The sequence below is a fragment of the Acidisoma sp. S159 genome (assembly GCF_009766125.1).
Classification (GTDB): Bacteria; Pseudomonadota; Alphaproteobacteria; order Acetobacterales; family Acetobacteraceae; genus Acidisoma.
In genome coordinates this window covers 160602-206002 of sequence record NZ_LMUG01000059.1, presented here as the reverse complement: position 1 = coordinate 206002, position 45401 = coordinate 160602, and the positions used below count along the sequence as shown (strand labels likewise).

Below are 45401 nucleotides of genomic sequence, written 5' to 3'. Positions count from 1 at the left end.
ATGAGCCTAGCCTTCCTGGCGTCAAGCGGACCGTCTCCGAAGTCAGCGTCCGGTATGCCCCACCCAACGCCTCGGGTGGTGATCTCATAGAGGTGGCTATTCGTCCACCCGATCGCTGCCTGAAGCACGAGATGCAGGCGATCAAGCCGGATGGTCAGCGGCACGACAAACCGCCGCATCACCGTCGGCTTGACGCCGTCGAGAGTGACTTTGAGGACGGCAATCTGGGTGCTCATGCCGCCAGTGCCTTGCGGTCGTGGCTCCATCGCCACGGCAACAACTCGTGCAGCCGCGATGCCGGGTGATCCGCGATGCGGCGAAGAACATCGGCGAGCCAGGCTTGCGGATCGACGTCATTCATCTTGGCGGAGACTATCAAGCTGTACATCATGGCCGCCCTTTGGCCACCGCGATCTGAGCCCGCGAACAGCCATGACCTGCGGCCTAAGGCAATGCCCCTCAGCCCGCGCTCTGCCGCGTTGTTCGTGATGCAGACTCTCCCGTCCTCAAGGAAGCGCGCGAAGGATGCCCAACGCTTGAGCATGTAGTCGATGGCTTTGGCGACGTCATCGTGGCGCGAGAGCTTGGCGCGCTCACGGCGCATCCAAGCCTCCAGCTCGATGACGAGCGGCTGGCTGATCTCTTGGCGGACCGCCCGCCGTTCCGCCGGTAGGCGGCCGTTGATCTCGCGTTCGACATCGAACACCGCGTCAATTCGGCGCACGGCCTCCAGCGCCAGGGGCGACATAAAGACGGGTGTCTTGCCTTGCGCCTTGCGCTTAGCATTCAGAGCCAGATCGGCCAGGATGAAGAACTTCCGGCGTGCATGTGCCCAGCATGCTGCCTCCGTGATCGGCCCTGGTTGTCGGGCAGGATCGTAGAGCCTCTTGTAGCCGCCGAATGCATCAGCCTGAAGGATGCCGGCATAGGTCGCGAGATGGCCTTGCGGGTGGGCGCCGCCACGATCGCGCGAATAGTAGAACACCGCCGCCGGGGGCGCGTGCCCGGCAAACGGCCGATCGTCACGTACGTAGACCCATGATCGAGCTATGTCGGTCTTGCCCTTGGCCAGCACCGGCACCGTGGTGTCGTCGCCGTGCAGTCGCTCGGCGGCAAAGACATGCGCCTCGAGGCACTTGAAGATCGGTTCCAGCACGGCGCAACAGGCGCCCACCTGGTCCGCCATCGTCGACAGGCTGATGACCACACCCTCACGGGCATAGCGTTCGGCCTGCCGGTTAAGCGGCTGGTGCTGCCCAAACTTCTCGAAGGCGATCATGGCCAGCAGGTTGGGACCAGCCCAGCCACGACGGACAACGTGGAAGGGCGCCGGCGCCTGGCTGATCGTCTCACAGTCGCGGCAGCTGAACTTCTCGCGGACGTGCTGGATGACCTTCCAGCGCCGTGGGATGACCTCGAGCGTCTCGGTGACGTCCTCGCCCAGCTTGGACAGTCGCGCGCCGCCACAGCATGTGCAGGCTGCGGACCCGGGTACGATCACCCGCTCACGTGGCAGATCATCGGGGAATGGCTTCCGGGCCGGCCGCTTGCGGCTGAATGCGGCGACAGTGGTTGCCTTGGCTACTTCCCGCTCAGCCTGGAGTTCGTCCTCTGTGGCCGTGGCCTCCAGCTCCTCGAGCTCCAATTCCAACTGATCGATCAGACGGCGCGCACGTTCCGAGCGCGGGCCGTAGATCTCGCGCTTGAGCTTCTCGATCTCCAGCTTCTGCCGTGCGATCAGCGCTTCGGCATCGGATTGCTGGGCGCGTGCGATGGCGGCCTCGGCCTGGGCTGCATCGGCGCGCGCACGCTCCGCGATGAGCGCCGCTTTAAGCACCGTGACATCGTCGGGCAAGGCTGCAGGATCGGCCTCCATAAGACCGATCGAATCACAAATCGCGCCGGTTTTGTACTGCTTTCTCGGGCAAAGCCGCAGTTTGACCTAACCCGCGGACGTCGGCCGCCAAGTCAGCTGTGGATTGCGCCAGTCGATCGCTTCCAGGAGATAACCCATCTGCGCGGCTGTCAGCGGGAGGACGCCGTCCACCGTTTGTGGCCATGTGAAGCGGCCACGATCGAGGCGCTTCGCATAAAGAGATAAGCCCAGCCCGTCGTGCCAGATCGCCTTTATCAGGGATCCGCTCCGCCCTCGAAAGACGAAAACGTCTCCGGCAAACGGATCTCGCCCAAGACCTTCCTGCACCTGCAGCGCCAATCCGCGCATCCCGCGACGCATGTCGGTATGTCCGGTGGCAATCCAGATCCGCACACCCGCCGGAACCGGGATCACTCGCGCAGTGCCGCCAACACGCGACGCAGCGCGCTGAGATTGACGTCGCTGCCGACACGGACATGCTGTCCGTTCGCGAGCTCGATCTCAATCACCCCCGTTGCCGCGGCGGCGCGAGACACAGATGCCGGACGCACCGGATGACCGGCTGACGGGGAAGGCGACGTGGTGGCGCCGCTAATCATCTGCACCGGCACGAACATTGGAATATCCAGCGCTCCCACAAGCGCCCCCTCACGCACTTGCCGCCGCCACGTGAACAGAAGGCTCTCGCAGATCCCATGTCGAGCTGCGACCGCTCGAACCGAAGTGCCAGCCTCCTCGGTCTCGGCTACAAGTCGCAGCTTGTCCGTCGTGCCCCAGCGCCGCCGGCGTTCCCGGCCCGTGATGATCTCCACCACGCCATCCATCCTGCCACCTCAACCGCCGCCTTAAAGTGCTACTTAAAGCGGCAAGCGGTGCCCGCCCAGGCGGCCTTCGGCGGAGGCATACGGTGAGAGGGATAGCTACGCGAAAGGACGGTCGCGCCCCGTGGCCTGGAGGGCATTTTAGCTCGCCGGCGCGGCCGCATCTCACGCTGCATTAGAAGCTAGGTTCAGGACCGTTTACACGGCTCGACGCGGTGTGATTCTGGGGGCATCGGAGCCCCCCAGTGCCACTGCCGACCGAGGCGCAGATGCGCTGGATCGAGCCGTTCTTCCCGATCTCGCGCGGGCTGCGGCGCGTCGATGGTCGCTGTGTCATCAGTGGGATCGTCTACGTCGTTTGTTAAGCGGCAAAAAAGGATGCCTCCGATGCAGAGGTCATCTGCGAAGCCGCCCAGCGACCGACGATGCGCTTCGTCGCCGTGAAGAGTGAGGCGGCCCAGGCCAGCGCCGCCATCTTCCGCACCCGCGACCTGCTCGTCCGGCAGCGCACGCAGCTGATCACTGCCATACGCGGCCAGCTTTACCGAATACGGGCTCGCAGCAGCGAGAGGGCCAGCGAATCTGCCAAAGCTTCTGGAACTCGTTGGTGAGGCGGGAACTGCGCTGCCATCAGCAGCACGAGCCATGCTTGATGTTCTGGTCGATATGGTAGCGACGCTCAATGGTCGAATAATCGAGCTAGATCGAGAGATTGCACGGCGGGCAAAGGACGAAGATGTGCCCGCGCGGCTGATGACTATACCCGGCATTGGCCCGATTACGGCGACGGCGATCGCCGCCCTGGCGCCCCCTGTAGAGACGTTCCGAAAAGGGCGCGACTTCGCCGCCTGGCTCGGGCTGACGCCTGTTCAGCGGTCCACAGGCGGCAAACAGAAGCTGGGTGGCACATCAAAAATGGGCGAGCGCACCATCCGGCGCCTGCTCATAATCGGCGCTGCCGCTTTGGTGCGCCAGACAAGTCGGCGCGGACCTCCGGCCGGGTCGGGGCTCGCGCGCATGCTGGCTCGCAAGCCGTGCATGTTGGCTATTGCCGCGCTCGCCAACAAGATGGCGCGGACCGTGTGGGCCTCGCTCGCGCGCAACGAAGTTTACAGAGCTCCAGCTGTGACCGCTGCCTGAGCAGCGCTGCGGCCTGAGGCCGTCGAAGGAGTGAAAGGGCGAAGGCAAGTACGGCGCAACGGTTGATGAGACGGGATCGGCAGAGCCAGATAGACTCACCGTGCCTGCGAGCACGCAGGCCTGATATGGCGCCGATCCGCGGACTCCCTTCGGGCCCTAGGCAACTTACGGCCGTATCGCGAGGCCCGACAGGTGGCAGCACCCAACCACGCGTCAGAAGGCAAAAAATCCTCTTGCTTCTCCGGGGACGTCCACAGATGAGCCTATTCAGGCGGCAGGTGATCCTGCTCAAACCATGACGGCGCAGATACGACGGCCGAGGTGATGCTTGAGTTAATCTGGAGCCCTTCGAATCTGCGAGGAGCGATCGACTGAGGAACCGAGTGGGAGTAGGCATCAATCTTGTCAAGCATGCAGCAGGCGTCTTGCCTGAGACGACGCTGCCCCTGACGCTGGCGGAGGCGACCTTCACGGCAGCCGACCATTCCCTAAACACTTTAAGAGACTTTGGGGTAAACGTCGCACTCGAGGATCCTCGTTTTCATTCTGAGGTCGGCTTATCACAAGATGCAATACTATCGAGCGTGAGATTTCTGAAGCTTGATCGCTCGCCGATGCGTTTTAGCTGTTAAATCGATGCCCCATAGGCATTGGACGTAGCGGAACCGCTATCTCACTGTGGGTTGTGCACATTGTTCTCATGACCCTCAGTTCAACGGCCTTAACCGGAAGGGAGCAGAGCAAAAGTCGTGGAGTTGTCAAATACGCTCGTGGCGGCCAACGTCGCCGTGCGCGACAAGCCGGTGCCCCGCGGTTTCTCTCCGATACCCGGCGGCGCATCTACCAGGCTACTCGGCTTGATCAAGGCCTCTCCTCAGCTTAAGCCGATGGCAGAATCCATTCGAACATCGTGCTTCCGATTGGCCTCGGTGGGGGCATTACTTGCCGCAACTACAGCCACGGACCATTTCGGCCCATCGCCTCAGTATTTGCGCACCGCCAGCGATCGACAGGACAAAGAAATTCCATCGGCACATGATGGAACGAAGGTGCGCAATCCAGAAGCTATGCTCCCATCATTTCCATTGGCCCACCCAGCTACGACGATTCACAAAGCCCCGAAGCGCGCTCAATCGTGCGATGCGATGTTCTACGCTTTCGCTGCAACGATTTTCTCACGTAGGCCAGTGCACGAGTGATGGCAATTCTGCGCTGCATTGGCCGTCAAATCGCGATGGCGTATGGCACCGTCCTATTCTCAACCGTGTGCTTAGTGGTGCTGGGGAGACGCGTGTCCGCGGCGCGGAACGGAATCTGTGGCGCGCGGAATCATCTATCGTCTTGAACATGAGGCAAGCACAAATGGACCCGGGAATAATAGCAGTGAAAAGAGCCGGCGACCCAATGTCAGCCGCCGGCACAAAGCCAGCGCCGCCCTGTGTTTTGGTCATCTTCGGTGCGGGGGGCGACCTGACGAAACGATTGGTAATGCCCGCTCTTTACAACCTGGCAGGTGCTGGGCTGCTTGATCAGGGACTTAAAATCATCGGTGTCGATCATGTCGCCAACACCGATGATGGGTGGCGACAAGCCCTGACCGAGACGATGCGGTCCTTCACTGAGGACAAAACGGGCGAGTTTCACCCTGATGCCATTGACGAGACGGCTTGGGAGTGGATCAGCCAACGGCTGCATTACGTGCAAGGTGACTTCGAGCGGCCCGAGACCTATGCAACGCTCTCTGGCCACGTTAGCGGCAATGCGATCTTCTATCTCGCGGTAGCAGCACGCTTCTTCGGACCGGTCGTCGAAGGTCTTGCCGCCTCGGGGTTGCTCGCGGAAGGCGAGACCGGCTTCCGTCGCGTAATCATCGAAAAGCCCTTCGGCGCTGACCTTCCATCAGCGCAAGCACTGAATGCGCGCATCCTAAAGCTGGCGGACGAGAGCCAGTACTATCGCATCGACCATTTTCTCGGGAAGGAAACCGTGCAGAGTATCCTGGCCATGCGTTTTGCTAATGGCATGTTCGAGCCGATGTGGCGTCGCGAGTATATCGACCATGTCGAGATTACCGCCGCAGAGACGGTTGGCGTCGAGCAGCGCGGCGGTTTCTACGAGCCGACCGGAGCGCTGCGCGACATGGTGCCGAACCACATGTTCCAGCTCCTCAGCGTCGTCGCCATGGAGCCTCCTGACTCCCTCGCGGCCGAGGCAGTTCGCTCGGAGAAAGCCAAACTGCTTCAGGCCGTGCGCCCGATCCAGCCCGCGGATGCAGTGCGCGGGCAATATAGTGCGGGGCGACTGCTTGACAGGGAGGTCGTGGGTTACCGGCAGGAGCCGCACGTTTCGCCTGAGTCTCGCACCGAGACCTATCTGGCATTGAAGCTGACCATCGACAATTGGCGTTGGGCCGGTGTGCCCTTCTACATCCGAACCGGCAAGCGGATGGCTTCGCGAAAAACCGAAATCGCTGTCTACTACAAGGAAGCGCCCTATCAGATGTTCCGCCACACGTCGGTAGCGGGATTGGCAGCGAATGTATTGCGTCTGCAGATTGATCCTGTGCCAGGCGCGAAAATGCAATACAACGTCAAGGTGCCGGGACCAGTGATGAATATCGACGCGGTCCACACCACGCTCCGCTACAGTGACTTCTTTGCTGAGAAACCGAATGTCGGCTACGAGACGCTGATCTACGACTGCATGATCGGCGATGCGACGCTATTCCAGCGAGCCGACAATATCGAGGCTGGCTGGATGGCTGTGGAGCCGCTGCTTGCCGCCTTTGCTCGAGGCGAGGGAACGCCGGAGCTCTATTCCGCCGGCAGCGAAGGGCCGGCTGGCGCGGACGCGCTGCTGGCATCCGGCGGCCATCGCTGGTCGTCGCTTGCCGCGGAATGAGCGCGCACGCGAACATGCTGGATGCCGAGTGGCTGGAGCCGGATGGCAGCGGCGGCTTCGCCTCCGGCACCATCGGCGGTGAGAGGACTCGTCGCTATCATGCGTTGCTGTTGACTGCCAGCACGCCCCCGACTGGGCGGCTCGTGCTCGTCAATGGCGCCGAGTCGTGGGTCGAGAACTCAGCAGGGCGGATACCGCTCACCACCCACCGCTATCTGCCAGATGTCGTCTATCCGGATGGGTATCGGCATATCGCGGAATTCAGCCGCGATCCCTGGCCACGATGGACCTTCGTGCTGCCCGATGGCGCGGAGATCATGCAGGAGATCCTCGTTCCAGAAGGCACTGGTGAGACCATTCTACGCTGGCGGCGCCTACGGGGAAGCGGTCCGTGCAAGCTGAATGTCCGCCTGCTGCTCTCCGGGAGGGACTATCATGGCCTGCACCACGAGAATCCGACTTTCGATTTTAATGCTCGCTGCATCGGTGTTAAGGTGTGCTGGCAGCCGTATGCCTCCGTCCCGGCCATCACGGCGTTGACGAACGGCGCCTACTCGTCTTCGCCGGAGTGGTACCGCGACTTTCTCTATACCGCTGAACGTGACCGCGGCCTCGATTGCAGCGAAGATCTCGCATCGCCAGGTGTGCTGAGCTTCGATCTCGATCGCGACGGCGGGGCGGTGATAGTACTGCGGGCAGGGGACGCCGCTTTCGGCGACGCTGAGCCCTATGCGGAGAGCCTGGCGGCGGTCGAGCGACAACGCCGCTCAGATCTCGCCCCTCTCGCCCGCTCCGCTCGGAGCTATGTCGCCAGACGACAGAACGGCAAGACGGTGATCGCCGGCTATCCCTGGTTTGCCGATTGGGGTCGCGACACTTTTATTGCCATGCGCGGGCTGCTACTGGCCTCGGGCGATCTCGCGACCGCAGAAGCCATCCTGTGCGCCTGGGCCGATACGGTGAGCGAGGGAATGCTTCCCAACCGCTTCCTCGATCGCGGGGAGGCGCCGGAATACAATGCTGTCGATGCTTCGCTTTGGTACATCGTGGCGGTGCATGACTTCCTTGCACTGTGCGACGCCAATAAGACGCCCACATCACCTGCCGTCGCTTGTCGCCTTCGCGATGCCTGCGAGGCGATCCTGGGAGGTTACACGGCGGGAACTCGCTTCGGCATCGGCGTCGACGTGGATGGTCTACTGCGCGCTGGCGTACCAGGTGTGCAGCTTACTTGGATGGATGCTAAGGTCGGCGACCGCGTGATCACCCCGCGCATCGGCAAACCAGTCGAGATTCAGGCGCTTTGGATCAATGCGCTGCGTATCGCAGGCAGCCGCTGGTCGGCGCGTTGGAATGAGGCGGCTGACAACGCACAGACCGCCTTCGAGGCACGCTTCGTCCGGCCGGGTGCCGGTCTTTTTGATGTTGTCGATGTAGGTCATGTGTCAGGTGCAGTTGATGCGGCGCTGAGACCTAACCAGATCTTTGCCGTCGGCGGCCTTCCCTTCGTGCTGATAACGGGGGAGGCGGCGCGGGCGGTGGTCGAGGCTGTGGAAGCGAAGCTTCTGACGCCGCTCGGACTGCGCAGTTTGGCACCTGACGATCCTGCCTATATTGGGTGCTATCGCGGTGGCCCGGCCGAACGCGACGGTGCTTATCACCAGGGTACGGTATGGCCTTGGCTGATGGGCGGCTTCGTTGACGCCTGGCTTGCCGTCCGCGGTCGCAGCAGTGCCGCTAAACAAGAGGCAACGGTCCGCTTCCTCGCACCACTCATGGCGCATCTTGATGCCGCGGGCATGGGTCACGTCTCGGAAATAGCCGATGGCGATGCGCCGCATTTGCTGGCCGGCTGCCCCTTCCAAGCCTGGTCGCTCGGCGAACTCATCCGGCTCCGCCGCATGCTTGATCTTCACGACTGACAATGCAGGAGTCCCGCTTGCCCAAGGACCTTCCCCGTTTGGAGGCTCAAGCCCTGTTGCGGACGACTGAGGGCATACGTCTCAAGGCCCCCGAGGCGGAAGGCTGGCGTGACTGGGGTCCTTTTCTCAGCGAGCGCCAGTGGGGCACGGTGCGCGAGGACTACAGCCAGGGTGGTGCAGCCTGGGATTATATCACCCATGATCAGGCGCGCTCTCGCGCCTATCGCTGGGGCGAAGACGGTATTGCGGGCTTCAGCGACAGACACCAGATCTGGTGTCTCGCCCTTGGGTTATGGAATGGCCGCGACCCAATCCTCAAAGAGCGCATGTTCGGTCTTAGCAATGGCGAGGGTAACCACGGCGAGGACGTCAAGGAGCTCTGGTGGTATCTCGATGGCACACCGACGCATTCATACATGCGCCTGCTCTACAAATACCCGCAGGCCCGGTTTCCCTATGACGAGTTAGTGGCGGAGAATGGCCGGCGGCGCGGTCAGGACCGTCCGGAGTACGAGCTCGTCGATACTGGTGTCTTCAACGAGAGTCGTTATTTTGACGTCACGGTCGAATATGCCAAGGCGGCGCCCCACGACATTCTGATGCGCGTTACTGTCGTCAATCGTGGCCCGCAGGCCGCCACGTTGCATGTGCTACCTCAGCTCTGGGCTCGCAACACCTGGTCCTGGGACGCGAACAACTCGCGGCCACAGCTTCTGCTTACCGCCGCGGGCGCGGTACAGGTTACGCGCTCAGGAGCTCCGCCGATGCGGTTTACTGCACTCCAGAATGCGCAAATTCTTTTCTGCGAGAATGATACCAATCCGCGGCGACTCTTCGGCACTGATGCAGGGGGATTCTTCAAGGACGGCATTAACGACTGGCTGGTGAGCGATGACGCCGGCGCGATCAACCCCGAGGGCGTCGGAACGAAGTGTGCGGCCTATACCAGACTGGAGATCCCCTCAGGTGGTACGGAAACCCTTCGCTTTCGGCTCGCTTCTGCCGAGGCCGGCGCCTTGGACACGAGCGCTTTCGACGAAGTTGTCGTCGCGCGCATCGCAGAGGCAGACATGTTTTACGCGGCACTCCAGGCGGACCTTCCGGATGCCGAGGCGCGCAACATTCAGCGGCAGGCGCTGGCCGGCATGCTCTGGTCGAAGCAGTATTATCACTTCGACGTTCGCCGTTGGTTGCAAGGAGATCCGGCCCAGCCCGCGCCGCCGCCCGAGCGCAAGAATGGTCGGAATCGGGATTGGCCGCACCTAAATAATGCGGACATCGTCTCAATGCCGGACAAGTGGGAGTATCCTTGGTACGCCTCCTGGGACCTTGCCTTCCACTGCATCACCTTCGCTCTGATCGATCCGGAGTTCGCAAAAAATCAGCTCCTGCTATTGACGCGCGAATGGTACATGCACCCGAACGGCCAACTCCCAGCTTATGAATGGGCCTTCGGAGACGTGAATCCACCGGTGCACGCCTTCGCCGCTTGGCGCGTGTATCAAATGGATCGCGCGTTGACTGGGGAGGCCGATCGAGGCTTCCTTGAGCGGATCTTCCACAAATTGATGGTGAATTTCACTTGGTGGGTGAACCGTAAGGATAGGGACGGCCGCAACATATTCGAGGGTGGTTTCCTCGGTCTCGACAATATCGGTATCTTCGACCGATCGAGTCCGCTGCCGACTGGCGGCTATATTAGCCAAGCCGATGGCACCGCGTGGATGGCGATGTACTGCCTCAACCTGATGCGAATAGCGTTGGAGCTAGCTACAGAGGATCCCGTTTACGAAGATATAGCCACTAAGTTTTTCGAGCATTTCCTATACATCGCGGACGCTATGACCAACATGGGGGATGTAGATGGGGACACGCCCATTGGACTATGGGACGATTGCGACCAGTTCTACTACGACGTACTCAACCTGCCGGACGGGCAGCGCCTACCGTTACGCGTGCGCTCACTCGTGGGACTGATTCCGCTCTGCGCCGTGGAAGTTCTCGATAGCGAAGTCTTTGCACGCTTCCCCGGGTTTGCGAGCCGCACCCGGTGGATGTTGACGCATCGCCCAGACCTCGCTGCGCTCGTCTCGCACTGGGCTAAGCCGGGGAAGGACGGTCGCATCTTGCTCTCACTACTGCGCCGCCATCGCATGACGGCGCTTCTTAGTCGTATGCTGGACGAAACAGAGTTCCTCTCTTCGCATGGCGTGCGGGCGGTCTCTAAAGCGCATGCAGGCGCGCCTTTTGCTTTTGAGGCGGAAGGGATGCGTTTCGCTGTTGATTACGAGCCCGGCGAATCGCGGACGGCACTCTTCGGTGGAAATTCCAATTGGCGGGGACCGGTTTGGATGCCGATCAACTTCCTATTGGTCGAGGCGCTCCGCGAATTTGACCTCTTCTACGGCACCGATGTCACGATCGAGTGTCCCACCGGTTCCGGCATGCGTGTGAGCCTCGCCGAGGCGGCGGAGGAGCTGTCGCGACGGTTGGTCTCGCTCTTTCGGCCCGACATCAATGACCGCCGGCCCGTTCTCGGCGACTACGCCCTCTTCCAGACCGACCAACATTTTCGCGACCTCATACCCTTCCACGAATACTTCCACGGCGACACTGGTGCTGGGCTCGGTGCCTCGCATCAAACGGGATGGACGGGCCTCGTGGCGCTTTTGCTGCAATCGATGTCGCAGTCACGGCGTGGTCGAGGGGGCTGAGGCTCGCGCGATCCGGGTGGCGACGGCTTCAGCGACGGTCCGACCGCTCGGCGCGAAGCCAGATCGCCCGTTGAGTGGCGATCCCTGTCCGTCGAACCGTCTGCACCCGGACATGTACGCCGCCGAGGCGGCTGGCACCGCCCTGCTCGTCGTTGTCGGGCTCTCGATCGTCATCGCCTTCTGGGGCAAGGGCGCGCCGTTGGCCTCACTACCGATTGGGATGGGCGAGCGACGGCTGCTAAACGGCTTTCTGGTCAGCTGCATCGGCGTCGCCATAGCCTATTCGCCGCTCGGAAAAATCAGCGGCGCACATATCAATCCGGCAATCACACTGGCCTTTTGGCTCGAGGGCAAACTCCGCTGGCGCGACGCCGGATGCTACGTCGCAGCACAGCTGCTGGGCGGCGCCTTGGGCGCGGCAGTCTTGTTCTTGTTGTGGGGTAGCATCGGCGCCAGCGACCATTGGGCGGCGACAGTTCCAGGGCAGTCCATTCCCATCGCCTTCGCGGTGGGCGGCGAGATCCTCTGCACATTCCTCATGGTTGCGCTGGTATTCGTTTTTGCCAGTCGGCATGCGACGCAGCGTTACACGCCGCTTGTGAATCCGCCGCTCTTCGCGATCTTGAGTTGGCTCGAAGCCCCCATCTCCGGCGCTAGCGCTAATCCCGCCCGCTCCTTTGCGCCCGAACTGGTGAGCTGGAACTGGTCAGGCTGGTGGGTTTATTGGCTTGGCCCTGCGCTCGGCGCGGCGCTCGCGGTCGTCCTCCTGCGTTGCGACTTGATCGGTCGGCACAGCCCTTCCCAGGCGAGAATGTGCCATTTTGGGCACCCGGGTGGAAACTTGCCAGAGTAAGGGCCAATGGCGGTGAGGATGGAAGAGGTCCGCAACCCGGCGCCCCAAGGTCACATCGTCTTCGGCAATGCCGAGCGTGAACGACACGCCGGTTTAGTCGATCGCTGGTACACTGGAGAAAAGCCCAATCAGTCCTTCCGCCAGCGTTGGGTGGGCAAATATGGCGTCACGCAGCCCGGTATAGGGCATGCCGGCGAGCATGGCAGTTTGCACAATAGGCATTATTTCGCTCGCCTCGGCACCGATCATAGCGAAGCCAAGAATGCGATCGCTGCCAGCATCGATGACAGCCTTCATGAAGCCCGTGGTCTCCCCGGTCGTCCGCGTTCGCAGCACCGCCTTCATCGGCAGCTTGGCGACGCGATGCCCGATGCCCGCTTGCCGGGCCTGGCCTTCGCTGAGCCCGACGCGGGCTAGCGGTGGATCTGTGAACATGCTGTAGGGGACGAGACGGTTCGCCGTAGTGCGTTGGCCACCTGCCATGGCGGATTGCAATACGCGGCAGTCGTCATAGGAGACATGGGTGAATTGAGGGCTGCCGGCACACTCACCCAACGCCCAAATACCGGGCGCGCTCGTCTCCAGCCGATCGCCAACCTTGATGTAGCCTCTTGTGTCGAGCGCGACGTCTGCGATCTCGAGGCCGATGCCTGTGGTATTGGGCTTACGACCTGTGGCGACCAGAATGTCGCTTGCAGTGATGTCACGCGTACCGGAAGCCGTGCGGAGGTGCAGACGGATTTCCTGCCCGGACCGACCGTCAACGCGCAAGGCCTCGGCGGAGGTCACGATATCGATGCCCTCCTCTGTCAGGAAACGAAGGATCTCGGTGCCAATATCGAGGTCTTCGCGACTAGCTATCATCTGCTGGCGCTCGATGATGGTCACGCGACTCCCAAAGCGCGAAAAGGCCTGCGCCAGCTCGAGTGCGACATATCCGCCGCCTAGGACGAGAAGGTGTGCCGGTACGCGGTCGAGCTCAAGCGCCTCAATATTCGTGAGCGCTCCGGATGCGGCCAAACCCGGAAGCGGCGGAATCGATGCGCGCGTGCCGAGGTTGAGGTAGATCTGACCGGCCGTGAGCATGCGCGTATCGCCGCCATTCAAGACGACCTCCACGGTCCTGGGCTCGACGAAGCGGCCGTCACCTGAGACGAGCGTGACGTCGTTCGCCTTATATGCTTCCAAGATTGCTGCGCTCAGCTCCTCGACCATGACGCGCTTGCGCGCGCGCACTTCGACCATGTCTACCGAGAACGGCGCGGCGACCGAACCGAATTGCCCAGCATATCGGCGAATAGTCTCGATGATCTTCGCCGTAAATATCTCGTTCTTGCTCGGTAGGCAGTTGACGTTTGGGCAAGAGCCGCCGATCCAACGCCTTTCCACCACCGCCACGCGCTTTCCGGCGCCGCCGAGAGCGAGGGCGAGTTGGGTCCCACCCGTCCCGCTGCCGACAATTAGGGCATCAAAATGCTCGGCTTGCGCCATGGCATGCTCTTCCTCAGTCTTGGGTCTAGTTTTGGATCTAGGACAGAGGCCCTGGGCTCGACGCATCCGCGAGGTGCTCGGCAATGCCTCCGGCCTGGCCGGCCAATGTATGCGCCGTGTTGATCAGGGCAAAATGGCTGAACGCCTGGGGAAAATTGCCGAGCTGACGCCCGGCGATGGGGTCGTACTCCTCCGCGAAAAGGCCGAGATCGTTGCCGTACGAAAGGAGACGCTCGAATAGCGCCGATGCGTCCTGAGTGCGGCCGCAGAGCGTCCAGGCGTCGCAGAGCCAGAAGCTACAGGCGAGGAAGGCGCCCTCGTGGCCCGGCAAACCGTCAGCATTCGCTCCGTCGGTTCGGTAGCGATAGACGACACCGTTTTCCAATAGCTCACGCTCAATCCGCGCAATGGTTCCGAGAACGCGTGGATCATCCGCCGGCAGGAAGCCAAGCATCGGGATTTGCAATAGTGCCGCATCCACGACGCTCGCACCGTAATACTGCACGAAGCTGTTGCTGGCGGCATCGTAGCCATTCGCGCAGATATCCGCGTGAATCTCGTCCCGAGCCTGGCGCCACTCCTCCACCGGCCCTTCGAGCTTGTAGTCTGTCGCACTCGCGACCATGCGGTCGAAGGCGAGCCAACACATGACCTTCGAATATACGAAGTGCCGCGGCGGCCCGCGGACTTCCCAGAGGCCGGAATCAGGCTGTTTCCAGAGTGTGAGGAGGTTCTTGGCGATGGCGCGCTGGAGCGGCCAGACCGCATCCATGTCATGTAGTCCGGCGCGCCGCCCGGCATCGAAGGCGCCAATTACGGCACCGTAAACATCGAGCTGAAGCTGGTCATGGGCTGCGTTGCCGACGCGGACGGGGCGGCTGTCCTCATAGCCGGGCAAATGCTCAAGCTCGACTTCTGTTAGCCGGCGCTCGCCATGCAGCCCGTACATGATTTGCAGCTCATCCGGTGCCCCAGCCGTGGCCCGCATTAGCCACCACCTCCAAGCGCTAGCCTCTTCGTGGAAGCCGGACCCGGTCAGCGCGTAGATCGTGAGCACGGCGTCACGCAGCCAACAGTAACGATAGTCCCAGTTGCGCACGCCGCCGGGCATTTCCGGGAGCGATGTCGTTGGAGCTGCAACGATACCGCCGGTCGGACGATAGGTCAGCGCTTTGAGCGTGACGAGCGAACGCCGCACTGTCTCGGCGTGGGGACCGGCATAGGTGCAACCTTGCGCCCATAGGCTCCATTCTCTCGCGGTCCGTCGCATGAGCGCATGAGGATCGCGCGGTAGCGGTGGCTCGAGATGTGAGGGAAACCATTCGAGCATCGTCGCCACATCCTGGCCGGCGGCCACGTGAAAGCGAGCCTGAGTGGCGAAATCCACATTATCGAGATCGACACTGCTGCTGATGCGCACGGCATCCGGCCCGGCGATCGCGACGATCATACCCTCCTTGCGCTCTACCCAGGGCGCCCAGGCGCCATAGTTGAAGCGCAGCCTCAGATCCATGGTGATTTCGACTGTGCCTTCGAGCCCGTGGACGATACGGACCAGCTCATGCGTTCCGCCTATCGCCGGCAGCGGCATGAGGTCGAATACCATGGCCTTGCCGGCGCCAGTCTCGATGGTGGTTTCGAGGATCATTGTGTCCGGGAGGTAGCGTCGGGTTACGCGCGCGGTTGAATCACTCGCAGCGAGCTGCCAGGCGCCATGGTCGCGATGGCCGAGAAGCGACGCGAAGATCGCTTCCGAGTCGAAGCGGGGCAGGCAGAGCCATTCGATCGTGCCATCGCGATGCACCAGCGCCGCGCCTTCCGTTGATCCGATTAGTGCATAGTCCTCAATGGGACGGCGTGGTTTCGCCTTATTCGTCATCATCTCGCCTCCCCTGCGCCGCTCAAAGCCGGGCCCGAATGGCGTCCGCGACGCGTAGTGCGTTGGCAACGATCGTGAGGGTCGGGTTCACTGCGCCGATCGAGGGAAAGAAACTCGCATCAGCAAGATAGAGATTATCCACCTCGTGTGCGCGGCAATCTAGGTCGAGCACCGAGGTGCGGGAATCAGCGCCAAAACGTGCGGTGCCGGCCTGATGGGCGGTGCCACCGATCGGGATGTTCTTGCCCAGGTAGAGGTTGCGCTCTATCAGCACGTGCGGATGGCCGGCTTTGTCCAGCACCTGAGTGAGCTTGCGCTTGAGATGGGTGAGAGCTTGCGGATTGGTTTCAACGAGGTCGAGGTGGACCTGGCTGCCTTTATAGTGAATACGGTTGTCAGGGTGCGGCAGGTCCTCCGCCTGAAGCCAGAAATCCATCGAGTGTCGAGCCATCTGCTCGAAGGGCATTTCGGGCAACCATTTAAGAAGATGGGGGAGAGTTTCACCGCGAATCTGATCTGAATGGCTCGTTGCGCACATCTGAACTAGACCAAGTGGGAAGTCCCAGTCGTCGGCGCCAAAATAGAAGTCACTCAGCGCGAGAGTCTTCTGGAAGACGGTCTCATTCGGTTCCTTCATAATCGCCGCAAGAACACTCATATGATGGCGCATGTAGTTTCTCCCAAGCTGCCCGGACCCATTTGCGAGTCCTTGCGGATGTGCGTCATTTGCTGAACGCAGGAGAAGGAGCGCTGATGACAGCGCACCACAAGCGACAACGACGATATCTGCGGAGTAGACCTCCTGCTCTCCTCTGCGGGTGACATGCACGGAATCGATCCGCCGACCAGAGTGATCGGTGCTGAGGTGTGAGACATAGGCGTTCGTCAGAAGCGTGACGTTGTCGTTCTCCGCTAGCATGGGGTCGATGCAGACGATCTGAGCATCGGCCTTGCCGTTCAGTGGGCATGGGAAGCCGTCGAAAAAGCTGCAGCGGATGCAGGTGCTGGTCCTGGTCGGCTCACCGTTCTTCTCGTCGAGGAGAATGCCAAGCGGTAGATGAAACGGGTTGAGGCCGATGCCGCGTAGGTCATCCGCAAGCTGCGCGATCCGTGGCTCGTGGCTGACGGCTGGAAAGGGAAAAGGCGTGCTCGTCCAGGGTTCAAGCGGATCCTCGCCGCGCTGGCCATGGACTTGAAACAGGCACTCAGCCTCACCGTAGTAGGGCTCGAAGGTGTCGTAGCCGACCGGCCAAGCAGGCGAAACGCCACCCGCATGCGTGACTTCGCCGAAATCGCGCTCGCGCAACCGGAGCAATGCCGCCCCGTAAACTTTGGAATTCCCGCCAACAAAGTAGTGCAGCGCCGGGCTAAAATTGGCGCCCTCGGCGTTTGTCCAGGTCTCCTGGGCCTGGTACAGACCCTCAACAAAGACGTCCTGCGAGCTCCAATTGCGTTCTGAGCGCTTAAGGTAGTCGCCACGCTCCAGAATGAGAATGCGCTTTCCCGTCGGCGCCAGGCGTTGGGCAAGGGAAGCGCCACCGGGCCCACTGCCGATGACGATGATATCGTAGCGTCCTGTCGGCACCGGCCCTTACTCCTTGCCCGCCGAGCGCACTGCAACCGGTTGTGGTTTGACGAACTCCAGACTTGGCGCCGACCTATAATTCACCGACGAGCACAACAGACAGAGCGATGCCGCCAAGAGAACCAGGTCCTTAAGAAGGAATTGGCCAACCGGGCCGGAGAGCGCTGGAAAGCCACCCGCCGCCGGTTCGGCGACGCCAGGCGTCGAGAGGAAGAACGTGAGGGTGATTAAGTAAGTGACGCTGGACATGGCCGCGCCCAGCGCCGAGGCGATCGGGTTGAACGCTCCGATCGCGAGAGCGATGCCCGTGGAGAGCTCAATCGAGCCGATAATGTCGCTCGCCCCTTGCACGCCAAACAAGGGATGTAGCCAGCTTAGGATCGGGCTATGTGCGATGAAGGGCGCGATCCCGGTCGCCGCATAATTGGTATATTTTTCGGCCCCGAACCATACGAAGACGATCACGAGAGCCCAGCGCAGCAGCGCCAATGCCGTATGGGAGCCTGTCGTTCGCTCGGCGATACGTAGCGATGGCATCATGGTCGATCTCCACTAAACCACGCGGCGGCGCGAGCCGCGTTCATTGAATCTTGCATTGCGCCGTAAGCTAAGGGGACTGAGAGATACCTTTCAGGCATCGTTTTGATTCAGACCGGACGAGCGCATTTACCCCTAGGTCCTCTAGAACGGCCGAGTAGCCTGTGGCGGAGTCCAGCGAGAAACAGGAAGTTAGCAATGCCCAGCGGCTTCGCCTGGTATCGATAGCCTCTCAATGGCCGATAGCGAAACACGAGAGTTGCCGGGTAAGCCGCCAGACGATCTCGGATACAGGAAATCCGATAAGGAATCTGTAGTCCTTTTCCCCGGGTAGTGAGACCCGACTTGCGAGAACACTCACAATGCTGATGCGGTTTTCGACCTTCATGCAAGAGCTGCACGATCATCAAAATGATGCCTATTAGGCATTGGCAGATTTCGCATGGACAGCCCCTTACTCCAGGCCACTACGCAGTTCCGAATGTGTGGATGAGATCGGCTTCTTGGCCGAATAACACAAGAGGGCAGGGGCGTCTGCGTATGTCGAACCGATAAGGGAGATCGCGACGTGTCGAGAGTTTGGATGGGACTGCCGGCTGCAGCCGTGCTTGCGTGCATGGGATCTGGACTTGCGCAGGCCGCTTGCACGCAGAACGACATAAAGCTCAAGTACACCGAAATCGGCCAGCTTATTCAGGCTGAGATGGCGGGGAGCTTGTCCAACGCCCAGGCTATGATGACGCAGATGCATATGATTCAGGATCAGATGACTACGGGCGAAATTAACTCTGATCAGTTCTGCCGACAGTACGATGCGCTTATTCGCGAGATGAAGACACGTTGACTAGGCAGATCCGGACTAGGGATGAAGTTTAACCGAGCCGAACTCGATTCTGAGGCGCACGTCTGAAGATGTTGCTTCTATGGATCGCCGCGTCTCTATCTTCATCACACGTCGTTCCGGCATCGAACTGCGTCAAACCGCACGGGGTGTTTGTGACTTGAGGCGTCGATATTTTGAGCGCCATCGTGCCGGCGCACAAGCACCCCGGCGGCCCGCGGCATCAAACACAACCGCCTGTGCTTAAGCCTCTCGACCTATCACCGGTAGACACCAGCCTGGTCACTCTATTCACGGAACATCGGGAGCGTAGGTCCAGGCGCTGGCGCGAGCAAGCTTAACGAATGCGGTTGCCGCTCGGGATTGCGGCCGCCCCGCAAGCGTCTCCACAACAACGTCGTATTCGACAACTGGCTCGGACAGCGCTCGCGCAACCAGTTCGGCTGGTGTGGGCCAGCACGATAAGCCAAGCCCCAACCCAAGGCCCGTGCGCACGAGTTGCAGCGACGTCTCCCAATTGCCCGCACGATGCGGTGTCGAGGGCCGACGTCCGACCCGCCGCGCAATTTGCGAGAGGATCCTTTCCGGCAGCGCCTCCGGTTCGGACGCGCCGAGCAGGGTGGCTTCCGCAAGATTCGTACTAATGATCGATTCCTCGCAAGCCAGTCGGTGGTTCTGCGGCAGGAATACCGACGCACCTGTTGAAAACAGGTGCCATTGATTGAAGCGCTCAGGCAGTGTGTCAGCCTGCAGTCCCACGAAAACATCGAGCTCTCCCCGGAGCATACGCTCCCGCATGACCGTCTCGGCTTCTACGGCAATGGTAAACTCCATGGACCTGATTGAAGCGATGACCTCGGACAGGATGGCGCCGATGAGGGGAAAGGCGAGCCATGGGCTGAGCCCGAGGCGGAGGGGCGCACTGTCTCTCGATTGCAGATGCCTCGCTTCATCGCGCGCCAGATCCGCCGCGGCCTTGACCTGCTCGAGCAGCGGCAGCATAGATCGGCCGAATTCCGTGAGCTGTGTTAGAGACCGCTCTCGCAACAATAAATCACCGCCAAGCTCCCATTCTAGCCGCTTGATCGATCTTGAAAAGGCCGGTTGAGTAACTCTGCATTCTCTCGCCGCATGGGTGAAATTCAACACGCGAGAGAGAACGATAAAGTAGCCGATCTGGGGAAGGTCCATTGGTTCCGGCCTATGCCCTTCTACTCGTTCTGCCAAAGCGCACGAAGCGCCTGGGGTAGCGTTTCCAATTCCGTACGACGCGTGAAGTCCACATGAATCTCTGCATGGACGACGATCCCATTGGGCGCGACCACGAAGGTCGATGGGACAGGGACGAACCAGCCCGCGCCCCCATGCAACGTTTCAGCTTCGATCCCCCGCGATAGCAGCAGCCGCCGATATCGGGGTGGCAGGCGGACGAGAACGCCGAATTGGGCGGCGACCGCGTTGTCAACGTCCGCGAGTAGTTCGTAATGGAGGCCATATTTGCTCTTGACGAACTGGGCTCGTCCGCCCGTCTCGGGTGAGAGAGCGACTAGAGAAGCTTTTCGCTCAAGCACCGGGGTAAGCATCGCATCGAGCGCCTGGAGGGTCACCATACAGTAAGGACACCAGCTGCCACGGTAGAAAGTCACGATCAGCACGCCCCGCCGCAGGAGCTCCACTGAAGAGACGAGCTTACCTTCCGCGTTCGGCAGTTCAAAGCCTGGCATGACGTCGCCTGTCTTGAGGGCGTTATCGGCAAGCAAGCGAGAATCGAGACGTTGCATCACCTCTTCGAATGCGGCGGCGGCTTGACTTGTCATCTTTGCTCGCAGCGCATCAAGGGTCTCGTTTAAAGGCATCCTTGCCTCCGAACCGACCCGCGCGTCGTCGGCTTGCTAGCGGTCGTCAAAGCGGAGCTGACCGACCTGTTGATATCACGAAATGTTCTATAGGACGTTACGAGCCCTGGCGCTACTCGAACCGACGATCCGGATCGAGGATTCATAGCGCACGTAGAGGCCGTTAAGAGTCAGACGTGTGCCGCGGGTCAAGTTCAACTCCGATGTCGGCGCACTACTGTCGTCCAGCACTTTGGGCCAACCCTCCGCCGGGTCTTGGGGGCACAAACATGGAAACCATGCCCAGACGGTATTGGCAGTTGAGCGGCTTTTTATGTCTCTTCTCGGCCAGTCTCGAGCTCCAAGCCAGGACTTTCATCCAGGAATGGTGCTCTGCACAAATCCATGCGTGTTGAATTTGGGGTAATCCGTATGACAGTCGCAGGCTGCAGATCATTGGCAACTACGGGTAAAATGCTTACTTGCGCCGTGGCAGCGTCCCTAGCCTTTCTTTCGTTCGGCGTGACGCTAGCGCAAGCTGAGGTCATCAACGAGGGAATTGCCGGATCCCCGTTGTCGGAGACCCGACCTGCCCCCGCTTATTTGAAGCCGGATGTAAACATCGTCACGGCACGGCCTTCCCCATCCGAGATTAATCCCGCGTTCCTCGGTCCGGTTCTGCTGATGAAGTCAGCCCAGGTGGACCTGGTGAAAGGAACCGCCAGACTTCCTCTTCGCCGAGGTCGACTGAAGTCGGGCGAGCTCGTCTGGTTCATTCTCACCGATACGACGGATGAGAATCTCGCTGATCTTCACGGTGTTAACTTTGCACCCAAGCTCACCTACGGGTTGACCGGGAAAGGCGCACGAGAGGCGACGATCGCATCGGATGGAACCTTCATATTCGACTCCGGGAAGGTGGATTTTGGCCCCCAGCACAGGATCGTACCTGGGAAGGGTCCGAACTTCTTCCCACCGCAAAGCGCCCAGCCTGGATCTGTCGGGGACGCAGACTATTCTCCTCTCGTCCACATTAAAAACGCCGGCACGGACATTGTCTTCAACGCACCTATGGTGGCCTTTAACATCGACGACCAGACGTTGAACAAGTTCTGTGATGGCCACGTCGACCACAACCTAGTCCATGACAAAGTGGTCTCCATTTGTCCTCGAGATGGCTATGTAACCATGCAGCTAACCATCGGCTTCACATTCGGAAAGCCGATTTTGTATCTTTCGACCGAAGCGAGCGATCCGCTCGTCGCGACCCTTGAGAGCGCAACTTATACGCCGGCGCTTAAGAGCTTTCCCTTTGCGCTTGAGGATGCCTCGCCGGGCGAACCGGCTGAGCGGATCTATGTCTTCGTTAACGGCCCGATCGGCCTCGAGAATCCCCAACGCCAGGGCCTCGATAGCGCGCTGTCCGATGGACGGGGACCGCTGAATGTTCTAGGAGGTGTGCCGACCATCAATCTAGACTACAGCCCGATGTGGCGGCTTTTTCCGGCCAAATGGACGCCGTCCGCCATCGATCATGGCTATCGGTCACGTATGACAGATGCGATCGAGATTGAGGATATGGCGTCGAAAGGGTTTATCAGGAGCATCGACAATGGTACGTTGCGGCCAGTCGGATTCGTCGTGAACTGCCCGGTAGTATATCGTGTTAACTAAAGAGTTGGAGAGATCTTCTGTGCAAGGCTACCGCCAAAGCGCGGAGGCGCCGTTTCCGGGAATTCAACAGTGACCACTGATGCGTCGCGTGAGAGGCGGTCGGAGTTAGGTCTGGAGTCTTCCCTGCTCAGAGATTCCGTTGCGAGCCTATTTTCGCGCCCGATCAAATGTCGCCTAGTTGCGACAGGACGAAGTTCTGCCTTCTATCCTCCGGCGTCAGTTTGGCTAAGGGTTAAAATTCGCGGCCACTCTTGGAGAGGAACTCGCATGAGCGACAATGTGACCAAACCCCTGAGCCTCGCTTCACTGCCTATCAATCGTCGCGCTGCCTTGGGCGGAGGGGCGGCGGCATTTATGACGATGGCACTTACGCCTAAACCCTCGGCGGCTGCGCAGTCATCTCATAAGGTGGACCTCTTCGCATTTATGGCTCCTAAAAGTCGCAATCTCGTCTTTGCGGTCACCTTCAAGACAAGCGACCGTCCTTCGGAGGGGCGGGTCGGGTCGGACTATACCGTGCGCATTCATGTCAACGAACGTCGATGGACAATCAACGGGCCGCTATCGACCCAACAGCGCAAGGATTCTGAGAATCGTTGCTATAGATGCTTCTCGGGCGAAGTGTTCGGACGGCGACATGCCGACGAGATCTTGAACGCCGCCGTGGTTGAGACTCCACCTCAGCTCGTGGGGAACGCAGAGCGCTTGGCGGTATGGGCGGAGATCTTTGCCGCAAATGGGTCGCGGCGCAGGGTCGGAAGTCCCTTCATCGCTGAGCTCTTGGCGCAGGAGCCGACCATCTCCACCGCATACCATGCCGCCTCGCCTAAGGATGATGCGGCACTTTTGGCCGAGGTGCTCTCGCGACGCGCAACTATCCTCGCGAACGCGAATGGCAACGTGGCTGATCCTGAAGGGCATGCACGCCGCCTGTGCTCGCACTTCTTGCCGGACGTCATCGAGTATCGTCCGAATTATCCGGTCGGGTTCAATTTCGCAAGCCAGAACGGTCGTCATCCAGCGGATGATCCTGCGGCGATCGTGGCAACAGTTTTGACGGGAGCGGTGACTGCGGGAAGGTCATCCCGGTCGATCCAATTGAGCGAGGCGTTCCCGTATTTCGTCGGACCAAACATGGGACCCGCCAAGTTGGGACGGATCGGCGCGACGTCGTGAGATTGAGTCACTGACCGAGCGCAAGAACTATTATCACCGGCAACCAAGCTCGGGATCAACCCAAGTTTCTGACCGGACCCCGACACAACGCATTCTGAATATCCGGCGACGAGGAATCAATCGATGTCCCACCACTTCGATACCCCAACTGCACTTGCGGACCCCCGCATCAACGTGTGTGACTTCTACTTATTTCGCGGACGCCCAGGAACGACGGTTATGGCTATGACGGTAAACCCCGATGCGGGACTTTCCGCACCAGATACATTTCGCGATGAGGGACTCTACGCTTTTCGGTTTGACCTGAATGGTGATGCGGTAGAGGAATTGACGTTCAAAGTACGGTTCGGAGTGGTTTCCCACGTCGCCGGAGAGGAGCACAAGCATGTTCAAAGCTTCGAAATTCGGCGCGCTGCCGGACGTTCAGCAGTGCAAGGCGCTGACGGCGATGTCGTCGTCGCCGGCCGCACCGGTGAGGTGACAAAGACAGCTTCGGGAGTCGTCGCCTTTGCCGGCCTGGCTCCTGATCTTTTCGCGGGTGACGCTACCGCCATCTCGGAATTCCTAATGGCTGTCCGCAAGGAGAACCGGTTCGATCCAGGCGCATTTCAGAATCGGAAGAACTTTTTTGCAAATCGGAATGTCACTGCCATTGTGCTCGAGGTCCCGAGCCGATCGATCGGCCGGGGACGGGTTCATGCCTGGGCAACGGCCTCACTCCATGGTCACGCGCCGGAAGTGCAGGTGTCCCGATGGGGGCTGCCCCTTCTCACTCACGTATTCTTGCCTGAGCCGAGCATGAGAGAGGATTACAATCGGATGGTTCCGGCAGATGATATCCCACGTTTCTCCGCTCAAATTGGCAAGGTTGCCAGCACACTGACCAGGCTTGCCGGCTCGTCGGCCAATCCAACCGACTATGGAACCCAGTTGACGACCCGGATCTGTCCGACGACCCTGCCATACGAACTCGATACGCCGGCTGCTTTCGACTTCGCGGGCTTCAACGGACGAGCGCTCACGGATGACGCCATGGATGTGATCCTCACGTTGGCAACGAATACCGCGCTCGGCGATGGCGTGGCTCCGGACAAAGGACGGGTGCGCGACACTTTTCCCTATTTTGGAGAACCCTACTCGGCTGCCGAGCAGATCGGCGTCGCTCCGGCTAGGGCAGGCGCAAAAAAGGAATAATAGTTCGCGGCCATCGGCAGGCATACTGCCCCGCCGCGGTCGCGCTCTTCCTTTGGGGTGTGGTGTGTTCTGCGTTCGGTGGCTGGCTGATCGTCTTTTCTCCCTAGCACCCGGCTGCACGGCAGTCTCGCTCTTCGCATTCCTTGGGGACGGCTTGCTGGCCTGGTACGGGCTTCGGCGCAAGGGTCCATTTCCGCGCCGTTTGGGCGATCCGGAAGATCAGAGAACGTTTTGGATCACAACCTGTCCTTCTCGTTTGCCGGGCGGGAGAAATGATCTGTGGGGACTACGATGCGACGGGCATTCTTCAGCATTTTTAACGATGAAGCCGACACTCTGCGCCTCAAAATAGGGGGCATCATCGCTGTCATCATCGTTCTCAATATTGTGGCATGGATCTGGGTATTGCTCCTGTTCCATCATAATGCCGTGCTGCTCGGCACCGCTCTCCTTGCCTATGGCTTTGGCCTGAGACACGCGGTCGATGCGGACCACATCGCCGCCATCGACAATGTAACCCGTAAACTGATGCAGGAGGGCAAGCGTCCTGTTACGACCGGCTTCTTCTTCTCTCTGGGCCATTCAACCGTTGTCGTTCTTGCCTCGGTCGCTATCGCCGCGACGACAATTGCGCTCAGGGACCAGTTCAGCTTCTTCCAAAGCGCTGGTGGGGTCGTCGGAACACTGGTTTCGTCGAGTTTCCTCCTGGCTATTGCCGGCATGAACTTAGCGATTCTAGTTGCGATCTACCGCCTGTTTCGGCAGGTGAAATGCGGAGCCCCGTATAGGGAGGCGGATGTCGAAATGCTGTTGGCGGGTCGTGGATTTCTTGCGCGACTGTTCCGGCCCTTGTTCAGTATGATTCGCCACAGTTGGCATATGTATCCGCTGGGCTTTCTATTTGGCCTAGGTTTTGATACGGCGACCGAAGTTGGCCTTCTCGGGATCTCTGCTACTCAATCGTCACACGGCATGTCTGTCTGGTCGATCTTGATCTTCCCGGCACTCTTCACGGCGGGAATGTCGCTCGTGGACACGATGGACAGTATTCTGATGCTTGGCGCCTATGGCTGGGCATTCGTGAGGCCGATCCGCAAGCTTTACTACAACATGACGACCACCTTCGTGTCCGTCGTGGTGGCGCTACTGGTGGGCGGAATCGAAGCACTCGGATTGATCGAAGATCAGCTCAACTTGAAGGGCTTCTTCTGGGGCCAGATCACCGCGTTGAACCACAACTTTGGAGCTATCGGCTACCTAATCATCGGCGTGTTCCTGGTAAGCTGGCTGCTCTCGGCATTTATCTACCGAGCCCGGGGGTATGATCAGCTACAGGTCGAGACCAGTTGATGCCCAAGAATGCCCCCCCGGTCATCGAAGAAAGTCTTTGCAGCAAAGCAGTGGTCCTGAAACACAAATCCTCGACTGGGGAGAATAACCTTAGGCATTACGCCGCTTCCGCCCGGCGTGTGGTGCGGCCACAATACAGCCTGCTCGGGACCTAGTACGTTGTCCATGCTTCTCGGCTGGCGTGACCCACTTTTGCCGCTCTCGTTGGCAAGTCTGCTGCTGCTCGCGATCCTGATAGACGCCCGCCGCGATCGTCGGAGACCCTTGTGGCTGCGGTTCATCATTCGCCTGGTCACCTTCGTCATTCTCACGGGGCTCATTCAGCTCGCTGTCGGTTCGCCGATCGCACCCCATCTCCGCGCTACTGTGCCGGGCGAACAGGCTTGGGAGAGGCTGGCTGAGATTGGCTGGTGGATGATGGGCGCGCGCGTGGCTGTTGCAATCGCACGGCTCGTCCTGGTGCTCGAGGATCGACCGCGCGAAACACAGATCGTCTCAGATCTGCTGGCGGGTACTATCTACATCGCAGCCGTGTTCGCCATCGTCAATTTCGTCTTCGGTGTTCCGATAGGCGGACTGCTAGCAACCTCCGGTGTTGTCGCTATCGTCCTCGGCCTGGCGCTCCAGAACACGCTGTCAGACGTCTTTTCCGGACTGGCCATCGGATTGGAACGTGCCTACAAGCTGGGGGACGTTCTTTGGGTGGAAGGCGGCATCGAAGGACAGGTTCTCCAGCTCGACTGGCGATCCACCCGAATAGCGACGGCGCACAATAGTGTAGCAATTGTGCCGAACAGTGTCATCGCCAAGTCGCGTCTCGAGAATAGAAGCGAGCCGACACCGGCCAGGGGCCTAATCGTCGCAATCAGCGTGGACGCAGGCGTGGATCCGCGGAGGAGCATCGTGGCACTCGATGCCGCCGTTCTCGCTTGTCGCGTCCCATTGCGGTCACCAGCCCCAACAATCAATTGCGCGCGCTTGGAAGGAAACTTCCTCGTCTATGAGATTGGCTTCGTCGTCGGTTCGGCGACCGAAATCGCCATTGCCCGCACAGAGGTGCTAACACAGGTTTATAGGCACTTGCGGCACGCTGGAATATTGCTCGCGGGCAGCGACCTTGTAGCCCATTCGCCAACATCAACGTCGACGATCGAAACGCTAATCGCGGAATCCGATGCTTTTGGTTCACTTTCAGCCGACGATCAGGCGTTGCTTGCACCGCATTTCGTTCTCGTTACCTACGGGCTTGGTTCTGCGCTAGCTCGCCAGGGCGAGCTGACCAAGGCTCTTTTTTTGCTTAAGGCAGGGACTGTCGAGCTGGCGCAAGGGGAAGGGGTCGCCAGGCGGGTACTGTTACGCGCAAGTCCTGGCGACAGTATCGGCGTGACGGATTTCATCACCGGCGCGGCCTCTCCGGTGACGGCAACGGCGCTGACGCCGGTCGCCGCCTTTAGTTTAGATGAGCCAAGTATCGCAACAGTCCTGCGTAATCATCCCGGTTTGAAAAGTAGTCTGGAGGCCCAGGCGCAACGTGGCCGAGCGTGGTTGCGCTGCGAGGTGGCAATTGAGGAAAGTGAAGAGGTCGAGACGCCAGGTTTGTTGATCGCGCGCTTGCGCAGGTTTCTCCGGCGGCTCGAACATTAGGTAGGCAAGCTGTTCCAGAAACACGCGAGAAGCGTCTCCAGACGGAGGCTCAGCCAGAGGCAGGAACAAATGTACAAGAGGCAGTTTATCCGTCTTTTCGGTAGGTCCGCGATTGCATTCGGCGCCATGCTGGCGACGAAAATGAAGGCTCAGGCGGAGGCGCCCTACCGCTATGATCAGTCTCCGGCATTCTATCGAATCAAGTTGGGTGACTTCGAGGTAACCGCTATCCATGACGGGAGCCTGCAGTTCGATCCACGGCAACTATTGCGGGACGAAACGGGCGAGCTTTCCAGCGCGCTTAATGAGACACTCGTTGATCCACGCGTAGTGACGATTTCCGTATCTGGATTTTTGGTGAACACTGGCAAACAGCTCATCCTTGTCGATGCCGGCACCGGCGGCTGGTGGGGCGGGCCGACCCTCGGAAAGCTATTGGTCAATCTTCGCGCCGCCGGATACAAGCCGGAGGAAGTCGACACAGTTCTCCTCACTCATTTGCATCCAGACCACGTCGGGGGCATAACTACTCTATCTGGTGCCTCGGTGTTCTCGAACGCAGACGTGCGGATGTCGCAGATAGAAAGCGATTTCTGGCTCTCTGCTAAGGTCGCCGCAAAGGCGACCGAGAATGAAAGAGGCTTCTTCAAGATCGCTCGGGCTGTATCAGCGCCTTATCTTGCGTCGGGGAGGTGGCGGCCGTTTGCTCCCTCGGATAGGCTTTCGGATGGCATCGAGGTGGTTCCGCTCCCAGGACATACCCCTGGTCAAGTGGGTTATGAGTTCACTTCCGTCGGGCAAAGGCTGTTCATAATGGGCGATGTCGTTCACGTCGCCGAGGTCCAGTTCAAGCATCCCGAGATTGGCGTCGCATTTGATGGAGACCAAAAAACTGCAGTCGGCCAGCGAGAACGACTACTAAAGCGGCTTGTAGCGCAGAACATACTTCTTGCCGGACCTCACTTGCCGTTTCCGACCTTCGGCCGGATCCGCAAAGATGGTGACAGAGGTTACGCCTGGGTGCCGGTCTCATATGCCGACACCCCTTTTTTTAAATAACCTCCGATCAATTGGAGTTGCAATGACCGTAGCGTACGCTAGGACCTTCGCCAGAAAGGGGTCGCTCCGGGGAAGATGTCTCTTCAACGCGCGATATGAATCCATCTCGCGTTTTGAACCACGACGTGATGCCCAAGGTGGGCCCTGGCAAAGGTCTGCATCCCATGTGCCCCAAGTGCAACGCCATGATCCATTGTCGAGCGAAAATGTTTCCCATTGGGAACTTAAGGGTGATCCGGTTTTAGATCGCTGATCTCGATCCGCGGGACAGGGAGAAAACCATGCGTTCGGCCATCACTATCGCGGCGATCCTCGCCGCCACGCCTGCTCTGGCCGCGCCGGCCTGGACGGCCGACCAGGCAAGCGTGTGCAACACGAAGCCAACGACTGTCGACACTATGGAGTGCCTCGAAGCCCGCGCCAGGGTCTGGGACAGTCGGTTGAACAAAGCTTACAAAGCGCTGAATAGGGTTCTACCGGCGCGGATCTTCAATATAGGATCGGCCTCGATCTACTCCGGGGTGAAGAGCCAGGCGCATTATCTCTCTCTCTAGCCGAACCACTCTCGGTTCGCGCAACCTGAAAAAGAGTTCACAATGTCCCGCCTCTCGATCCCAGCGCTCGACGACGTCCCGGAAGCGTCAAAGCCGATCCTCGATGCCGTCCGCAAACAGCTCGGCGTCGTCCCGAACATGTATCGCCTGATCGCTCAAAGCCCGGCCACGTTGCAGGGCTTCACGTCCAACAACGCCGCGCTCTCGAAAACCCTCGACGTGAAGACCCGCGAGGGGATCGCGTTGGCCGTCGCCCAGGTCGACGGTTGCGATTATTGCCTGTCGGCTCACACCTATCTCGGGCTCAACCTGGCGAGAATCAGCCCCGAGGAGATTGCCCTCAATCGCAAGAGCGAGTCCGGCGACCCGAAGGCGAATGCCGCCGTGAGTTTCGCAGGCAAGGTCGTGCGCGAGCGTGGGCATATCACCGCGGCTGACGTTAAGGCGGTCCGAGATGCCGGTTTCAGCGACGGACAGATCGTAGAAATCCTCGCCGTCACCGCCGAGAACATTTTCACCAACCTGCTCAACGTCGTTGCCGAGACTGACATCGACTTTCCCGTCGTGCACGCAGCTGAGGCCGCATAACTTCAAGAGGGCCGCGGCGGTTCAGGCCCCGGCCCTCTTGTCAAATAACGGAGGCCCATGATGCCCTATGGCTTTCTCGATATTGCTGGGACGCCCAGCGTCCGGGCTGTGCAGGCCAAGATGGACGCCGATCACATCTGGCAGGACTTCAAGGGACACCGTGAGTTTGATCGATTCACCGAGAACGAAGTCGCCTTCATCGCCGAACGTGACAGCTTCTACATGGCGACGGTCTCGGAGACGGGTTGGCCCTACATTCAGCATCGGGGCGGCCCGCGCGGCTTTCTTAAGCTGGTCGATGATCGCACACTTGCCTTTGCCGACTATCGCGGCAACCGCCAGTATGGGTGGGTGTATCATCCTACAATGACCATTTGCAGAGTGATCCGCCCGACCTAGACTCCGCCGTGAGTTCTCACGGACGAACTTATGCCTGCCCGGTCATCCTATCTCGGGGTTCGAGCGATATCAATGCCGTGCTTACAACGCCTTCCAGGAGGGAACGCTCGGGGCGCACCCGGGCCAAGACGCGGAGACCCATCAGCACGCCCAAGAGATGCTGAGCGAGAGCCTCAGCGGGGGTCGAGCGTGAGACGGTGCCGTTCGCCTGACCATTCTCCACACAGCCGAGGAAGAAAGCCTCGATGCGTCTGAGTACTCGCGCGATTGACTTCCGGAACTCCGGATCGTGGGGCGCCATTTCCAGAGCCGAGTTTACTAACAGACAGCCTTTGTGCTCTTTGTCGGTGAGTGACCGGCGCAGAATTTCATCGAAAAACGCGCCAATCGCGGCACGAGGTGGAAGTGTTTCGCAGCGCTGTATGCGTGCTCCAATACTGATCTCGACGTAGTGGTCGAGGGCGGCCTGGTAGATTGAGCGCTTGTCACCGAAGGCGTTGTAGAGACTAGCGGCTGTGATCCCAGTTCTTTCAATCAGGTCTTTGACAGAGGTCGCCTCAAAGCCGCGATTCCAAAAACACTGAATCGCAGCGTCAAGAACAACCTCTTCGTCAAATTCTCTCGGGCGTGCCATCCTGTCCTCCACGCAGCTACTCGGCTGGCATACTGTCAAATCTGGCGCCCTGTGTCATTTTAAAGCGCTCAAACCAGAACAAGACGTCGGGGCATGAGCAATTCAAGTCCGGAACGCCTCGGCCCGCGCGTCGGGGCGGCCTCAGGGAACTCGTGCCCGTCGGCTACGCGGCAACAGCTTCAACGTTACATTTTCCGTCGCCAACATGATCGCGGGGGTGGTTTGCCGGTTACGCGTGGGTGATCGGCGATGACAAGTAACCAATCAGGGTGCGACCTCGAACACAAGGAACATGACAATCATAACCCTGGTGAATAGCCATGACGCCTGATAATCCGCTCCACACCTTCCTCTTGTTCCTGATCGGGGGAATACCGGATCAGCTCAGTCTTGGCGCACTGCGCTGGTTTACCGTCGCGCTCTACTGGGCTCTTCTCATTGGAAGCCTGTCTGTCTTTTTCGCGAACTGGCGGTTAGATTCGTCGCAGCGCACGGCCACGCACATCAGCATTTATTGTATGCGCGTGGTGAGCGCCGGCATGTGGTACCTCGGAACATTATGGAAGTTGCCGCTGCCGGTTTCCACGGGATTCCACTACTGGCTAGGTTCCACCGCGAAATACAGCTCGTTTCATCTCCACGCGGCGTTCATGCAGATCTTCGTTGACCATATCGCCCTGGTGCAGCCGGCCGTCTATTTGCTCGAGGTCTTCTTCACGGCATCGTTGATGCTTGGCTTCATGGTGAGGCTATCAGGCATCGTGGCCGCGTTGTTCACCCTCAACCTGCTGATCGGACTCTACAACGATCCGACGGAATGGCCGTGGACCTATGTCGGCATTATCTGCGCGCATGGCATGTTCGCAGCGAGCCAAGCGGGCCGCAGCTTCGGTATCGATAATCTTCTCGCCAAGCGCCTGATCCCGGGCTTCCGGTATGATGGGGCGGTGGCGCGCGCGCTTGCGCTCGCCTCCTAGTCGATGTCCGACCCCACGTTTGCCGGACGCCAGGCGGTTCCGAAGACAGGCCGGAAGGCCTTCTCGCATACCCGGATGCTGGTCAAGGAGCAGGCCGGGATAGCGCTGGAGTTCGTAGCAGGCTGCGATCAATGGATGAGGATCCTAGGGACTGTCGCGCAAGCCGTATTGCTTCTCGTTGCGCGGATTTGGCTCAGCCAAACGATCTTCGTCCACGGGCTGATGATGATGATGTCGGCGGAAGGCGTCATCCGGACACCTCCGACCTGGCCCACGCTGATGCAGGGGGTCGATCCACTTCTGCTCGCAGCGGGTTTTGCCACCCGCCCCGTGGCGCTCTTCGTCTTGCTCGGGATAGGGGTCGAGGGTGCCGGATCGGGTCTGAGTTGGCCCCACGTCATCCTCCTGATTTGGCTGGTGGCTCGCGGCGCAGGTTCGTTGTCCGTGGATTTCCCAATTAGATACGGCCTGGGGCATGTGCCGATTCTAGCCGTGAGGGTCGTCAGCCAGCTTTACGCGAGGATCGACCGCCTGTCCGATGTCATACTGCCGCTCTGGACACGCCTTTATCTTGCCCTCGCTATCGCTGGTGGGTCCGGCGTCGCTATGTGGCCACAACCTATTTCAGGCGAGCTGATTACCGCTCCGTGGGGGATAATCCTTCTTGCCTGGATGCTCATAGCTGGGGTGGCCACTCGGCTGACGGCCCTGATCCTATGCAGCCTGGCGCCCCTCATGGTTCCGTCTGGCGCTATGGTCGACTCCGTCGGGGTAATGTTCCTCCTGTTGCTCATTGCGGCAGGAGGGGCGGGGAGGATCTCGATCGACCGTCTCCTAGCGAGATGGATCAGTGGCAGCCTTCGTTCCGGAGGGCAGGCGAGGGGCGAGGCTCCGCACGTCGTCGTTGTCGGAGGAGGATTCGGCGGAATCGCTGCAGTACGTTCGCTCCGAAGGGTCGGCTGCCGCATCACTTTGATAGACCGGCGCAATCACTACCTGTTCCAGCCTTTGCTCTATCAGGTGGCGACAGCCGCCTTGTCGCCGGCGGATATCGCGATCCCCATCCGGAGCGTGGTACGCGGCCAAGACAACGTCGCTGTTCGGCTCGGACATGTCGTCGGCGTGGACATCGCTGTTCGAGAAGTCCTCCTGACTGGGAGCCGCATAGGGTTCGACTACCTCATCATTGCGACCGGCGCCCAGCATAGTTATTTCGGGCGGGACGATTGGGCGGTCCACGCGCCTGGCCTGAAAAGCATCGAAGATGCAACAGCGATGCGCAGCCGGATGCTGCGCGCCTTCGAACAAGCCGAAAGCGAAGCGCATCCGTGCGACCGTGTGCCTTGGCTCACCTTCGTTATTGTCGGCGGTGGCCCGACGGGCGTCGAGTTGGCTGGCGCTATGGCGGAACTGGCCCGCACGGGGCTCGATCAAGAGTATCGTACCATCGACCCCGCGACGGCGCGGGTAATCCTGGTCCAATCGGCGCCCCGCGTCCTGCCATCGTTCTCACCGCAGCTCTCGCAGCGCGCGGAACGAGCCCTGCGCGACCTTGGCGTCGAAGTTCGGACAGGTGCGAAGGTCACTGCTATCGATAGCGAAGGGGTCGAGATAAATGGCGAGCGCATCGCTGCCCGAACAACATTTTGGGCGGCGGGAGTAACTGCTTCGCCTGCGGCCAGGTGGCTCAATCAGGCCAGCGATCGAGCAGGCCGGATTGTCGTCGGTCACGATCTGGCGGTGCCCGGGTGTCCTGGGATCTTCGCGATCGGCGACACCGCGGCGTCGCAGGGCTGGGCCGGCGCCTTAGTACCGGGGCTGGCCCCCGCCGCTAAGCAGCAGGGCCATCACGTCGCCCGCGTAATCAGCGCGGCTATCAGGGGCCAGCCCGCGCCGACTGCCTTTCGGTATCGGCACCATGGCAACCTCGCAACCATTGGGCGGCTGGCGGCGGTCGCGGAGCTCAACAGACTTCGCCTCTGGGGTGCGCCAGCGTGGTGGTTCTGGGGCATCGCCCATCTCATGTTCCTGATCGGAGGGCGTAACCGGGCCGCAGTCATGCTGAACTGGCTCTGGGCCTATTTGACCTACCGCCGCAGTACAGGACTCATTACGGAAGAGGCGACCAGCGCAGATCCGCAATCGTTCCGATTTCGAACTGTGGATCAGGATTGATCCAAACTACTTTGCCTGATTTAGGCTGGCCATTCTAGTTTGCCCGTTCTAAAACTTGCACTTGGCTTCACACAGCCCAGGATCTGGCCCCTCCATATCTCACCAAGGCGGAGGGTGCCCGGTGGGGCGGAACAGCAATGTGGGGATATTGTGGATCTTCTGAGCCCAGAAGCCCCCCCCGGTGGGCGTCACGACAAAAATGCGCCTCGACGCAATCGCCGGATCCCGCAGCCTCCATTGCGGCCCCAGCCGTTGAGTGTATTTTGTAAAGACGCAGCCTGCTTTGGTGTAACTCTGGGCAGGTCCAACCCGAATGCTGCAATGGGAATTCAAAGGTGGGACCTTTGTCGAGTGCAACGGTGCCCAGGTTGCCACCTTGGTTCGACGTGGCTCGGATGGTGAATCCGAGAGCCGCCGCCACACTGGAGGTAGACTGGGGGAGCATGATGGCGTCCGCGCAGGATGGGAATGCCGATGCTTATCGGAGGCTTCTCGCCGAACTCACACCCTGGCTTCGCCAGTACTATCTTCGGCGTCTCCCCGCCGCTGCGACCGACGATGCCGTTCAAGACGTGCTGCTGGCGATCCACGAAAAGCGACATACCTACGACCGGTCACGTCCATTCGGGCCATGGCTCGCAGCCATAGCACGATACAAATGGATCGACCGGCTAAGATCCAGGAAGCGCGAAGCGTCCGAACCCCTAAACGAAAATCTGGGAATGCCGGATCACGAGGATACTGTTGTCGCTCAATCGACGTTTCGACGCCTGCTCGCAAGCCTCAAGCCGGCGCAGGCCGAAGTCATCAGGCTTGTGAAGATAGAAGGTTACAGCATAGAGGAGGCCTCGAAGTCGAGCGGTCAATCCGTGTCGCTTGTTAAGGTCAATATTCATCGCGGGATCAATCGGCTGACGTCCGCCATCCGAAAGGCGCATGATGCGGATTGAATCTCTGGTTGAGCGGCTCAGCGCAGATCTCCGGCCAATCAGGCCGCGGAGCATCCTCCGCGAAGCGGCGGTCCTGTTTATTCTAGGTCTCGTCGAACTTGCCGCCTTCCTGGCCATGGGTTTCATGCGGCCCGACATGCCCGTTGCCATGGCGGCACCTTCTTTTTGGTGGAAGCTCGCGAGTACGGGCCTTATTGCAGTGCTTGGCGCTGGGGTCGCCATCATCTCGATCGACCCCGTACGCTCGCCCCGGGCAGGCCTACGCTGGATGCTCGCCTGCGTCGCCGTGATCATCGCGAGCGGCTGGCTTATCGACGCCGCGCATTATGGTCTGTCGGACCTGATTACCCGATTGGATTGGGCCCATGGTGTGCAATGCGTATGGAAGATGGTGGCACTATCGATCCCGCCGGCAATCGCGTTTACCACCTTGATTCGGCTGGGAGCGCCAACCGACCGAGCTGGCACCGCACTCGCTGCCGGATTGGCGTCCGCCGCGTGGGGCGCCTTTGTCTTTGTGTTTGCCTGTCCATCGGATGATCCTCTTTATATCGCCGTCTGGTACACCGTCGGCTGTGGAATCGTCACCGCAATGAGCCGGGCGGCGATGCTGAAGTTGTCGAGATGGTGAGCGGCGCAGGGCCACGTGACCAGCGTCACGCGATCGCATCGCCGCAATCACCCCCAATCGGAGCGAGGTTCGGCCGATGAGTCAGGCGAAGACAAGCCCTGTCACTGCGGTGCGCGCCGCGCCGGCCGGCCGCCGCCTCCATCCACTGCCGGTGAGGATCATGCATTGGATCAACGCGGCGGTCATGCTGATCATGATCACCTCGGGCTGGGGCATATACGACGATGACCCCATCATCCGTGGCTTTGTTTTCGGCTCGTTTTGGAGGCTCGGCGATTGGGCGGCCTGGAGCCTCAACTGGCATTTCGCTGGAATGTGGTTTCTCGCGATCAATGGGCTCATCTATCTCATCTACGGCATTGTCAGTGGCCGTTTTCGCGAGCGGCTCCTGCCGATCCGGCCGGCTGAAGTCGTCCAGACCGTCGTCGAAACGCTGCACTTCAAGATCGCTCACGAGGACCTCACCGTCTACAACGCGGTGCAGAAGCTGCTCTACATCATCGTGATTCTCGCTGGTATCTCGCAGGTGGTCACCGGGGTGGCCATTTGGAAGCCTATCCAATTCTCCGGTCTGGTGTCACTGCTGGGTGGGTTTCAGTCGGCTCGGGTTCTTCATTTCATTGGAATGGCCGTGATCGTCGGGTTCGTGGCCGTCCACGTCGCACTCGCACTCCTCGTACCGAAAACGCTATGGGCGATGCTCCAGGGCGGTCCGCGCGTTAAACCATCTACTCGTGTCCAGCGCGGGGTTAAATCATGAGATCACCCTTCCGGCCGGATAATGTTCCAGACGCCGCGGTTCTCGACAATCATCGCCCGCTTATTAGGTCACTTGAACGGCGAGGACTGATTCGTGGCGGCCTTTCTCTTGGCGCTCTTGTCATGCTGACGGGATGCGATGTGAAGCGGCCGGCGTCAGTGCAAGCCGCGCTGCGCGCGATCTCGCGGATGAACGATGAGGTGCAAGCCCTTCTGTTTGATCCGAACCATCTCGCACCCACCTACCCGTCTTCGATGATCCTGAGGCCTCCGAAGTTCAATGCCTATTACGATGTGATGGATGTGAAGCCGGTCAACGGAGAGACCTGGCGGTTGGAATTGTCAGGGCTCATCGCCGACAAGCGCCCTTGGACAGTGCGGGATCTACAGGCCATGCCGCAAAGCTCCATGGTCATCAAGCATATCTGCGTGGAAGGCTGGAGCTACATCGGCGGTTGGACCGGAGTTCCCCTTCGCATTTTCCTCGAACGCGTCGGAGCCGATCTGCGGGCCCAATACGTCGCGTTCAAGACTGCTGACGACTATCCCAGCAGTATCGACATGGCGACCGCACTCCATCCGCAGACATTGCTCGCGATCAAATATGGCGGCGAGACTTTGGCCGATCCATTCGGATACCCGGTGCGGCTCCGCATGGCGACGAAGCTTGGGTACAAGAACCCAAAATGGATCACCGCGCTCGAGGTAACAAACACCTATCCCGGCGGCTTCTGGGAAAAGAAGGGCTTTCCCTGGTTCGCCGGGATCTGACACAGATGGCAGTCCTCCGATTATTGTGGCTATGTGTGGCGCTTGTTCCGATCACCGCGCCAGCTGATGCTCAGAGCACGACGCCTGGCGGAATGCCACCTCCGCCTGGTATGAGCCTCGCCGAATCTACGGCCATGCGATTCCCGCAGCCTGTCCGGGTTGGTGATCTGATTCATAAGGACGTCCTGCGGCCAGTTGCGAGTCAGCAAGTTCTGGGGCACGTGCGGGCAGTGGTGAGGGCGGGTGATGGGACTATAAAGATCGTCATGAGTTTCGGAGGATTTCTCGGCATTGATACGCGACAGATCGCTGTGCCGGTCGATGCGATGGTCTTGGTCGGTCAAGATATGGAGGTTGTCGCGTTTACACCGAAACAGCTCGCGGGATTCCCGACGTTCACCGCGTCTGGGACCACGCCTGTTCCGCAAGACACAATCATCAGAGTCGGGCTCGCCAAGCCGTCTCATTGAGAGACGGTGTATCCAAGATTGCGCCTGCCGACGACTTCGTCGAGAACATGCCACGGGCGAGTGATGATATTCATGGGGCGCCGGGCAGGCCGACCGACGCTCGAATTTTCTGAAGAGGTCGTAACCGCGATGCGCTCGAACACGAACAAGGTTATGCCCGCAACCGATGGAGCGGAATATGTCTGTGCCTAAGAGATTGACCTGCGCCATCGGCGTTATGGCAAAGGCGCCGCAAGCAGGTCTCTCGAAGACACGGCTATGTCCGCCTTTGCGTTCCGAGGAGGCTGCGGCCCTGAGCGCGGCTTTCCTGCGTGATACCACCGAGACTATCAGCTTTGCCGCCCGGTCCGCCGCAATCTCTGCTTATGCTGCCTACGCGCCTAGCGGCGCCGACATTCTACTTGACGGGTGTCTCGCTGTCGGAACCGCGCTTCTCCTGGCAGACGGTTCACCGATCACGAAAGAGGGCGTCAACGGCTTTGGCCGATCACTGCTACATGCCATCGAAGGAATGCTTTCCCAGGGACATGTCGCGGCCTGCGTTTTGAATTCCGACAGTCCTACTCTCCCGCCCCGGCTGCTCGTGCAAGCTGCTGAACTTCTGCTTGCCCCCGGAGACCGCGCGGTTCTCGGTCCCGCGGATGACGGTGGATATTACCTTCTGGGTTTGAAGGCGCCTCACGCGGCAATGTTCAGAGACATTGCCTGGAGCAGCGAATCTGTCGCCGATGCCACACGGGCGCGCGCCAGTAGCCTTGGTCTCGAGCTTGTCGAACTCGAGCCTTGGTATGACGTGGACGATGTGCAGTCGCTTCAGATGCTTCTCCGCGACACCCTGGACGATACCGCGCCCGCGACGAAAGCCACGATCGATCAGCTCGGTCTGAGGATACGTTTGCTTCAACCTGAGCCCATCGGCGTTGCCGGATGAGGCGTGGTCTTCTCACGCTGCTACTGGGTGGGGGCACTCTGTTCGCTCTTACACTCGGCGCGTTGGCTCTGCACACGCCCGGCGCTCGTTCAGTGGGATCGCAGGTACGGACGGACGTCTTCGTGGCCTTCCTCATGGCTGCGGTCGTCGTCTATCTCGTGACCGTCCGTTTCGTGTTGCGGCATCGCCTGCCGCAGCAGGCCATCTGGGTTGTGCTCGGGTTGGCCTTCGTCATGCGGGCTGTGCTGATGCCCGCGCCGATGCTGTTGTCGAGCGACATCTATCGCTATGTCTGGGATGGGCGCGTGCAGGCGGCGGGGATCAATCCCTACCGCTATATCCCCGCTGACCCGGCTTTGGCGGGACTGCGCGACACGGCAATCTACCCGAACATCAACCGCGCAAACTATGCGCGCACGATCTACCCGCCGATGGCGCAGGTATTTTTTGCAGCCATGGGTCGCATCAGCGACAGCGTCATCGCCATGAAGCTCGCAATGTTCCTCTGCGAGGTGATCGCCGTTCTTTGCCTACTGCGGCTCCTCGGGCTCGCGAAGCTACCGCCTGAGCGGGTGCTGATTTATGCCTGGAACCCCCTCGTGCTCTGGTCCTTCGCGCTTGATGGCCATGTCGACGCTGTCGCAGTGGGCTTACTCGGCCTCGCTTTACTCAGTCGCGCTCGGCGGTGGGATGGGGTCGCGGGTGCGCTGCTCGGCTGCGCGGCGCTCGTCAAATTCCTGCCCATTGTCGCAGCACCGGCCTTTCTCAGGGGCGGCACGCTCTGGCGGCCTGCCATTGCGGGGGTTGCCGTCATCGCCCTGCTCTATGGGCTTTATTTGTCCGCTGGGGCGCATGTTCTTGGCTTCCTGCCCTCGTACAGATCGGAGGAAGGGCTGGCGAGTGGCGGCGGGTTCTGGCTGCTGACGGGCTTGGCCCACCTCTTCACCCTGCCGCCCGACGCCGCCATGATCTACTTGACCGGCGCCGCCATCGGCCTGGGCGCGGTCGCGCTGCTCATCCTGCGCGGCAAATCCACCGACACGGGCGGCGATGTCGTGCGGCTGTGCCGGGATACCGCGATCCTCGCGGCCTGTGTCACCGCAATCATCAGCCCGCACTATACCTGGTATTTCGCCTGGCTGGCCTTGCCTTCGGTCGTGGCACCTTTGCCTGCCGTGCTCTGGCTCTCGGCGGCCCCCGTTCTGCTCTACATCGATCCGTTTGCGGACCGTTTCTACTGGCCCTGCCTGATCTATTGCCCGGCCGTGGGTCTCGCCCTTGTCGCCTTGTGGCGCCGCCACGACCCCATCCGCAGGGCCATCGCCTCTTCTGAAGGGAGTATTCCATGATGGAAGAGACCGCGGTCTCCACCACGCGTCATGACCCCAGGCGTTATTTCGAAGGGATTGACGCCAAGCGCAATTCTGTCGCCGAAACACCGCCCGTCTGCCTCTATCTGGAGGTAACGAACCGCTGCAACCTGCTGTGCGAGACCTGTCCGCGAACCTTCGAGACGCTTGAGCCGCCCGCCGACATGAGCTGGGAGCTTTTCACCCGCATCGTCGATCAGCTGCCCAAGGTCGCCCGTGTCGTGTTGCATGGCGTCGGTGAACCGATGCTCGTGAAGGATCTGCCGCGCATGATCCGCTATCTCAAGGATCGCGGAACTTATGTGCTGTTCAATACGAATGGCACGCTTATGCAGCCGAAACGCTTTCAGGAGCTGATCGACACCGGCCTCGACGAGTTGCGCGTATCGCTCGACGCCGCGGACCGCGAGACCTACGCCAAGGTGCGCGGCAAGGATTACTTCAACCGGATCGTCCGCGACGTCGGCAAGTTCATCACCTACCAGTCACAGATGGGCGCTACGACGCCACGCGTGTCTCTGTGGCTGACAGGGCTGAAGGAGACGGTCGATCAACTGCCCGCCTTCGTTCGTCTATCGGCCTCGATGGGCGTGAAGGAGGTCCACCTCCAAAGGCTCGTCTTTGACGAACAGGGCTACGGCATGGCGCGGTCCGAAAGCTCACTGTTCGAAAACACACAGGCCCAGGAGCAAGCGGCCATTGCGGCGGCGCAGGGGATCGGGTTGGAGCTCGGCGTGACGCTTGATGCCTCCGGGGCCACCGAACCCGGTATGAGCCTCAAGCGTCAGTCCGACGATCAGCCCTGGGCGACCTGTAGGCGGCCTTGGTCGTTGATGTATTTCACGGCGCATGGCCGTGCGCTGCCATGCTGCATCGCTCCCTTCTCGGTCCGCGGCTACAGCAACTACACGCTTGGCGATGCGACGCAACAGAGCCTGCGCGAGATCTGGAACAGCCCGGCCTATAGCGGTTTCCGCAACTCGCTGCTGTCCGATGCGCCACCCGCGCCTTGCCAGAATTGCGGAATGCGATGGAGCCTGTAGCCGTCGTCATTCCTACCCTGAACGAGGTCGGAGCGATCGCCGGCGTCATCGGGGAGATTCCGCGTGAATTCTCCCGGGACATCATCGTGGCGGATAGCGGCAGCACCGACGGGACACAGCAGGCGGCAATCGCGGCCGGCGCGCGGGTGATCGATGCCGGCCGAGGATACGGCCGCGCCTGCGCAACGGCGGCCGCGAGCGCCGATCCGGCGTGCAGAGTGATTGTCTTTCTTGACGGGGACGGCGCCGATCGTGCCGACCTTATCGGTCGCATCGCGGGTCCGGTGTTGAGGGGTTCGCATGATTTCGTGCTCGCCTCCCGCACGCGCGGCGTGCGCGAGCCCGGATCCATGCTCTGGCATCAGGTTCTTGCCGGTCGCGTCGCAGGTCTCGGGATCGGCGTGCTATACCATGCCAGCTACAGTGACATGTGTGCGTTCCGCGCCATTAATAGGTCGGTACTCGAGCGGCTCGATCTGCGCGAAATGACCTATGGCTGGAACATTGAAATGCAAATGCGGGCGGCGCAGTCCAGATTGCGCATCCTGGAGGTGCCGCTGCCTTATCGTTGTCGCGCGGCTGGGGAGTCGAAAGTTGCCGGTTCACTTCGCGGTACGATGACGGCCGGAGGCAGAATCGTTGCCACTTTCCTTCGTATTGCGGTGGCACGCCCTTAGAAATACGCGACGACGGTCACGCAAAGCATGGAGCGGTCGAATACGACGCTCGATGACACCTACCACGCGAGCTCGAAGGGAAACTCGCGTCACTTTTGATGGCACTGTGGCTATGCGCGCTCCGCTGCAGCGAGTTTCTGTCTGCGTCACGAGCTACAGAGCCGCGAGCCATCCTGTACATCAAAGCAACCGACGACCCTGGCAACCTTCTCGTGGCTTCCTTTATCGGCTCTCCGGCAATGAACTTCCTGATTGGACGTGCGCAGTCCGAAAACAATGCTCTTTGCGTTATTCGTAAGCGTCATATGATCGGGCCTTGCGTGCTGGCGCGGGAATTGACAACCCTCGTGGTCACGGAAGAGATATTGGTTTCTGAGAGTTGAACCGAGCGATCGAGCGACGGTCGTTCGACTTCTCTTGCGGCTGAGAGTGAGCACGCGGCGGGAGGGGCATCGGCGGTGGCGGGCAGGAAGAGAAGCTGCAGATAGTGCAGGAGACGCTGCGGCCTGGTGCGGTGATTGCGGCGGTTCGGTCAGACAACCTGTAAGCCTGCGCTCAAGGCCGCCTTGCGGGGATTTGGCCTATTTGTGAGTCTGCGCTCGTAAGGAATCCTTATGAGCACTCATAGCAGCACAGCATGCCGCAGATAACTTTGCTGACGGGCCCAGAACGGCGACGTCGGTGGAACCTGGAGGACCGCCGTCGGATTTTGGCAGCGGCATTTCTCCCCGGCGCCGTAGTCGCTGAGGTTTCGCGCCAATTCGAAGTTTCCACAAGCCTCATCTACAAATGGAGACGACACGCGATGGCGAGTACGGGTGTGTCCTTCGCACCGGCGGTTTTAACGTCTGAGCCAGGACGCTCCGAATTGGCGGCCGACGCCACGGTGATCACGGTGGAACTAGCTAGCGGGACGCGGCTGAAGATCGGGGCCCAAGCATCCCCGACGCTGGTGACGGCGGCGCTGCAGGCCTTGCGATGATTCCGATTGCCAGTGGTGTGCGCATTTGGATCGCAACCGGCCACACGGACATGCGTCGTGGGATGCCCGGATTGGCGTTGCTGGTCCAGGAGGGGCTCGGCAGGGATCCATTTGCGGGAGACATTTTTGTCTTTCGTGGCCGCAGCGGTTCATTGATCAAAGCGCTTTGGCACGACGGCATCGGGCTATCACTTTATGCAAAGAAATTGGATCGCGGCCGGTTTATCTGGCCACAAACAGTGGGCGGCGTGGTGGCGCTGACGGCGGGTCAGATGAGTTATCTTCTGGAGGCAATCGACTGGCGGAACCCGCAGCAAACCTGGCGACCTCAATCCGCCGGATAGCCGAAAAAGGCGCTAAAATCGGCATATAACAGTACCATAGACCCCGAATTCATGATTCTATCGGGGTCATGGACGCCGCCTTTTCCGACCTTCCGGACGATATCGACGCGCTGAAAGCCGCGCTGACGATCGAGCGCGCCAAGATGCGGGAAGTCACTGCGGAGCGTGACGTCGGAGCCGCTGAACTCGCCGTCGCCCGAGCCAAAGCGTCGGCCGACCTGGCCATGATCGCGCACCAGAAGCTGCGGATCGCCAAGCTGGAGCGTCAGCTCTACGGCCCTCGCTCGGAGAGGTCGTCCCTTCTCATCGATCAATTGGCGCTCCAGTTCGAGGAACTGGAAGCAAGTGCCACCGAAGATGAGCTGGCCGCCGAGATCGCCGTCGCCAAGGTCACCACGGTGACGGGGTTCAAACGCCAGCGCCCCGAACGGAATACCTTTCCGGAACACCTTCCTCGCGAGCGGGTGGTCATTGAGCCGCCGACCGCGTGCGACTGCTGTGGCGGAAACCGCCTGCGCAAGCTGGGCGAAGACGTGACCAAGACCCTGGAATCGATCCCCCGCCAATGGAAGGTGATCGAGACCGTGCGGGAGAAGTTTACCTGCCGGGACCGCGAGAAGATCAGCCAGGCCCCAGCCCCCTTCCATGTAATCGCCAGAGGTTGGGCGAAGCTGGCCAAGGTTCCGCCGGCGTTAGCCGGTGGAATGCCAGCGGAGGGAGGGGCGAACCTGCTAGCGATGATCCTGTTCGAGAAATTCGGTCAGCATCAGCCTTTGAACCGGCAGGCCGAGCGCTACGCTCGGGAGGGCGTGCCGATCAGCCTGTCGACCATGGCGGATGCCGTGGGGTCGGGTTGTAAGGCACTGGAACCGGTGCTTCGGCTTGTCGAAGCTTACGTCATGGCGGCCGAACGCCTGCGTGGAGACGACACGACCGTGCCGGTCCTGGCCAAAGGGAAGACCGACACGGGTCGATGCTGGGTGTACGTCAAGGACGACAAGCCCTTCGGCGGATCATCACCGCCCGCGGCGATGTTCTATTATTCGCGCGACCGTAAAGGCGAGCATCCGCAGATGCATTTGGCCAAATACGTCGGGCTCTTTCAGGCTGACGCCTTTGAGGGCTACCGCAAACTCTACCTTACGGACCGAAGTCCTGGTCCCATCTTGGAAGCAGGGTGCTGGGTTCATGCCCGGCGTCCATTCTTCGCGATGGCCGATCTCGAACAGAACGCCCGACAACAGGCCGCGGGGAAGAAGGCCATCGTGCTCTCTCCCATTGCCATCGAGGTCGTGCGCCGCATCGACGCACTGTTCGACATCGAGAGACCCATCAACGGCAAAAGCGCCGAAGAACGCCGAATGGTTCGCCAGGAACTGAGTAGACCGCTCGTCGATGACCTTCGTGTTTATCTGCGCGAGCAACGCGCCAAGCTCTCTTCAGCTCACGACCTCGCCAAGGCCATCGATTACATTCTGAAGCGATGGCCCGCCTTTACTCTGTTCCTGAGCAACGGACGTGTATGCTTGTCGAACAATGCCGCCGAACGTGCGTTACGCGGCATAGCTCTCGGACGTAAATCCTGGATGTTCTGTGGATCGGATCGTGGGGGCCAACGGGCGGCCGCCCTGTACAGCCTCATCGTCACCTGCAAGATGAATGACATTGATCCGCAGGCCTGGCTGGCAGACGTCCTGGCCCGTATCGCCACTCACCCCGCCCATCGCCTTGACGAACTACTGCCCTGGAACTGGAAACCAGCAACAGCCTCTGCCGCGGCTTGATCTACACAAGCCCAATGGATCAAACGATCCACCATGATTACCTGCGGCTTAGGCCGGATGCTTACGACAACCTATCCCGCCTTCGGCCTTTATCGTGCGATGAAATGGGGCATCGAAGGCCTCGTCGAGACGCTGGCGAAGGAGGTCGGCCCTTTCGGCATCGATCGCGTCATCGCCGAACCCGGCCCGACTGCCACAAGCGTCGGCGCCAATGTCGATCGCTCGGTTCCGCTTGCCGCCTATGACGCCACGCCTGCCGCAGACTTGCGCCGCGTCATCACATCCGGGTCGTTCGCGCCAGAGGCGATGCGCAACGCACTGTCGCGGCCGTGATCGTCGCCGCTGACGAGGAACGGCCCCATTGAGGCTTGCGCTCGGCAGTATCGCCTACGAGCGCATCGAGCAAGCGCTCGCCGAACGCCTTGAAGCGGTCCGCTGGCAGAAAGCCGTAGCATTCTCCGCTGATCGTCAGGAAGCCGCACTTAGTAGATGGCGCGGCACTACCCAACTGATTTTTGCTGAGCACTGGATCATCAGCAGGTCACATTACTATAGGAAGGATTGCGCTCCTCCGTAGCGCACTCTGCATAGTCGATTGATCCTCGTCGGGGTCAACACGCGAGACGCACCAATATCGCGTGTCAACGAGGAATAGAGGCTTTAAAACAGTTTTTGATCTTCGTGAGGTTTAAAGTGCGCCTTCTGCATCGGGTGACCTTGGAATACCAAGAGGACCGCAGCACAAGCCTAGCTTTTAGCCTGATGCTGCTTCCACCAGGAAGTGGCTGTTATCGACGAATATCATCTTCGTCTGACCTGACGAAAGCCCTCATGTTCGACGGTCGTAGGGTTTTCCACTTCGTCTGCAAA

General features: G+C 60.3%; 42 protein-coding genes and 1 pseudogene. 31 read left to right on the top strand and 12 right to left on the bottom strand.

Annotated features, from left to right (window positions below):
* The 4 genes from GSQ92_RS17725 to tnpA (GSQ92_RS17710) all read right to left on the bottom strand — a co-directional run.
* A partial coding sequence (locus GSQ92_RS17725; protein ID WP_174247824.1) for a plasmid pRiA4b ORF-3 family protein occupies nt 1-236 on the bottom strand: 236 nt, incomplete at its 3' end.
* Nucleotides 233-1876, bottom strand: a complete 1644-nt coding sequence (gene tnpC / locus GSQ92_RS17720; RefSeq protein WP_158802499.1) for an IS66 family transposase — start codon at nt 1874-1876, stop codon at nt 233-235. The genes GSQ92_RS17725 and tnpC (GSQ92_RS17720), both read right to left, overlap by 4 nt.
* 66 nt (nt 1877-1942) lie before the next feature.
* Nucleotides 1943-2290: an IS66 family insertion sequence element accessory protein TnpB gene (gene tnpB / locus GSQ92_RS17715; RefSeq protein ID WP_158802500.1), complete on the bottom strand. Its 348-nt coding sequence runs from the start codon at nt 2288-2290 to the stop codon at nt 1943-1945.
* The gene (gene tnpA / locus GSQ92_RS17710) at nt 2287-2700 is read right to left on the bottom strand and encodes an IS66-like element accessory protein TnpA (RefSeq protein WP_159013790.1); all 414 of its coding nucleotides are present in this window, start codon (nt 2698-2700) and stop codon (nt 2287-2289) included. The genes tnpB (GSQ92_RS17715) and tnpA (GSQ92_RS17710) overlap by 4 nt, the downstream gene beginning before the upstream one ends.
* A 422-nt stretch (nt 2701-3122) precedes the next feature.
* On the opposite strand from tnpA (GSQ92_RS17710), the gene GSQ92_RS30330 reads away from it, so the two are divergent.
* The 6 genes from GSQ92_RS30330 (at nt 3123) to GSQ92_RS17685 (ending at nt 12227) form a co-directional block, all read left to right on the top strand.
* A complete protein-coding gene (locus tag GSQ92_RS30330) occupies nt 3123-3308 on the top strand; it encodes a hypothetical protein (protein ID WP_254065569.1) in 186 nt (61 codons plus the stop codon).
* Nucleotides 3220-3837 carry an IS110 family transposase gene (locus GSQ92_RS17705; RefSeq protein WP_216850002.1) on the top strand — a complete coding sequence of 206 codons (618 nt, stop codon included), beginning with the start codon at nt 3220-3222 and terminating at the stop codon, nt 3835-3837. Before GSQ92_RS30330 ends, GSQ92_RS17705 begins: the two co-directional genes overlap by 89 nt.
* A gap of 1362 nt (nt 3838-5199) precedes the next feature.
* Nucleotides 5200-6738, top strand: coding sequence for a glucose-6-phosphate dehydrogenase (gene zwf / locus GSQ92_RS17700; RefSeq protein WP_216849989.1), 1539 nt, complete (start codon nt 5200-5202; stop codon nt 6736-6738).
* On the top strand, nt 6735-8660 hold the full coding sequence (locus tag GSQ92_RS17695; protein ID WP_158802503.1) for an amylo-alpha-1,6-glucosidase: 1926 nt from the start codon (nt 6735-6737) through the stop codon (nt 8658-8660). Before zwf ends, GSQ92_RS17695 begins: the two co-directional genes overlap by 4 nt.
* Nucleotides 8661-8677: 17 nt before the next feature.
* Nucleotides 8678-11374 (top strand): MGH1-like glycoside hydrolase domain-containing protein, encoded by a 2697-nt coding sequence (locus GSQ92_RS17690; RefSeq protein ID WP_254065570.1) that lies wholly within the window; start codon nt 8678-8680, stop codon nt 11372-11374.
* A complete protein-coding gene (locus tag GSQ92_RS17685; RefSeq protein WP_159013789.1) occupies nt 11358-12227 on the top strand; it encodes an MIP/aquaporin family protein in 870 nt (289 codons plus the stop codon). The genes GSQ92_RS17690 and GSQ92_RS17685 overlap by 17 nt, the downstream gene beginning before the upstream one ends.
* Before the next feature lie 93 nt (nt 12228-12320).
* Here GSQ92_RS17685 and GSQ92_RS17680 read toward each other — a convergent pair whose 3' ends face one another.
* Genes GSQ92_RS17680 through GSQ92_RS17665 form a run of 4 tightly spaced genes read right to left on the bottom strand, consistent with a single transcriptional unit; the run spans nt 12321 to nt 17722 of the window.
* Nucleotides 12321-13718: an FAD-dependent oxidoreductase gene (locus GSQ92_RS17680; RefSeq protein WP_159013788.1), complete on the bottom strand. Its 1398-nt coding sequence runs from the start codon at nt 13716-13718 to the stop codon at nt 12321-12323.
* A gap of 37 nt (nt 13719-13755) precedes the next feature.
* A complete protein-coding gene (locus GSQ92_RS17675; RefSeq protein WP_216849991.1) occupies nt 13756-15600 on the bottom strand; it encodes a glycoside hydrolase family 15 protein in 1845 nt (614 codons plus the stop codon).
* A gap of 19 nt (nt 15601-15619) precedes the next feature.
* A complete protein-coding gene (locus GSQ92_RS17670) occupies nt 15620-17182 on the bottom strand; it encodes a GMC family oxidoreductase (RefSeq protein WP_159013787.1) in 1563 nt (520 codons plus the stop codon).
* 6 nt (nt 17183-17188) lie between these two features.
* Entirely contained in the window at nt 17189-17722 is a 534-nt protein-coding gene (locus tag GSQ92_RS17665; RefSeq protein ID WP_158802508.1) for a YkgB family protein, read from the bottom strand.
* A gap of 580 nt (nt 17723-18302) precedes the next feature.
* Between GSQ92_RS17665 and GSQ92_RS17660 the strand changes: the two genes are divergently transcribed.
* Nucleotides 18303-18563, top strand: coding sequence for a hypothetical protein (locus GSQ92_RS17660; protein WP_158802509.1), 261 nt, complete (start codon nt 18303-18305; stop codon nt 18561-18563).
* Between the two features lie 288 nt (nt 18564-18851).
* On the opposite strand, the gene GSQ92_RS17655 is transcribed toward GSQ92_RS17660, so the two are convergent.
* From GSQ92_RS17655 to GSQ92_RS17650, 3 genes and pseudogenes are all read right to left on the bottom strand, one after another.
* A complete protein-coding gene (locus tag GSQ92_RS17655) occupies nt 18852-19562 on the bottom strand; it encodes a LysR family transcriptional regulator substrate-binding protein (RefSeq protein WP_254066640.1) in 711 nt (236 codons plus the stop codon).
* A gap of 15 nt (nt 19563-19577) precedes the next feature.
* Nucleotides 19578-19751: pseudogene (locus GSQ92_RS31760) on the bottom strand (LysR family transcriptional regulator); the annotation flags it as partial.
* A gap of 20 nt (nt 19752-19771) precedes the next feature.
* The gene (locus tag GSQ92_RS17650) at nt 19772-20416 is read right to left on the bottom strand and encodes a peroxiredoxin-like family protein (protein ID WP_158802511.1); all 645 of its coding nucleotides are present in this window, start codon (nt 20414-20416) and stop codon (nt 19772-19774) included.
* A gap of 435 nt (nt 20417-20851) precedes the next feature.
* Between GSQ92_RS17650 and GSQ92_RS17645 the strand changes: the two genes are divergently transcribed.
* The 9 genes from GSQ92_RS17645 (at nt 20852) to GSQ92_RS17605 (ending at nt 30033) form a co-directional block, all read left to right on the top strand.
* Nucleotides 20852-22069: a hypothetical protein gene (locus GSQ92_RS17645; protein WP_216849992.1), complete on the top strand. Its 1218-nt coding sequence runs from the start codon at nt 20852-20854 to the stop codon at nt 22067-22069.
* A gap of 267 nt (nt 22070-22336) precedes the next feature.
* Nucleotides 22337-23245: a hypothetical protein gene (locus GSQ92_RS17640; protein WP_158802513.1), complete on the top strand. Its 909-nt coding sequence runs from the start codon at nt 22337-22339 to the stop codon at nt 23243-23245.
* 123 nt (nt 23246-23368) lie between these two features.
* Entirely contained in the window at nt 23369-24439 is a 1071-nt protein-coding gene (locus tag GSQ92_RS17635) for a DUF4331 family protein (RefSeq protein ID WP_158802514.1), read from the top strand.
* Between the two features lie 291 nt (nt 24440-24730).
* The gene (locus GSQ92_RS17630; RefSeq protein ID WP_158802515.1) at nt 24731-25789 is read left to right on the top strand and encodes a HoxN/HupN/NixA family nickel/cobalt transporter; all 1059 of its coding nucleotides are present in this window, start codon (nt 24731-24733) and stop codon (nt 25787-25789) included.
* A gap of 414 nt (nt 25790-26203) precedes the next feature.
* Nucleotides 26204-27433: a mechanosensitive ion channel family protein gene (locus GSQ92_RS17625; RefSeq protein ID WP_158802516.1), complete on the top strand. Its 1230-nt coding sequence runs from the start codon at nt 26204-26206 to the stop codon at nt 27431-27433.
* A 69-nt stretch (nt 27434-27502) separates the two neighbouring features.
* Nucleotides 27503-28492 carry an MBL fold metallo-hydrolase gene (locus GSQ92_RS17620; RefSeq protein WP_158802517.1) on the top strand — a complete coding sequence of 330 codons (990 nt, stop codon included), beginning with the start codon at nt 27503-27505 and terminating at the stop codon, nt 28490-28492.
* 281 nt (nt 28493-28773) lie between these two features.
* Nucleotides 28774-29046, top strand: coding sequence for a lysozyme inhibitor LprI family protein (locus tag GSQ92_RS17615; protein ID WP_158802518.1), 273 nt, complete (start codon nt 28774-28776; stop codon nt 29044-29046).
* 42 nt (nt 29047-29088) lie between these two features.
* Nucleotides 29089-29634, top strand: coding sequence for a carboxymuconolactone decarboxylase family protein (locus tag GSQ92_RS17610; protein ID WP_158802519.1), 546 nt, complete (start codon nt 29089-29091; stop codon nt 29632-29634).
* 57 nt (nt 29635-29691) lie between these two features.
* Nucleotides 29692-30033 carry a pyridoxamine 5'-phosphate oxidase family protein gene (locus tag GSQ92_RS17605; RefSeq protein ID WP_254065571.1) on the top strand — a complete coding sequence of 114 codons (342 nt, stop codon included), beginning with the start codon at nt 29692-29694 and terminating at the stop codon, nt 30031-30033.
* A gap of 28 nt (nt 30034-30061) precedes the next feature.
* Here GSQ92_RS17605 and GSQ92_RS17600 read toward each other — a convergent pair whose 3' ends face one another.
* Entirely contained in the window at nt 30062-30667 is a 606-nt protein-coding gene (locus tag GSQ92_RS17600; protein WP_159013786.1) for a TetR/AcrR family transcriptional regulator, read from the bottom strand.
* Nucleotides 30668-30987: 320 nt separating this feature from the next.
* Here GSQ92_RS17600 and GSQ92_RS17595 point away from each other — a divergent pair, with 320 nt between their 5' ends.
* The 15 genes from GSQ92_RS17595 to GSQ92_RS17525 all read left to right on the top strand — a co-directional run bounded on the left by GSQ92_RS17595 (nt 30988) and on the right by GSQ92_RS17525 (nt 45108).
* Nucleotides 30988-31644, top strand: a complete 657-nt coding sequence (locus GSQ92_RS17595) for a TQO small subunit DoxD (RefSeq protein WP_158802525.1) — start codon at nt 30988-30990, stop codon at nt 31642-31644.
* 3 nt (nt 31645-31647) lie between these two features.
* A complete protein-coding gene (locus tag GSQ92_RS30325) occupies nt 31648-33819 on the top strand; it encodes an FAD-dependent oxidoreductase (RefSeq protein WP_158802526.1) in 2172 nt (723 codons plus the stop codon).
* Between the two features lie 395 nt (nt 33820-34214).
* On the top strand, nt 34215-34769 hold the full coding sequence (locus GSQ92_RS17585; RefSeq protein ID WP_254065572.1) for a sigma-70 family RNA polymerase sigma factor: 555 nt from the start codon (nt 34215-34217) through the stop codon (nt 34767-34769).
* Nucleotides 34756-35400 (top strand): NrsF family protein, encoded by a 645-nt coding sequence (locus GSQ92_RS17580; RefSeq protein ID WP_158802527.1) that lies wholly within the window; start codon nt 34756-34758, stop codon nt 35398-35400. The genes GSQ92_RS17585 and GSQ92_RS17580 overlap by 14 nt, the downstream gene beginning before the upstream one ends.
* 76 nt (nt 35401-35476) lie before the next feature.
* Nucleotides 35477-36160, top strand: coding sequence for a cytochrome b/b6 domain-containing protein (locus GSQ92_RS17575; RefSeq protein ID WP_158802528.1), 684 nt, complete (start codon nt 35477-35479; stop codon nt 36158-36160).
* Nucleotides 36157-36930, top strand: a complete 774-nt coding sequence (locus GSQ92_RS17570) for a molybdopterin-dependent oxidoreductase (RefSeq protein WP_158802529.1) — start codon at nt 36157-36159, stop codon at nt 36928-36930. Before GSQ92_RS17575 ends, GSQ92_RS17570 begins: the two co-directional genes overlap by 4 nt.
* Before the next feature lie 648 nt (nt 36931-37578).
* Nucleotides 37579-38331, top strand: coding sequence for a DUF2064 domain-containing protein (locus GSQ92_RS17565; RefSeq protein WP_158802531.1), 753 nt, complete (start codon nt 37579-37581; stop codon nt 38329-38331).
* A complete protein-coding gene (locus GSQ92_RS17560) occupies nt 38328-39680 on the top strand; it encodes a glycosyltransferase 87 family protein (RefSeq protein ID WP_159013784.1) in 1353 nt (450 codons plus the stop codon). Before GSQ92_RS17565 ends, GSQ92_RS17560 begins: the two co-directional genes overlap by 4 nt.
* Nucleotides 39677-40744: a radical SAM protein gene (locus tag GSQ92_RS17555; RefSeq protein ID WP_216856866.1), complete on the top strand. Its 1068-nt coding sequence runs from the start codon at nt 39677-39679 to the stop codon at nt 40742-40744. Before GSQ92_RS17560 ends, GSQ92_RS17555 begins: the two co-directional genes overlap by 4 nt.
* Complete coding sequence (locus GSQ92_RS17550; protein WP_158802534.1) at nt 40732-41421, top strand: glycosyltransferase family 2 protein; 690 nt, start codon at nt 40732-40734, stop codon at nt 41419-41421. Before GSQ92_RS17555 ends, GSQ92_RS17550 begins: the two co-directional genes overlap by 13 nt.
* 637 nt (nt 41422-42058) lie before the next feature.
* A complete protein-coding gene (tnpA, locus tag GSQ92_RS31455) occupies nt 42059-42403 on the top strand; it encodes an IS66-like element accessory protein TnpA (RefSeq protein ID WP_159013783.1) in 345 nt (114 codons plus the stop codon).
* Nucleotides 42400-42747 carry an IS66 family insertion sequence element accessory protein TnpB gene (tnpB, locus tag GSQ92_RS17540; protein ID WP_158805102.1) on the top strand — a complete coding sequence of 116 codons (348 nt, stop codon included), beginning with the start codon at nt 42400-42402 and terminating at the stop codon, nt 42745-42747. Before tnpA (GSQ92_RS31455) ends, tnpB (GSQ92_RS17540) begins: the two co-directional genes overlap by 4 nt.
* A 68-nt stretch (nt 42748-42815) precedes the next feature.
* Nucleotides 42816-44531: an IS66 family transposase gene (gene tnpC / locus GSQ92_RS17535; RefSeq protein WP_174247823.1), complete on the top strand. Its 1716-nt coding sequence runs from the start codon at nt 42816-42818 to the stop codon at nt 44529-44531.
* A gap of 57 nt (nt 44532-44588) precedes the next feature.
* Nucleotides 44589-44864, top strand: a complete 276-nt coding sequence (locus GSQ92_RS17530; RefSeq protein WP_158805103.1) for an SDR family NAD(P)-dependent oxidoreductase — start codon at nt 44589-44591, stop codon at nt 44862-44864.
* 28 nt (nt 44865-44892) lie between these two features.
* Nucleotides 44893-45108 (top strand): hypothetical protein, encoded by a 216-nt coding sequence (locus GSQ92_RS17525; RefSeq protein WP_158805104.1) that lies wholly within the window; start codon nt 44893-44895, stop codon nt 45106-45108.
* Nucleotides 45109-45401 lie beyond the last annotated feature (293 nt).

Bases quoted from the DNA above. Each gene is read 5' to 3' on its own strand.
- tnpC (WP_158802499.1), bottom strand. From the start codon at position 1,876: ATGGAGGCCGATCCTGCAGCCTTGCCCGACGATGTCACGGTGCTTAAA.
- tnpA (WP_159013790.1), bottom strand. From the start codon at position 2,700: ATGGATGGCGTGGTGGAGATCATCACGGGCCGGGAACGCCGGCGGCGC.
- GSQ92_RS30330 (WP_254065569.1), top strand. From the start codon at position 3,123: ATGCGCTTCGTCGCCGTGAAGAGTGAGGCGGCCCAGGCCAGCGCCGCC.
- zwf (WP_216849989.1), top strand. From the start codon at position 5,200: ATGGACCCGGGAATAATAGCAGTGAAAAGAGCCGGCGACCCAATGTCA.
- GSQ92_RS17695 (WP_158802503.1), top strand. From the start codon at position 6,735: ATGAGCGCGCACGCGAACATGCTGGATGCCGAGTGGCTGGAGCCGGAT.
- GSQ92_RS17680 (WP_159013788.1), bottom strand. From the start codon at position 13,718: ATGGCGCAAGCCGAGCATTTTGATGCCCTAATTGTCGGCAGCGGGACG.
- GSQ92_RS17675 (WP_216849991.1), bottom strand. From the start codon at position 15,600: ATGATGACGAATAAGGCGAAACCACGCCGTCCCATTGAGGACTATGCA.
- GSQ92_RS17665 (WP_158802508.1), bottom strand. From the start codon at position 17,722: ATGATGCCATCGCTACGTATCGCCGAGCGAACGACAGGCTCCCATACG.
- GSQ92_RS17660 (WP_158802509.1), top strand. From the start codon at position 18,303: ATGGGACTGCCGGCTGCAGCCGTGCTTGCGTGCATGGGATCTGGACTT.
- GSQ92_RS17655 (WP_254066640.1), bottom strand. From the start codon at position 19,562: ATGCTGCCGCTGCTCGAGCAGGTCAAGGCCGCGGCGGATCTGGCGCGC.
- GSQ92_RS17650 (WP_158802511.1), bottom strand. From the start codon at position 20,416: ATGCCTTTAAACGAGACCCTTGATGCGCTGCGAGCAAAGATGACAAGT.
- GSQ92_RS17640 (WP_158802513.1), top strand. From the start codon at position 22,337: ATGAGCGACAATGTGACCAAACCCCTGAGCCTCGCTTCACTGCCTATC.
- GSQ92_RS17635 (WP_158802514.1), top strand. From the start codon at position 23,369: ATGTCCCACCACTTCGATACCCCAACTGCACTTGCGGACCCCCGCATC.
- GSQ92_RS17630 (WP_158802515.1), top strand. From the start codon at position 24,731: ATGCGACGGGCATTCTTCAGCATTTTTAACGATGAAGCCGACACTCTG.
- GSQ92_RS17625 (WP_158802516.1), top strand. From the start codon at position 26,204: ATGATGGGCGCGCGCGTGGCTGTTGCAATCGCACGGCTCGTCCTGGTG.
- GSQ92_RS17620 (WP_158802517.1), top strand. From the start codon at position 27,503: ATGTACAAGAGGCAGTTTATCCGTCTTTTCGGTAGGTCCGCGATTGCA.
- GSQ92_RS17615 (WP_158802518.1), top strand. From the start codon at position 28,774: ATGCGTTCGGCCATCACTATCGCGGCGATCCTCGCCGCCACGCCTGCT.
- GSQ92_RS17610 (WP_158802519.1), top strand. From the start codon at position 29,089: ATGTCCCGCCTCTCGATCCCAGCGCTCGACGACGTCCCGGAAGCGTCA.
- GSQ92_RS17605 (WP_254065571.1), top strand. From the start codon at position 29,692: ATGATGCCCTATGGCTTTCTCGATATTGCTGGGACGCCCAGCGTCCGG.
- GSQ92_RS17600 (WP_159013786.1), bottom strand. From the start codon at position 30,667: ATGGCACGCCCGAGAGAATTTGACGAAGAGGTTGTTCTTGACGCTGCG.
- GSQ92_RS17595 (WP_158802525.1), top strand. From the start codon at position 30,988: ATGACGCCTGATAATCCGCTCCACACCTTCCTCTTGTTCCTGATCGGG.
- GSQ92_RS30325 (WP_158802526.1), top strand. From the start codon at position 31,648: ATGTCCGACCCCACGTTTGCCGGACGCCAGGCGGTTCCGAAGACAGGC.
- GSQ92_RS17585 (WP_254065572.1), top strand. From the start codon at position 34,215: ATGGTGAATCCGAGAGCCGCCGCCACACTGGAGGTAGACTGGGGGAGC.
- GSQ92_RS17580 (WP_158802527.1), top strand. From the start codon at position 34,756: ATGATGCGGATTGAATCTCTGGTTGAGCGGCTCAGCGCAGATCTCCGG.
- GSQ92_RS17575 (WP_158802528.1), top strand. From the start codon at position 35,477: ATGAGTCAGGCGAAGACAAGCCCTGTCACTGCGGTGCGCGCCGCGCCG.
- GSQ92_RS17570 (WP_158802529.1), top strand. From the start codon at position 36,157: ATGAGATCACCCTTCCGGCCGGATAATGTTCCAGACGCCGCGGTTCTC.
- GSQ92_RS17565 (WP_158802531.1), top strand. From the start codon at position 37,579: ATGTCTGTGCCTAAGAGATTGACCTGCGCCATCGGCGTTATGGCAAAG.
- GSQ92_RS17560 (WP_159013784.1), top strand. From the start codon at position 38,328: ATGAGGCGTGGTCTTCTCACGCTGCTACTGGGTGGGGGCACTCTGTTC.
- GSQ92_RS17555 (WP_216856866.1), top strand. From the start codon at position 39,677: ATGATGGAAGAGACCGCGGTCTCCACCACGCGTCATGACCCCAGGCGT.
- GSQ92_RS17550 (WP_158802534.1), top strand. From the start codon at position 40,732: ATGGAGCCTGTAGCCGTCGTCATTCCTACCCTGAACGAGGTCGGAGCG.
- tnpA (WP_159013783.1), top strand. From the start codon at position 42,059: ATGCCGCAGATAACTTTGCTGACGGGCCCAGAACGGCGACGTCGGTGG.
- tnpB (WP_158805102.1), top strand. From the start codon at position 42,400: ATGATTCCGATTGCCAGTGGTGTGCGCATTTGGATCGCAACCGGCCAC.
- tnpC (WP_174247823.1), top strand. From the start codon at position 42,816: ATGGACGCCGCCTTTTCCGACCTTCCGGACGATATCGACGCGCTGAAA.
- GSQ92_RS17530 (WP_158805103.1), top strand. From the start codon at position 44,589: ATGCTTACGACAACCTATCCCGCCTTCGGCCTTTATCGTGCGATGAAA.